This is a genomic window from Caballeronia sp. LZ001 (assembly GCF_031450875.1).
Taxonomy (GTDB): domain Bacteria; phylum Pseudomonadota; class Gammaproteobacteria; order Burkholderiales; family Burkholderiaceae; genus Caballeronia.
Genome location: NZ_JARTVX010000003.1, coordinates 286,196 through 343,866, shown reverse-complemented (window position 1 = coordinate 343,866; position 57,671 = coordinate 286,196). Strand labels below are relative to the sequence as shown.

Here is a 57,671-nt window from a genome sequence, read left to right as displayed (position 1 = left end):
ATTCACCGAGCGCCGCGATCTCGCCCGAGGTTTCATCCGGGAACGTGCGCAGATCGAACTCCATGCCCGTTGTGAGCGTGGTCACGATATCGCGCACGGCATCGCGGTCGGCCTTGCTCAATTGCGGCAGGATGGCAAGCGCTCCGCCGAGCGATTCGAGCAGCGCGCGTTCATCCGCTTGCGCTTGCTGGCCCGCTACTTCGCCGGCTATGCGGGCCAGCGCGCCATCGTCCGGTGCGCCGTTGACTTGCGCGCGCAACGACAGCAGCAATTCCAGACGAAGTTGCGGCGCGATGAGCGACGTATCCGCGATGGTATCGGCGGCGCGCGCAAGCAGATACGCCAGCGCGACGGGGTCGCGCATGCCCGCCGGAAGAATCCGCAGCGTCAGATAGAACGAGCGCGAAACGCTCTTGAGAAGCGGGCCGAGGAGGACTGCCCGGGTCGATTGATTCATGAGTGGGATCAGAGAGCGCTCAAGCAGGCGAGAGCGCATTGTATCCGGCTCAACGGTGCCGCTTGTGCCTTCGCCTCTTTGCGCGATGATGCAAGGGAATGGCGACGGCATCATGCGCCGATACACGCTCGATCACCACTTGCGCCGTGCCCGCGTGTTGCAGGCCGAGCAATACCGCCGCCGCAAACGAAAGATCGATCACGCGGCCCTTCTGGTAGGGGCCGCGGTCGTTGATGCGCACGACGACCGACCGCGTCTTCGCGGCATTGCTGACGCGCACGTAAGTGCCGAGCGGCAGCGTGAGATGCGCGGCCGTGAGCGCGTTCATGTCGTAAGCCTCGCCGCTCGCGGTGGGGCGGCCTTGGAAGGCGTCGGCGTAATAGCTGGCCATGCCGATCTGGAAGGCATACGCCTTCTTGGCGTGCACATGCTTCGCGTGCGACACGGCCTTGTGTAAAGCATGATGCTTGCGTGCGGGCTTGACTGGCCGATGTGAAGTCCATCCGCACAGCAACACGCAAGCGCCGATGGACACGATCCAGGCCAATAGCCGGCGCGCATGAAATGCGCGGACCTGCATGGGCGATCTACTCCATGAGTTACCGATTCGTGGATCGGATCGCCCTTAACGCCCTCTGCTTTTTAGCGTTGACCTGCCTTCCTTGGATATGACGCTTCTTTACAGGACTACGTTTGCCTTACGATGATCATGATTCGTCATTCGAACTATTTCCAATCACAGCGAATCCTGTAGCGATTCCGCATGCGTCATCGGTTCGTCCTTTGTTTGCGGCATGAGCGCCCATACCGCCGCACGCAGATACGCCTCAAAGTCTCCGCGCACTTCAGGATGTTGCAAGGCCAGTTGTACCGTCGCCTTGAGATACCCGAGCTTGCTGCCGCAGTCGAAACGCGTGCCGTAGTAGCGATACGCCAGCACCTGTTCGACCGCGAGCAAGGAGCCGATGGCATCGGTTAGCTGAATCTCGCCGCCCGCATTGGGCTTCGTCTTGCGCAGATGATCGAAGATGCTCGGCATCAGCACGTAACGCCCGACCACGCCGAGATTGGAAGGCGCAAGCGCGGGCTGCGGCTTCTCGACGACACCCGACAACTTGATGACGTCCTCTTCCCATTCGCGGCCTTCGATCACTCCATACGATGCGCTTTCCTCGCGCGCGATGCGTTCCACACCGATCACCGAGCTGTGATAGTGGTCGAATACATCGACGAGTTGCTTCATGACAGGCTCGGCGCCGTGCAGCAGATCGTCGGCCAGAATGACGGCGAATGGTTCACCGCCGACGAGCCGTTCCGCGCATAGCACCGCATGACCCAAGCCCAGCGCGGCCGGCTGGCGCACGTAGAAACAATCCACGTTGGCGGGCTTGATGCTGCGTACCGCATCGAGCAGAACCGCCTTGTTGCGCGCTTCCAGTTCCGCTTCGAGCTCATATGATTTGTCGAAGTGATCCTCGATTGCGCGCTTGCCCCGACCCGTGACGAAGATCATCTCCGTCATGCCCGCAGCAATGGCTTCTTCCACCGCGTATTGAATGAGCGGCTTATCGACCACTGGCAGCATTTCCTTCGGACTCGCCTTGGTGGCTGGCAAAAAACGTGTGCCGAGACCTGCGACTGGAAATACGGCCTTGGTCACTTTAAGCATGACTGCTCCTCCAGATCGAAACCGGAAATTGATGTTGTCCCCGCGCTGTTTTTCTTGTGAATTCGCCCGCACTTGCGGCAGGCTTTTGGCGTTGCGCGCGTTACTCCGCTTCCTCCATCTGCGATGCCTGCGCATTGTTGGAGCCCTTCTTGCGGAAGGGATCGAGAGGGTCGTTGCGCAACGCGTCGCGGTACGCAGACGCCGCCACGAGTACCAGCAGCACGGCTATGCCGGCGACTGCATGCATATCCATGATCGACACCCATTCGCCTGTAGATGAGGGCTCACCGTAGCAGAAAAAAATCGATAAATAATTCGCCCGCTTTAAGCCGTTACGCTGCCTGTTTTCTTAAGAAATGCGCCGAATTTTTTGCTTAGGCACGGATTTCTTGCTGCTCTAACATGGGCCGATCCCTTCGGCTCCTTAAGGTTTAGCGATGAGCGACTCCCCGGCCTTCGACGAAAGCGACATGGCGCTGCGCACTTCCGCGCGCAATTCGAACGCTATCGCCGACGATAAAGACGTCGCGATCAACGCATGGCGTGGTGTCGCCGCGTTGCTGGTCGCGTACTTTCATTGCAGGCAGGTTACGTGGGTCGGCATGCAGCAGTTTCATCGCGCTTCGCCCGCGTTCGACCTCAACGCGGTCGTCAGTTACCTCACGTTCCCTGTCGCCTGGGGATCGGCCGGTGTGCCGATTTTCTTCATCATCAGCGGCTATTGCATTCATCGCGCGATGGCGCGGCGCCTGAATGCCGACCCGCGCGCGCCGTTCGACGGCTTGAATTTTCTGCTACGGCGGTTCGTGCGGATCTATCCGGTTCTGATTGCCGCGCTGGTACTGACGTTCGTGCTGGATTCGCTTAGCGTCGGCTTTGATCCGGTCAGCCGCAAGATCAATCCCTTCGATCTTCATGCTTTCCTCGTCAATCTCTTTTCCTTGCAGGGAATCGCGGGCAAGACGTTCGGCTCCAATGGCGCCTTATGGACGCTCTCCGTCGAGGTGCAGTTCTACCTCGTATATCCGCTCGTGATTGCATTGCGGAGGCGAATCGGAATGCCGGCGGTCGTCGGCCTTGTCGCTGTCGTCAACATCGTGTCGGCGCTCGTCTTCGAGCGCCAGCAGATCGTGATCTTCACGTCCTACTGGCTTTCATGGATGCTTGGAGCATGGATCGCCGAAGCGAAAGCGCGCAACGTGCGCTCACCGAGGCGCTCGGGAGTCGTGGCGGGTGGCATCGCGCTATGCGGATGCGCTGCCTTCGGGCTTGCGCAATATCTGGCGTTTCAGCTTTGGGCGCTGGCCTTTGCCGTTTATTTGTTTGGCGCGCTAGATCGGCCCATGCGTGAAGGCGGCCCAGTGCGCGTGTTTTCCGTGCTCGGCGAGTTCAGCTTCTCGCTTTACGTCGTGCATCTGCCCATTTTCGTGCTGCTTGGGTCCGTGCTTTTTCATTCGGTCTTGCAAACGGGCATCTGGGCCTCGTTTGCTTTTACCGCCATTGCAGTTGTGGTTGCCGCAGCGTTCTATGCGCTTGTCGAGCGACCCGCCATGGCCTGGGCCGCAAGATTGAAACCTGCGAAGACACGCGTTCGCATTGCGCGTTGATAAAGCGCCAATAAAAAAAGCCGCCTCGAAAGGCGGCTTAATCGAAGTTCGAGTACCTCAGCTACGCTCGCGCTTCTTCGCCTTCGCCGCCACGTCTCCAAGGATTCTCTCGACGCTCTCGACATATCGCTCGGTCCCGAATCTTTTCGTTGCGTGTACGAAGCCGCTTTCGGTCAGACGGTCGCGAAGCGGTGAATCGTCCTTGAGGCGATCCAGTATGCGCGCCAGTTCGGCGGCATCGCCGGGAGCGCAGAGCAGGCCGTTCTCGCCATCGTCGACGATATCCGTCACGCCGCCCGCACGCGTCGCAACAACGGGCCGTTTCGACAACATGCCTTCGATGATCACGCGGCCAAACGGCTCCGGCATGATCGACGTATGCGTGACCACATCGACCGCTTTCATGCACGCGGCAATGTCATCCTGAAAGCCGAGAAAATGCACGCGGTCCGCAAGCCCGTGTTCGAGTACGAAAGCACGCAGCTCGGCCTCGTACTCGTGTTCTCCAAAAAGCGCCGCGCCAACCAGAACGGCATGCATGTCCGTGCATTCGCGCAACGCTTCGAGCAGTACATGCTGACCCTTCCAGCGTGCAAGACGGCTAAAGCATCCGACGAGAAACGCATCTTGCGGCAAGCCGAACCGTGCTCGCAACTCATGCTGCGCCACCGTTTCGATGCTAGTGAAAGGCTCCGCCGATATGCCGTTGAACACGACATCGAGCCGCTCCTCGCGCAAACGCGTGAGCGCCGTGACCGCGGCCGCCGATGCCGTCGAATTGGCAATGACATGTTCGAGCATGAGCTTGGTGCACCACTTGATGATGGAAAGCTGCGTGCGCCCGAAGTGGTCCTCGCTCACGATATCGCGCAGATGCCACACCACGGGGCGCCGCGAGATCAGGCCGGCGATGGCGCCGATCACCATCGCGCGCTGCGTGTTGACGTAGATGACATCGGCATTGCGCGACTTTTCGAGCGTGCCGCGCAGGAGCTTGACGACGCCGCCCACCACGCCCGCGCCGGGACGCGTCATGCCGTCCTTGCGAACATTGCCGAGCGCTTTGCCGTCGAGCACGTCTACCTTGATGCCGACCGCTTCCAGCGCAATGCGAAACGGACCATCGTCGAAAAGAACCGTCTGCACGTCGCCACGCATGTTCTTCACCACTTCGAGCATGGAGAGTTCCGCGCCGCCGAGCGAGCCGCTTTGATCCACGGCAAGCACGCGCAAATCGCTCTTTTCTTCGACCTGAACCTCGGGCTCTGCCGGCAGCGGAGGAAGAATGAAGCGCGGCGCCACGCGTGCGACATGCGCATGGAACTGTTCCCTGAAACGCGCGTTGGAAAAGCGCTCTGCGTTCTTGCGACAGTCGGCTGGCTTGAACGTCACCGTGCCGTCTTCGAAGGCCTCGACAGCATCCACGATGGCGTCCGCCGACTGCTCCTGAAAGAACATGCCCGTGGGCTCGGCCTCCGACGCATCGCGCACGGTTTCCAATGCGCCGCCCTTGCCGTAGGCAATCACTGGCGTGCCGCACGCTTGCGCTTCGACCACCGAGATGCCGAAGTCTTCTTCCGCCGCGAAGACGAACGCTTTCGCGCGGCGCATCTTCTCGTGCAGCACGGAGAACGGCTGATACCCCAAGATGCGCACGTTGGGCGTAGCCTTCGCACGAATCTTCGCCATGTCCGGGCCCTCGCCGATCACGACGAGCTTGCGCTCAGGCATCTGCGCGAACGCCTCGACAATCAGATCGATCTTCTTATACGGCACCATGCGCGACGCCGTTAAATAAAAATCGTCCTTTTCCTCGCACACGTTGAACGCGGCGACATCGACAGGAGGAAAGATCACTTGCGACGAACGCCGATAAACCTTGTGGATTCGCCGCGCAATGAAAGCCGAATTAGCGATGAAATGATTCACCGAATTCGAGGTACGTATGTCCCAGCTGCGCATGTAATGCAGCGCCATGCGTGCGATCAGCGACTTCATGCCCGCAGTAAGATTCGACTGCTTGAGATACTGATGTTGCAGGTCCCATGCGTAGCGTATGGGCGAATGCACGTAACTGACGTGCACCTGATCGGGTCCTGTCAACACACCCTTCGCTACCGCATGGCTGCTCGACAGAATGAGGTCGTAGCCGGACACGTCAAGCTGTTCTATCGCGAGCGGCATGAGCGGCAAATATGCGCGATAGCGCTTCTTCGCGAAGGGCAACTTCTGGATGAACGAGGTCTTCGCCTGCTTGCCGCGCAAGAACGCTCTGTCTTCGAGGAAGTCGACGACGCTGAAAATATCCGCGTCCGGAAAGCACGCGATCATCTGTTCCAGCACACGCTCCGCGCCAGCGTAGGTCACGAGCCAGTCATGCACGATAGCAATACGCGGTACACCGTTCGCACGCGCGATACTGCGCTCGCGACGCGGCACCGGCGTCATGGCTGGCGCCGGCTCGTGCAGGAAATGACGCGCTTTCGCCGTCCCCATGAACGCGTCTTCGATATTTGTTTTCATGCGTCACTCCTCGCCTTCAACGGTAAATGATTGCGTCTTCCAAAACGCGCGCCGGCCTTGCGTAACACTGCAAGCAAAAGCGCACGCAAGGCCGGCCGCGTCACCACGGACCATCCCGCATCGACGAGTGCGAGCAAGGCGGCTGCGGATATTGCATAGAGCGGATGCGCCAGGGCATCGATCAGATAGCCAAGCACCAGCCCCGCGAGCAGAAACGCGAGATGGGCAAGCATGTCGAGCGCAATCGGGGTTGCGCGCACACGGGTCAGCCACAAGAGCACCGCATAGTCCGCAAGCGCTCGCAGGGCAACCACGCTTGCGGCGCCAACCGGCCCGTATCGTTGAATGCCGAACCATAGAAGCGCCAAGAAGAACGGCAACTGGAAGAGTCCTGCACGTGCAGCCGAAGCGGGGTTGATCTGCGACTGAATGAGGATGCGCGTGACGCTCGCCTGACCGACGAGCCATACGCCGATCACGAGAATGCGGCCTACCGGTGCGCTTGCGATGGCGAGATCAGCGCCGATCCACACATGCAGGAACGGTTCGAGCACGAGCATCGCGAAGATCGCAAGCGGCGTAAATACGCCATTGAGGAATTCGAGCGATGTCGCGGCCATCTTGCCGGCGTCGCTGCGATCGATCGATGAAAGGCGCGGAAACAGCGTGCGCACCATCGCGTTGGGCAGCATGTTGAGACGCGTGACGAGGTTCTGCGGCACCGTGTAATACGTGACGAAACGCGCGCCGAGATGCGCGCCGAGCAGAACGCGATCGAGCGAATCGGTGAGCATGGAGGTCATCGTTGAGACCAGCATCCAGCCGCCGAAGCGGAAGAGTCCGCCCGTAACGGCACGCTTCGGCCAATCGATGCGGCGTATCGCCAGCAGCTTCAGACTCGCTCTTCCAAGCAGAATGGCCGCAAGCAATCTCGCGACGACCGCGGCAGCTAGCACCGTTTGCAGATTGGCCGCGATGAACCACGCAGCACCGAGCGGCAGCAACTGGAACAGGAAAGTGCCGAAGGTCTGATTGGCGTTATAGATGCCGAAGCGTTCCATCGCGTTGATCGCGCCAGCAAAAACCCACGACACATTGGCAATGGGAATGGCGAGCGCGAGCCACGGCAACGCGCGATAAACCTCATGCTGCAAGGCCGGTGCGGAGTGCGCCACATACGCCGTATAGAGAAACGCGCCGAAGTAGATGGCGAGGCCGCCTGCCACGCCCGTCGCGAAGTTGAGCCACACCGCGCTCCAGAAGACCTGCGCGCGCTGTGCCATATCCCCGGCCGCATGCGCTTTCGCTATCTGATGTTGCGCGGCCATGCTCATGCCGAGATCGAGAATCCCGAAGTAACCGATCAGCGTCCATACGAGACTGATCACGCCATACCGCTCCACGCCTACGAGGTGGATATAGGCAGGCACCGTTGCAAGCGATACGAATGTCGGCAGGATCAACCCGACGAAGTTGATGCCGACGTTCCTGACCATGCTCTTTTCCATCGGATCCTCGCGACTTCATGTGCCGGGTTTCCAGCGGTACATCATCACCTTGCCTCGTGCGTCTTCCTCGACGAACACCAGGTACTCGTCATCGCCGCGCCTATAGGCGCTCACGCCATTGGGTACGTCCACCCAGCCCGACGCATGACCGACTTCCGCCCCCGGCTTGATTACGCCTACCTCTTTGCCGGAGTCCTTGTCGAACACGTGCACGTCGCCAACAGGCTCGACCGCGAACACGTATTGCCCTTCGACGGTCACACCAATCACGGTCGATAGCGGCTTCTTCTGCGTATCCCACGGCAAGTCGATTGCATAGCGTTGATGCGGGCCGTCGGACCAGTGGTCGTAGCGCACGAGGCGCTTGCCGACCTCTTTCCAATAGCGCTTGTCGTAAGGCGCGTCCGCTGTATAACCGGTGACATAGAGCGTGTCGCTTGCCGCGTCGTAGATCGCGCGGCGCAATTCGGTGAACGGCGCGGGAACGGGGTACGTCTCGATGTTTTCGTAGTCGTAGACAGGATTGCCTTGCTTGTCGAGGCCGCCATAGCGCAGGCGATAAATGCCCTTCACGTCGCTCGTGCGCCAGATGTCGCCTTTGATATCGACCCACCAGCCCCAGCCGCCCGTCATGCGCGCAGTGCCCGGATTGCGCTTGAATTCGCTTTCGTCGAAGCGGCCGTTGCCATTGCTATCGCGCCAAATCCACTCGCCGCCTTCGGGGCGGTTCGGCACGTTTTGCACGGGGCGTGGTCTTCCCGCGATAAAGCCCGAGGGAATTGCCAGCTCGCCGTCATGCTTCGCATCGAAGCGATAGATCTTCATGTGATCCGCATACATGTCGGTCAGATACAGGAACGTGCGGCCATCGAGTTTTCTTGCGATAGGCATGCCCGGCCATTGATCGACGTGGAACACCGGATCGTCGGGATACTTGAAGCGGCCCGACAGAAAGCCCGCGTATTTCCAGTCCTGTCCCGCAGGCTTTGACAGATCCAGCTCGAACCGCTTGTTGCCGGTAAAGACGCTATTGGGGCGGCCCGGATCGATCCACGCGCCATCGACGAAAAGAAGCCCTTGCGTCTGCCAACGCAACGCGCCATTGGCGGCATAGCTTTCCAGCGTCGCGCCAAGACCGGCGCCCGTCGAACCCGTGCGTGGCCCTATTCCGTTCGTCGACACGTAGACGTTGCCAGCGGCATCGACACCCACGCCTGTCAGGCCATTGAAGCGACGCGGGCCCGGCGTTCCCGCAACGCCGGAGAAGATGCCGCCGCGCTCGCCCAACGCGCCAGCTTCGTGATAAGCATTCGCCTTGCGTATAAAGAACAACACTTGCTGACGCGGCCCGTTATCGGCTACAAGCAGACGCCCTTCTCTGTCGATGGCGATATCCACCGCGCTGCTATCGGCATTCAAGCGCGGCGCATCGTCCAATAACGCGCCCGATGCGGCGTAATGCGCGATGCGCGGATGATCGCCATTGCTCTCCACGATCGCCCATAAGGAACCATCCGCCGACAGCGCGATTTTCCCCGGCTGCGGCGCGCTCCATTGCGCTTCCTTTTGCATCGACTGCGCGTCATAGACTTCGATGCAATTCAGCGCCGTGTTCGCCACATAAAGCCTTGTTTCGCTTGCAGCAAGACCGCTTACGTCCTGTCGTGCGTCGTTCGACTCGTTGATCGTGAGGAAGCTGCGCGCCAGCGTGGCGCGCGGGTCCTTTTCTTCCAATGCACTCGCACCGAAAGGCACGGGACGCTTGACGTCGTTGATATCGCGACGCGATACGCCCCACCACTGCTTGCCCGCAGGCGGCCACACGCCTTGCTTGACGAGCCGGCCTCGTTCGTTACCCACGCCGACGGCGACAAATACATAGCGCGAATTCACTGCAACGGCATTGCCGCCGGAAGCGCCCCATCCATGCGTGCCGCCGGCGTAACTCGACATGCGGCCATCGCGATACACGCTCGCTTCCGCGCCGCTTTCGTCCCACGGCGCATTGGTGAACACGCGGCCATCGGGCGCAACGGCAATCGCCGTGATGTTGATCTGCGTCCATGTGCCGTCGCCAAAGCCCGACGTATTGCCTATCCACGATGTCTTTGCATCGAGCACGGGCGGCGTCGCGAATGCGCCAGCCGCCACGCACGCGAGCGGCAAACAGATCAGCTTGCAAACGGAAGTGAAGAACGAATTACGCCGCAACGGGGCCTCCGATAAAACTGCGTGCACGCCGGTGCGCTCGATGCATCGGGACGTCGTCTGGTCGCATCGACGAGAAGAGTCGCGGTCCGACGCTTTGCAGGTTAGAGGCCAAATAAAGCTAAAAAAACGAAAAATATTCGTCTGCTAAATGGCATTCGCATGGCTTAAGAAACGTCTTTTCCTAAGCGCCGAATGGCGCGCTCATTAAAAATTGCTAAAGGTTTTTTTCCGATTTCTTTAGCCTAGAATCGCCTCATGACATCACCGACGAGGTAACACCATGGCCACGCAGAACAAGGCGATCATCACCGGAGTATCGGGGCAGGACGGCGCGTATCTTGCCAAGCTGCTGCTCGACAAAGGTTACGAAGTGGTCGGTACGTATCGGCGCACGAGCTCGGTGAATTTCTGGCGTATCGCGGAACTCGGTATAGACCGGCATCCGAAGCTCAAGCTGGTTGAGCACGATCTGACCGATCTTGGTTCGAACCTGCGTCTGCTCGAATCCGCCGAAGCAAGCGAGCTCTATAACCTCGCGGCGCAAAGCTTCGTGGGCGTCTCCTTCGATCAGCCTTCGACGACCGCGGGCGTCACGGGCTTAGGCGCACTCAATCTGCTCGAAGCCGTGCGCGTGATCGATCCGACGATCCGCTATTACCAGGCATCGACATCGGAGATGTTCGGCAAGGTGCAGGCGATTCCGCAATCGGAGGAGACGCCCTTTTATCCGCGTAGTCCATATGGTGTGGCCAAGCTGTTCGCTCATTGGACGACGATCAATTATCGCGAGTCGTACAACATCTTCGGATGCAGCGGCATCTTGTTCAATCACGAATCGCCGTTGCGTGGCCGTGAATTCGTCACGCGCAAGATCACGGATACGGTTGCAAAAATAAAGCTCGGCAAGGAAGAGTTGCTCGAGCTTGGCAATCTCGACGCAAAGCGCGACTGGGGCTTTGCCGCCGAATACGTGGAAGGCATGTGGCGCATGCTGCAGGCGAGCGAGCCCGATACTTATGTGCTCGCCACCAATCGCACGGAGACGGTACGCGACTTCGTGCGCATGGCATTTGCCGCAGCGGGTTATCAACTTGAATGGGCCGGTAAAGGCGAGCGCGAACGCGGTATCGACATATCGACGGGACGCACGCTGGTGCGCGTGAACCCGAAGTTCTATCGTCCGGCGGAAGTGGATTTGTTGATTGGCAGCGCGGACAAGGCACGCGAAAAGCTGGGCTGGCATCCCACGACCACGCTCGAAGCGCTCTGCCAGATGATGGTCGAAGCGGACCTGAAGCGTAACGAATTGCAGCCTACCTTCTGAACGCCCATGCCTCGTCGCGCACTCATAACCGGGCTCTCCGGCTTCACGGGCCGCCACATGGCGGCGCATTTGATGAACGCAGGCTACGACGTCTGGGGCACCACGTCCGCTTCGCCGGAAGCCGATGTGCCCAATGTCGTCGGCCTGCCCGTCGATCTGCTCGACGCTGACGCCCTCAAGTCATTCGTCGCCGACGCGCGGCCCGATGTCGTCGTGCACCTGGCGGGCGCGGCGCATGTCACGGGCAACACGCCGAGCACGACTTATCTCGTGAATATTGTCGGCACGCGTAACCTGCTTGCCGCGCTCGCCACGCTCGACCGCAAGCCGCGCGCGGTCTTGCTTGCAAGCACGGCCAATGTGTACGGCAACGCAGCGGTGGAAGTGATCGATGAAGATGTCGATATCAAGCCCGCCAACGACTATGCGGTCAGCAAGCTCGCGATGGAACAGGCATCGCGGCTATGGATGGACCGGTTGCCGATCTTCTTCGTGCGGCCGTTCAACTATACGGGCGTGGGCCAAAGCGAAGACTATGTGTTGCCGAAGATCGTCGGGCACTACGCACGGCATGAAGCGCGCATCTCGCTCGGCAATCTGAATGTGTCGCGCGACTTCTCCGATGTACGGGACGTGGTGGCCGCCTATGCGAAATTGCTCGAAGCGGCGCCCGCAGGTGAGACGTTCAATATCTGCTCCGGGCGTAGTCATTCGCTTGGCGAGGTGCTTGAAATGCTTGCGCGCATAGCCGGCTACAAGATCGATGTATTCGTCGATCCGCGTTTCTTGAGACGCAATGAGATCGCGCGGCTCGTCGGGTCCAATCGCAAGTTGCGGCGGGTGATCGGGCAAGTGCCGGCTACACCGATCGATCGCACGTTGGAGTGGATGTACGAGTACATGAGCGCGCGAGTAGCGGTCTGATTTGCGCTTGAGCGTCGATTAAAAGCGCTTCGGCGGTTATCCGCGGAAGCGCTTTATTTTTTTCAATGCACCGGTCCCGCGTCAATTGCTTCCTCATAAACCGCAGCCACGCGCCGCGCAATCACGCCGCGATCGAAATGTTCCCACGCGTAACGCCTGCAATCCGCCTCGTTCGGGAGATCGAGCGATCCATCGAACGCGGCGATCAGTCCATCGGCGATAGCATCCGCGCCGGTCGATGCCAGCACGAGGTCCTCGGATAGTCCACGCACCGCTTCTGGCAAGCCACCAACCGGCGTAACCAGCACCGGCGTTCCCGAAGCCAGGGATTCCACGGTAATCAAGCCGAAACCTTCCAGCGTGACTGTCGGCACGATACTCACATCGGCGGAACGATAAAGCGCGGCGAGCTGCTCATCGGGCACGAAGCCGAGCAGGCGCACGTTATCCTGCAAGCCCGCTGCATCGATACGCTGCTGCAACTCGTCCGCAAGCCGGCCTTTGCCCGCGATCAGCAGCAGCACATCGGCGATCTTGGCTTTCACGCGCGTCATCGCGTCGATCAGCGATTCGAGTCCCATGCGCCGCACGAGCCGCCGCACCGCGAGCACGATCGGTCTTCCCACCGGCAATTGCAGACGCCTGCGCGCTTCGGTGCGCGTCATCTTAAGGTCGAATTGCGCAACGTCCACGCAGCCCGGCACCACGCGAATGCGCTCTTCCGGCACGCCATAGCGCGTGCTCAAAATCTGCCCGAACGCTTCCGACAAGACGATCAGCCGCGAGGAACGCGCATACACGCGCCGCTCCAGCATGAATTTCGCGCGCTGCCCGAACGAGTCGGCGCCTTCCACATGACTCTCATCCGCCCAAGGCCCCTGAAAATGCGATACCTGCGCGATGCCGCGCGTCACATCGAGACCAGGAAACGTATAAAGCGCGAAGTGCGAGGAGACGACATCGGGACGCTCACTCTTCAAGGTGTCGCGCAATGCGTTGCGTGCATTCATCAGGCGTCGCGGCAACGACTGCGCGGCGGGACCGAAGCCGCGAATCGCGCCGCCCGTATCGACAGCCACGCGAGGCGAGCCCGCGACCACGCCACGCACTTCGACACCCGCCGCAGGCAGCGCACCGACCAGCGTGTAATACATGCGATCGAGTCCGCCCGCGCGCTCGGGGAACCAATGCATACCGATTTGCAGGGACTTGATAGTGTGCGTGCTCATGTGTGGGTCCAAGGTCGGGTTAGTCTCGGGATAAGCTCGGGATAATCTCGGGTTGAGCGGTCAGACGCCTGTTTGCGCGGAGGTTGCAGCAAGCGGGGCGGGTGAACGCTCACGCTGCGCGAAGCTGCGATAAAGGTCGAGGTAACGACGCGCCATGCGCGCCCAGTTGAAATTGGTCGCGAGTTGCGTCGCCGCTTCGCCCATTTCGGCGCGACGTGCGGGCGAATGCGCCAACGTATCGATGGCGCGTGCGAGTGCCAGTTCATCGTCGGGATCGTCGAGCACGATGCCGCACGTGTCGCCTATGATCTCCGCGCCACCAGCCGTTTGCGCCGTCACCACAGGAAGACCCGCTGCAAGCGCTTCGAGCAGCGAAAGACTCATGGCTTCATAACGCGAGGGAAACACGAAGACATCGACAGAATGCATCAAGGTCGGCATGTCCTTGACGAGCCCGAGAAAATGCACGCGGTCCGCAATGCCGAGAATGCGCGCCTGCTCCGGATAAGGACTGCCCGGCAGATAACCCGCCACGACGAGCTGCACGCTACGCGGCAGACCCACCAGCGCTTGCAGCACCGTTTGAAGGTTTTTGCGCGGCGTGCGCAAGTCGCCGACGAAGAGCAACAGGCATGCGTCATCGGGGAGACTGAACATCGCGCGGTTCTTGCTCGCATGCGAGAAAGCGGCCGTGTCCACGCCGTTATAAACCACTTCGACACGATTTCGCTCTATACCGCCCGCGCGTATCTCCTCGGCCACTTTCTCCGATACCGCCGCGATCACACGCGAGCGTCGATAAGCCCATCCTTCGAGCCACGCATTCATGCGGCTATAGATCACCTGATACGCCGACCAAACACCTCCGCTCAAGCGAAATGGATAATACGGGCTACGCGTCCAGCCGCCATGCACGAAGTGCGCGGTGTTCACGTCGGCCCTTGCCCACGTGATGAAGCCATTCACGTGCAGGACATCGTATTCATCGCGGTGCGTGCGCAACCACCAGGCGCTCTTGATGGCAAAGACCTGTTGCTTGAGCAGCCGCGTCGGCCAATAGCGGCCTGCTGTCACGCGCACCCAGCGCAATCGCGGGTTTTGCAGCAGTTCGGGCGCGACATGCGACGCAATCAGCGTCACGTCATGCCCTTCCGTGAGCGCCGCGCGTGCAATCTCGTAGTTGACGCGCCCCTGGCCGTCGTTATGACGCACGACGTGCGTGACGATCGCGATCTTCATCGGCTTGACCTCGTGATGGAAGGAGAAAACGTGGCGCGCCGGCGCGTGAGCTTGGCATGATGGCGCGCGGCGATGATCGAAAAGAGGCTCATGAACAGCAACGATCCGCCCGTGCTGACGAAGGTGTTCGCGAACACGAGAATGCCGACCATCGAAAATGAAAGACTCAGGCACGCTTGCGCGAACTTGTCGTCGCGCAGCGAAAATGAAGCGCGTAACGCACGCACGAGCAAGAGGCCCACGCCCGCGACATACATCAATCCTCCGGGCCAGCCGAGCACGAACGGCACGTTCATGAGGCCGCTATCGAAGCTGCCGTATTTGCCAAGATCACCGTTTGCGCTCGCGAGTTTCGTCGAGGTTCCGGTAGCGCCAAAACCTTCGCCGGTGACATCGGTGAAGGCGGTGACCATGAAGTTCGCATAGAACTCGTTGCGTGCCGCGTAGCTGCTGTCGTCGCTCAGGTTGGTCATGGTCTGCAGACGCGTGCCCAGACGGTCGGCAATCGGCCCGACGGTCATCAAAGGGATCGAGATTCCGACGAGCACGATAGCGCCAAGCAGTATCCGTAAGCGCACGCGGTTGCTTGCCTTGATGAGCTGCAACACCATCGAGATGATCCATCCGCCCCACGCCGAGCGCACGAGCGAAAGACCGAACGATACGAAGCCGAGACCGCCAGCAATCCATTTGATGCGCTGCGTGCCCGCCATCACGAAGGTCAGCGCGGCCATGACCACGAGCGCAAATGGCCCTGACGAGTTCATCGTGCTGAATACACGCACGCCGAGCGGCACCGGCTCGCCTTGCGAGTTCATCTGCGAGCCGATCATCCACATGGCGTCCCACGGCGGCATGACGAAGAATTGCACGATGCCGTATGCGCCCATGATGAAGAGGCCCCACACGAACGTATCGAGCATGACCTTGCGATACTTCGGATACTCGTGCGCATTCACGAGAATGTGAAAGCCGATCAGCACCGGATAAAGCCAGTTCGCGAGGTCGTAAGTGGCGGCCATCGGCCCGCTCGCGGCCACGCCGATGAGATACGCATACGCAATACCGAGCAGCATCAGCAGCACCGGCAGGCCGCGCCGTTGCGCAAGCACGCGATATTGCCGCAAGAGCGTGATGCCGCAGATCATCGTGACGACGAGTGGCGCAATCTGAATGAGACTAGTCGGCGTGAAGCCGCCCTTGCCCCAGTCCGCGAGACGCCGCACTTCGGGGCTCAGAAACCAGACCCACCACATGAAACCCACATAACGCGCCGGGCTCTTGAAGTAGAGCCATAGCGCGGCAAGCGTGGCCATCAACGGGAAGGCGAGCGTGAGCACGGTGCCTTGCTTGGCGAGCACGAGCAGCGTCGTCAAGCCCCAGACGATGGCTTGCGCGGTCCACTCCGGTGCGCCCTTGCGCGTGTGCGTCGAGTCCTCGCGCACCTTGCCGATGCGACCGGCGAGATTGCGTGGCGCGCGCGGGGAATGAGGAAGCGTGGGCGCGGTCATCGCATCAACTCGTGCGGTGCGTCGGTTGTGAACGCGTATGCATGTTGCGTCCGAACGAAGGACGCAGCGCCTCGCGCGTAATCCTCACGTGCTGCAGCGCGAATTCCCGCGTGGTGTAGTCCTGCTCGATGAAATGCCGCAGCGCCGCTTGTGCGCGATGAAGCGCAAGCGCCGGGTTCGAGCGCATGTCATCGAGCGCGCGGCGCATGGCGGCGGAATCGTGCGCGGGCACATAGGCGACATGTCCTGCGCCGAAGTAGTCGCGCAGGCCACCGACATCGGTGACGATCACGGGCTTGCCAAGCGCGATGGCTTCGAGCAGCACCGTCAGCCCCGAGGCATGCGTATTCGCGCGCAATGGCACGACGATCACGTCGGCCCAATCGTAGACCTCGCGCGCCGCCTTGAGACCGATTGCAGGCGCAACATGAACATTCGATGCACGTAAGGCCGCCGGCACCCGGCGACGCGTTGCAATTCGCACTTCATAACGCGCGTCGTTGCGAAACGCGGCGGCAAGCGTCGGCCAGTCGCGGTCACGGTCATTGCCAATTGCGCCGATGCGCACCGGCGCGTGCGGCGTCCATTCGCGCGGCGCTTGCACCGTGAAGTCCTGCATGTTCAGACCATAGAAGACTTGGGTTGCTTCACGGTCGAAGTATTCGCGCACCAGCGCTGCATTCACGCTGGAATGCGTGGTGAGAATATCGGCCCGGTCGATCAGCTTGCGATACACCCAGCGACGTAACGCGCCATAACCCGCCCACTTGTCGAGCAACCAGATCGACTGCGCGAGCAAGAGCGGCGAGCCTGGCGACTCCTTGCGCCGGCCTTTGAGAAGCAGCAACAGCGCGACCGAAAGATGCTCGTGCTCCGTATGCGTCCATACGACATCCGAGGACAAGATGTCATCGCGATTGCGCCACGTATGAATGAAGTCGAACCCTACGATCGCCTTCAGCGCGCGCCGCAAGATGCGCATCGGCTTACCTTCGGCGGCATCGCGTGAATAGGAAAGCACGAACTCCGGCGATTCGGCATGGTGATAGCCGTAGAGGCAGCCGATCTTGTCGCCGGAACGGTAGTGCCGTGGGTCCGCGCCATGAAAGAGATGCACGTGCACGTGAGTCATAGCGTCCTCGCGGCATGAATGGATCGCGTGGCGTCATCGCGCGAATGTCGTGCATCGCGGCGCGCTTCATATGCGCCTCGTCGGACCGCGCGCCAGCGTTGCCATGCGCGCGGCAATCCGAAACGCGCGGCAGCAAGCGCGTGCAGCGCACCCGGATACACGCGCGTACCGATCAACGCATACCAAAGCCACGCGACCTCGCGATCGAACGATGCCAGTTGTTCGCTCAGGATCAGATGGAAGTTGTAGGCCGCGTCCTTTAATGCGTTGAGCGTTTGCGCGTCGCGGCGGTCATCGTCGAAACGTTCTGCCGGGAAGTGATCCACCGCGATCAGCGGGTCGTACATCACATGCCATCCCGCGCGCTCCACGCTCATGCTGAAGGCCATGTCGTTATGCACTTGCGCGCCCGCGCCGCGCAAACGCGTATCGAAGCGCAGCATCGCCACGGCCACGCGCCGATAGCTCATGTTCGCGCCCTTCAGCATGCGTACACGGCGCGCCGCGCCCACGCCGAGATGATGATTGCCGACAACGCGCCCCGTGCGCCGGATCACGCCCACCTCCTCGCGCGACGCATCCAGCACGCGGCCTTTCTCGTGGACCCAGTCGCGTCCGCCGATTGCGCCGAGCCGCGTATCGCGCGCGAATGCCGTGACGATGCGCGCGGTCCAGTCGGGGCGCGGCGCCGCATCGTCGTCCGTGATGGCGATGATGTCGCCCTGCGCGGCCTCCAGCCCGCGATTGAGTGCGGCGACCTGGCCACCCGCGCCGGTATCGATCACGCGCAACGTAAAGCCGTTCGCGCTTTTCATCTCGATGGCGAGACGTCGCGCGGTCGCATCGTCTTCCGGACGCGCAATGACCAGCACTTCATCGGGCAAATGCGTCTGCGCGCGCAATGCGGCAAGACAGCGCTTGAGGTCCGCCGGGCGCCGATAAGTCGGCACCACCACGGAAACTTTCAGAGTCATGGCTCGTTCCTCTCGAATCGACTTCATGCGCTCAAATATTCTTCCGTGCTCGCGTAATGCGAGCGCCCGTAGCCGCGTGCCCGCAATGGCGTGCCATTGAGAATCGCGCCCTGCACCGCGATGCCCGCCGTGCGCAAACGGCGCGTGGCTTCGCTGATCTCCGCTTCGTTATGTGCGCCGGAGCGCAGCACGAGGAAGTTGGCGCCCGCGAGCTTGCCGACGATCAGCGCATCCGTGACTGCGAGCACCGGCGGCGTATCGACGATGATTGCGTCGTACGCGCGGCTCAGGCCATCGAGATACTGCTGAAGACGCGGCGACATCAATAGCTCCGAAGGATTCTCCGGACGCTTGCCTGCGGCAAGAAACCCGAGCGATGGAATGCGCGTCGTGCGTATCGCTTCTTCGAGCCCGATGTTCCCCGCAAGCAACTCGGCAAGACCCGGCACGCGTTCGCCGTCGAAGGAACGTTCGAGCTTGCCGCGTCGCATGTCGGCGTCGATCAGCAAGACTTTCTTGCCGGTCGCCGCGAGCAGCACGGCAAGATTCACCGCCAGAAAGCTCTTGCCGACGCCTGCTGCTGGCCCCGTGAACATGACGACGCGATTGCGCGATTCCATCAACGCGAATTGAATCGACGTGCGCAGGCTGCGCATGATCTCGACGGTGACATCGTTCGGACGCATGGTCGCGAGGATCGGCGTCTCGCGCAGACGATCGCCACGGTTCTGATAGCGGCGCGCGTCGGTATCGAACTTGATCTGTTCCGCGCTTTGCGGCACGAGGCCGAAGATAGGCAATGCAGCGACACGTTCGAGTCTTTCCGGATCGTCGATGCCCTTGAAGATCGCGCGCCGCGCAAACACGAAACCCGTGCCGAGGATCAAGCCGAGAATCACGGCCGCCGACATGATGAGTACTTTCTTCGGCTTGACGGGATCGCCCGGACGCAGCGCGGCATCCACGATATGCACGTTGCCGCCCGTTCCCGCGCGCTGCACGGACAATTCCTGCACGCGATTGAGCAGCAGCACGTAGATGTCTTCGGCCACTTTTGCATCGCGCTGCAAGGCGACCGCCTTCACTTCGGATTGCGGCAGATCGCGAAAGCGCGATGCATAACGTTCGCGTTGCACTTCGAGTTGGGAGAGCTGATCGCGCGCGGTCTGCAACGCGGGATGCGCGTTACCGTAACGCTGCTCGAGCGACGAAATCTGCAAACGTAGCGCGGAAATCTGCGCTTCATAATTGATGCTGCCTTCGAGATAGACCTTGGCTTCGTCGCTTGCGTTGATGACGCCCGCTTGCCTTTGATACTCGGTCAAAGCCGCTTCCGCGCGCTGAAGATCGGACTTCAGACGCGGCTCTTCGCTGCGCAGGAATTCGAGCATCTTGCTGGCGTCGGCCTGCTTACTCTCGATATGCTGACGCAGATAAGACTGCGCAAGCGCATTGGCGATTTCCGCCGCCTTGTCCGGATTCTGATTTTCGAGCGATATCTGAATCACGCCGGTCTGCTTGCCTTGCTCCGTCACCGTGATACCCGATTGAAACGCGCCGATGGCGCTCAGGTCGTTCGCGCGCATTACCTTGAACTGCGTGCCGGGGCGCGCCACGAGCTTCGTCACCAGCAGCGTCACGCCATTGCCGCTTGCGCTTGCGCCGGCCCTGCCTTGCAAGAGCGCATGACCGTCCGGATCGACGAGCGAAAAACGTTCATCGCCGAGTGCGGTGAGGATCAGGTCCTTGCCTTCGTAGCGCGGCTCGACATCGACGGAATCGACGTCGATCACCTCGCCACCCCACGCGTATTTCGTCATGCCGAACCAAGGTTTCGCGGGCTGGCCGGGCGTCGCGAACCGCGCCGCGATGCTGCCGAAAAACGGCATCGTCATGGGCGATACCGCGAAGTTCAGCTTGCATTGATCGACCACCGGCGCGACCACGCCACGGCTCTTGATGATCTCTATTTCCGCATCCGTCGGCAGCGCGCTCGATCCGCTGTTGATGGCCTGACCCGTCTGCGTCTGCGTCAGCGCTTGCGACGTGTTGTCGTTGGTCTCGACGCGCACGTGCGCGTCGGCGGAGTAGATGGGCCGCGCGAGATAGCAGTACACAGCCGCCGCCGCGATGACGAAAGCAGCGACGCCGATCAGCCACCAGATATCGTCGATCACGGCCTGGATCAGATTGCCGAGGACCACGTCCTCTTCATCCGGCTTTTGCAAATAAGGATGAGCTTGCATATCCACAATTCGGCTCCCGCCACGGGTAATGGTTGAAACGCTCAGCGCGTCAGTTGCTTCAGGTAGAAGATCGTCTGCAGCGTCGGCAGCACCTGATTGATCAGGCGATTGAACTGCACCGCGCCGGCCGTTCCGACATAGACCACGTCTTGCGGACGAAGCTGAAACTGCGTCGACAGCAAGATCGAATCCGGTTGCGACATGTCCAGGCGATAGATGTCCGGCTGCGAAGGATTCGCACGCACGCCGCGCACGACATAAATCTGGCGCACGTTGGCGTCGGTATCGAGCACGCCGCCCGCTTGCGTGAGCGCATCCGCAATCGATGCACGGCCGCGCACCATGTTCACCGGCATCGGCGTCTTCACTTCACCCATCACGAAGATGCGGCTGTCGTAGCGGTCCGGGATGTTGAGGATGTCGCCCGATTGCAGCATGACGTTCTGCGAGACATCGCCGCGATCGAGCATGCCGTTTGCATCGAGTACATAGAGCTTGCCGCCGCGCGTGAGGCGCACGCGCTGCAGGTCGGCTTCTGTCGTCGTGCCGCCAGAACGCGTGATGGCATCGACGAGCGTGAGCGGTACATCGCTCACGGCGAGCGGACCCGGCGTCTTCACTTCGCCCGTCACCGCGATCTTTTGACTGCGATAGGCCAGCACGCGCACATCGAGCTGCGGGTTCTTGATATACGGCGAGAGCTTGGCCGCGAGTTCGTCGCGAATCTCGCCGACGGTCTTGCCCGCCACACGCGTCTTGCCGATGAACGGAAAGAAGATGTAGCCGTCCGCGGAGACCGTCTGACCGTATGGGTCGGCCTGTCCCGGCAAAGCCTGCGTATAAGGCTGCGCCAGCGCGCCCGCGACGGTTTGCGTCGTGTTGCCGCCCATCGACAGGGTGCTGCCTTGCGGCGTCGTCAGTTCGGGGTGATCCCAGAGCGTTACGCCCAGAATGTCCTGCGGCGCCACGCGATAAACGTATTGCGATTCGTCGGCGAAGCGCGCGGGCGGCAAGGGTTGCGCGACTTCAGGCGCGGCCATTTCCTCTGCGACGACTTGCGCCGTGATCAGACGCACAGGATAGGTCGCGGTCGGCGTGGGGTCGTTGTCCTGCAGACGCGATGTGTTAAGGAAGTTTCCCGGTGTGGCGGCACATCCGGCAATCAAGGCCGACAAAAAGGTCGTCAGCAAAATCGAGTACTTAGACAAGCGCGAAATCAGCATATTTTGTTTAGCCATCCAAGGACCAGACGTTCGATGAGTCCGACACTCTCCCGATAAGCGGCTTCATGGCCGCCATACGGGTCTGTCACCTCCGAGTCTTCCCACTTGCCTAAGAGATGCACCTTGCCGCGCGTCGTGGGCGCGAGTCGTGAAATCGCATCGATCTGTTTGCGCTCGGGCACGAGGATCAATTCGGCATCGCGCGCCATTTGACGATTGAAGCGGCGCGAGCGATGCCCCGACGAATCCAGCCCCAGTTCGGCGAGCAGACGCTGCATGGTCGGGTCGATGTCGTCGCCTTCATGCGCATAGAGACCCGCCGAACGAAACTCGATCGGACGGCCACCGCGCCGCGCGAGATGCGCACGAAAGAGCGCTTCGGCGGCGGGGCTTCTGCAGATGTTGGCGTGACAGACGATCAATACGCTTCCGAACATGCGCGTGCTCTAGGCCACGCTCGCCGTCACGTCACGTTCGACGTGGCGCACGCCGCGCCCGATCGCGTGATACTCGATGCCCATTTCCTGCAGGGTTTCCGGCTCGTAAAGATTGCGGCCATCGAAGATCACGGGTGTCTTGAGACGCCGCTTGATCGCATCGAAATCGGGGCTCTTGAAGACTTTCCATTCGGTGACGATCACGAGTGCATCCGCGCCGTCGAGCGCTTGCTTGTGATTGTTCGCATACGTGAGACGTCCGAGCGCATCGGGCTTGTCGTGCAGGTCGATGGCAAAGACGCGGCGCGCCTCATCCACGGCGACGGGATCGTAAGCCACGATGGATGCGCCGCGTTCGAGCAACGCAGCGGCCAGCACGCGGCTCGGCGCATCGCGCATGTCGTCGGTATTGGGCTTGAACGCAAGTCCCCAAAGCGCGATGGTGCGTCCCGTGAGATCGTCGCCGAAACGTTCGACGATCTTGCGCGTGAGCGTATCTTTCTGCGCCTCGTTGACGTTCGAGACCGCCTTGAGAATGCTCATCTCATGGCCGAATTCCGTCGCGGTCTGGATCAGCGAACGTACGTCCTTCGGAAAGCACGAACCGCCATAGCCGCAGCCCGCGTACAGAAAGTCATAACCGATACGCGGGTCCGAACCGATGCCGCGCCGCACCGCTTCGATATCGGCGCCCACACGGTCCGCGAAATTCGCGAGCTCGTTCATGAAAGAGATGCGCGTGGCGAGCATTGCGTTGGCCGCATACTTCGTGAATTCCGCCGACTGCACGTCCATGTAGAGCGTGCGTTCGTGATTGCGGTTGAATGGCGCATAGAGGCGCTTCATGCGATCGCGGGCGCGCTCGCCGGGCACGTCGTCGTCGCAACCAATCACGATGCGGTCGGGCCGCGTGAAGTCTTCTATCGCCGCGCCTTCCTTGAGGAACTCGGGGTTCGAGACCACCGAGAACATGTGATCGACGCCGCGTCCGGCCAACTCGGTTTCTATCGCAGCCTTCACGCGTCGAGCGGTGCCAACCGGAACGGTGGATTTATCGACGACGACCTTGAAGCCGTTCATATAGCGGCCGATATCGCGCGCGGCGCCGAGCACGTATTGCAAATCGGCGGAGCCGTCTTCGTCGGATGGCGTACCCACCGCGATAAACAGCATCTCGCCATGTTCGACCGCCTGCTGCACATTTGACGAAAACGAGAGCCGCCCCGCTTCGCGATTGCGATCGATCACTTCCTTGAGTCCCGGCTCGTGGATCGGAATTCCGCCGCTGTTGAGAATGTCGATCTTGCGTCGATCGACGTCGAGACACAGTACTTCATTGCCGATGTCCGCGAGGCATGCGCCGGTTACGAGCCCCACGTAGCCGCTGCCGATGACCGTCAGTTTCATGGTCCTGCTCCAGGTAGTGAAAATATCGTTGCATCCCTAACTACTTTGTCTGCCGATCAATACGCGTTTGCGCCTGCAAAGCCCTTCCACAGCGTCAGCGCGACGATCTTCATGTCGAGTCCGAAGGTCCAGTGCTGCATGTAATAGAGATCCAGCTTCACGCGTCCCGACATCTTTTCGATGCGATCCGTCTCGCCGCGATAGCCGTTCACTTGCGCCCACCCCGTGATGCCCGGCTTGATGCGGTAGCGATGCATGTAGCCTTTGACGAGGTCCTTGTAGATATCGTCGTGTTCGAGCGCGTGCGGCCGCGGCCCAACCACCGACATCTCGCCGCGCAGCACGTTGATGAACTGCGGAAGCTCATCCAGACTCGTGCGCCGCAGGAACGCCCCGACCTTCGTCACGCGCTTGTCGCCGCGACGCGCTTGCGTTATTTGCCCGCTCGCTTCGGTGTGTACCTTCATCGAACGAAACTTGTAGATCTCGAACTCGTATCCGTCGATCCCCTTGCGCTTTTGCTTGAAAAACACCGGTCCAGGCGACGAGAGCTTCACCATCAACGCGATCACCGCGAGCAACGGCGCCATGCCAAGTAGCACCAGAGCGGCGAAGACGCGATCGAAGACGAGCTTGGGAAGCACTTTCACATCCGTGATCGGCGATGCCGCCAGGTTGATCGCGGGCACGCCGAGCAAATCCACCACCGCGTTGCTGAAGAACGAGAGGCTGCGGACATCCGGAATGAAGCGCACGTTCACGAAGTCGTCGCGAAACTCGTTCACGAGGCGGTGAATGGTCTGCTCTTCGGAAATCGGCAAGGCAAGCCATAGTTCGCGAATCGCACGGCCGCGCACACGCTTGGTCAATTCCGCGAGATCGCGTTCGATAGGCACGCCCTTGAAGGCATCGCCTTGCATGGGTGAATCGTTTGCGTCGAGTTGCAAGTCGAAGACGAGCACGGGGCTAAAGCCCGCTTCGGGACGATTGCGCATCTGGCCAATCAGGAACTTCGCATAAGGCGCCGAGCCGACGATAGCCACCGTCTTCTGATTGAAGCCTTCGCGGCGGATAAACCTGAGCGCCGTATAAATCACGGTCTTGGTGACGATCAACAAACCAATGGTCGACGCAGCCCAGTAAATCAGCCACAAGCGCGACAGCGACTCCGCGCGATGAATGCTGAAGGTGAGCAGCACGCCCGCGCTTTCGACCAGAATCCACGCCGCGATCACGCGCAGCAGCAGGTCATAGAACGGCTTGCCGCGCCATGATTGATAGATGCCGAGAGACGGAAACGTCATCACCATCAGCACGCATGAAAACGCGAGCATGGTGCCTTCCACGTCGTCGACCCATACGAAAGCGCCCGCATAGAGCGACGCGCCGAGCGCTGCGCCCAGCACCGCCATGGCAATGTCGACGACTCTCGATAGCACGCTCAGCATCGCTTTACCCTTGAAGAAAGATCGCCCGCATATTCGTCTTGTCGCGGATGGAGTCGCCAGCAAATTGCTTGAGTGCTCTTGTCCATCCGCTGTTCAGGCATATGGAATCGGAATAATTAAGGCGCCGCAACCGCGAAAATATGTCTGCGTGTTCAGCCTGATTTTTTTAGAATTATTTGCTCAAGACCCCCTTGCTGGACGGGGCTTTGCAGGCATCGGCTCGCTTAGCAAAAAATATTCGGGCACTCGAACGCATGACAGTCGAGGTTGCTTTCAACGAATAAATGCAGCGCCGCGTCATGATTTTTTTGTTTTAACGTCTCTTTTGCTGCGTGCTAAAAATTGCCTTACCGAATCAGGCGATCAACGCCAGGAGGCTTTTCATGAACGCTTCAGATACCGTGCTCGCCACGGTCGCCGCAGATACGCGCCTAGCCATTCAACCCGTGATCCTTGCAGGTGGTTCGGGCACTCGTCTTTGGCCAATGTCGCGCGAACATTTTCCCAAGCAGCTCATCGGTCTCATTGGCGAGCAGTCGTTGCTGCAGGCCACTGCCAATCGGCTCGATGGTCTTGGCTCGGTGTCCGCGGAGAAGACGTTGCGCGTGGCGGATGCCATCATCGTGTGCAATGAGGAGCATCGCTTCACGACGGCTGAACAACTGCGCGGCCAAGGCCGGCGCGCGCGGCTCGTGCTCGAACCCGTGCCGCGCAACACGGCGCCCGCGCTGACTGCAGCGGCCATTCATGCGTTACGCGCGGGCGAAGATGCGGTGCTCGTCGTCATGCCCGCCGATCATGTGGTTGCAAATCAGGACGAGTTTCATCGAGCGATTGCGACCGGCGCGCAATGCGCGGAGCAAGGGGCGATCGTCACCTTGAGTGTCGTGCCTTCGCATGCGGAAACGGGCTACGGCTACATCAAGAGCGGTGAAGCTCTGCCGTGCGGCGCGTGGAAGCTGGAGCGCTTCGTCGAAAAGCCGCATCTCGAACTCGCGCGTCAGTATCTGGAATCGGGCGAATATGGCTGGAATGCCGGCATTTTTATCGTGCGCGCATCGACTTGGGTTGCAGCTATCGAACACTATCAGCCGGCTATGCATGCAGCGTGCGTCGCGGCATTCGATAAAGGCAGCGACGATGGCGAGTTCTTCCGGCTGGATCGCGATTCGTTCGCGGCGTCGCCGTCGGATTCGATCGACTATGCGGTGATGGAGCAACTTGCGGGTGAACGCGCCACGGAGGCCTTCACGGGTGCTGTCGTGCCGCTCGACGCGGGCTGGTCCGATGTCGGCTCATGGGATGCGATCTGGAACATATTGCCTAAGGACGATTCCTCGAATGTCGCGCGCGGACGCGTGATGTTCCAGGGCGCTTCATCGACTTATGCGCATTCCGAAGGGCGGCTGATTGCGTGCGTGGGAACGCAAAATCTCGTGGTGGTCGAAACGGCCGATGCAATCCTCGTTGCCGATAAATCTTGCGCGCAAGACGTTAAGGCAATCGTCGGGCGCATCAAGTCCGAGCGCGGCACGGAGGCTGCGGATCATCGCAAGGTGCACCGGCCGTGGGGACATTACGATTCGGTCGATCAGGGCGACCGCTTCCAGGTCAAGCGCATTGTCGTCAAACCGGGCGCGCGCCTCTCATTGCAGATGCATCATCATCGCGCCGAGCATTGGGTCGTGGTGCGGGGAACGGCGCTCGTCACACGGGGAACGGAAACGTTCATTCTGGCCGAGAACGAGTCGACGTATATCCCTATCGGCATTCAACACAGGCTGGAAAATCCGGGGAAGATGCCGCTTGAAATCATCGAGGTGCAGTCGGGGACTTATCTCGGCGAAGACGACATCGTGCGATTCGAAGATACTTACGGCAGAAATTAAGCTTTAAGCAAGAGCGCGCGGGCCAGCCTTGAGAAACTGGTCCGCGCGTTCGTATTTTTAGTCGCGCATCTCGAGCGTCATGCGCTCGACCGGTCGCTCTTCAGGCTGCATGACTTGAGCGGATTCCATGTCCACTTCATCGGGTGTATCGCCGCGCGTGGCTTCGGCCGCGATCCAGCGCCGCGCCCATTCGAGCGCATACGTGCGCGCTTCATCCGACGAAGCGAAGCGCGGCCCGATCAAACCGGAACGCTCGATACGCCGCCCGTCTTTCACGATTTCCGCCCAGCCGCGAAACATGTTGCCGGACACCGGCCGCGCGATGGGATAGATGTTGTAGCCGCGCGCATCGACGACAGGCGGACACGCCGGTTCGAAGGGCAACGGCGCCTCGTACGGCCGCGCGGGACGCGATGCGCGCATGCGCCTGACCGTCAGCACGGACGCATTGGCTTGCGCCACGTCGCGCGCTTCCGGCAGACGCCTTGGCGTGCTCGCGAGACTGTTGAACGGCAAGGCGCCCGGCGTTTGCCACGACTCCGGGTTCTGCCAAAACACACCGCGCAGACGGTCACATTCATACGCCACGGGCGCAGGACGCGGCGCCGCTTCGGTGACCGGCTGACGCGGTACATAGGCGAAAGAACGGCCCGCGTTCGCCAGTACCTTGACGATCTCGATGAGAATGCCCTTCAGTTGCCATTCGACGAAACGGCGCCGGCAGGTTGGAACCGTGGGGTAATGGCTTGGCAATCTGGACCAGGTTTCGCCTGTGGTGAGAATCCACAACACGGCATTGACTACTGTGCGTGGATGGGCTTTGGGACGCCCGCGCCTATGCTCGCGGACTTCGCTCTCTCCTATGATTTGGGAGACCAATACCCACTCTTCATTGCTGAGTTCGCTAAAAAACATTGCTTTGCTCCATGCAGTCGACTGCGCTGCGGATATCGGTCTGCGTACTGGTCAAGCACTGACGACGAAGCACAAACCCCGGCATTGTCAGCACGCGAACGAAGGATCTCGAGGTACTCGCAAACGTTTGCTCGAACAACAAAATGGTGCATTCGTCCGATAAGGTTTTCGCTCTTGGTGCAGCAATTTAACCAAACCGGCGCACAACGCGTAGTCCAGCTCGTGTATGAAGAATATGTGCACGAAGCATACCATTACTATGGTTTGTCCGAATATGACAACACACGACTTTTTGAGCGAAACTTAGCAGTTTTTTCACTAAGGCCTAAAGCATTGGCTAGCGCGGCAGGACGGCATTCTTTAGCGCAAAAAATAATCTTTGTGAAGCGCTAAAAAACCTTGGTGCTCAAGTGCTTCAGCGTGCTTCGCCGCCGCTTAATTCGGCATTGGCCGAACCTTGCACTGACACCCGCGTAAAGCGCCGATTCTTGAGCCGTAAAATCGGTGCTTCGATAAAACGCCACGAAAGCCGCGCCAAAATCCAGGTCAGCGCAAACGACGCAAGTACGCAAAGAACACGCGCCCACCATGGAACACCCGACGCGCCAAACAGCGCCTTGACGCTCGCGCTCTTGTAGAAGTCGGGGATGAAGCCGTGGTAAAGATAAAATCCATAGCTAATCTTTCCTAGCGCCGCCAATGGCGCCCACTCAAGCACGCGCAAGAGCGGACCGCTTGCGCTACATGCTATCGCGCAAACGAGCATTGCGATACATGCGCCATAGAGAACATACAGCGCGGTGTATGAATAGGGATTGGCCAAGCGCTCCCACTCGGGTTCCTTAAAACACAAAAGCGCGATCACCGTAGAGAGAATGACGACCGCGTAAAGCGGCGCGCGCAAGCGACTGCGCTTGACGAACGCGGCTCCTATACCGCCAAGCGCAAGCAACCAAAAATTGCTTAGCGGATGCGTGTAGATTGCAATCGGTGACTCGTGCAGCGCCTTCATGGTAAAGAGCGAACCCACGCCAAGCGCAATCACTAGCCAGCATATGCGCCCGTGCCAATCTGCCCGAAGGCCAAGCAACAGCGGCGCGAAGACGATATAAAACTGCTCCTCGATCGAGAGGCTCCATAAGTGCGAATAACGGCCCGGCCACGCGTGCAGCACATCCGCAATCCAGAAGTTCGACAAATAGGCGAAGTGATACGGCATGCCGCCCGCCAACTCGGGGCCGGCGAAACCCATGGTCATCAGCACCGCGAGCGTGGCGAGCAGCAGATAGTAGATCGGGAAAATGCGCAACGTCCGCCGATACAGAAAGCGTTTCAACTCCGCGCCGAACGTACTCGTGCCTGCATCGATATACCGTCGCTGTGTCGTCAATATGTCGGTGATCAAAAATCCGCTTAGCGCAAAAAATATCCATACGCCCAGATGGCCCAAGCCGGTTCCTTCGGCCATTGCCTTGTGATGAAGAAACACCAGGAACACGGCGATGCCGCGCAGGCCGTCGAAGCCGCGAATTTTCTCGTTCATCTTTGCACGATCTTGTCTGGTAGATAGGTGGCAGCCTAAGAATAGAAGGGATAAAAATAAAAAAATCCCTTTGTACTTTTCTTGTGTGCTTGAGCCTTGGGCTGAAGCCGCTAAAGTTGCCGCTACCGCGCACCGGAAATATTTCCTAACAAGCCGCGCTATTTCTTGCCAATTTTTTAGACCGACCATCGAGCTCGAGCGTGTGCGACTAAACGACTAGCCGCCGATCATGACTTCCTTAAGGAATATCGATGAAGAAGCATGTGCAAGAGCTGACAGGCTTGCGCTGTATTGCGGTGATGATGGTCGTCATCGGACACGCGCAGCATATGCGCGATGGCGGTTTCAAAGGCGTCTATGCGCCGCTGCGCCTGATATCGGATGGCAGGCTCGGCGTGCTGATGTTCTTCGTGCTGAGCGGGTTTTTGATTACAGGCATTCTGCAAGCCGAGTGGCAAGCAACCGGCACCATTCGCCTCTTGCCGTTTTACGCAAAGCGCGCGCTGCGCATCTGGCCCGCGTTCTATATCTATCTCATGATCGTGTCGATGCTAGCGGCTGCCGGTCTCGTCGATGTCGATCATCGGCAAGTTGCTTTGGCTGCATTGCATCTCTGGAACTATGCCGGCGTCGCGGGCCTTGCGAACGTGAACGCGGCTCACGTCGAAGGCGCTTGGTATCTCGGGCACTTCTGGACGCTCGCGCTCGAAGAGCAGTTTTACTGGTTTTGGCCGCCGCTTCTCTTTTACATCCTGAAGCGCGGCAATCAACGCGTACTCGTCGGATTGATCTTCTTCGTGCCACTCGTGAGAATAGCCACTTATTTTGCGGCGCCGAGCCTTCGCGGGCAACTCAGCATGATGCTGCATACCGGTATCGATCCAATTCTCATCGGCTGCTATGTCGCGATGAATAAGGACCGTCTCGCGCAAAAGGTCGCGTCGCTGCCGTTAGGCTCGGTCATTCCCAGCGTGCTGATCGCGCTTCTGATGTTCGTCGTGCCTCCCGTGCAGGACAAACTCGGCGGCTTATGGCGCGCCACCTATGGCACGACGCTCGAAGCCGCGATGGTCGGCTTCGTCATCATCGTGTTGGTATCGCAAAAGGGCTTTTGGTTCTCGCGCTTGCTGCGTACCGCGCCGTTCGTTTATGTCGGCACGATCTCGTTCAGCCTTTACTTATGGCAGCAGCTATTCATGCATTCGCATTCGCCGGTTGCATTCGGCTTTCCGGGCTGCGTAATCGGTGCGCTCGTCGCCGCGAGTTTGAGCTACTTTCTGGTCGAAGTGCCGTTCCTGCGCATCAAGGATCGCTTCGCGGCGCGGGTGGGCAGAAGCCGGCAGGCCGGCATGACGCATGGCGATGCGCTCGGCACGCAGGGGCCGAAGTAGTTTGCATGCGCCAGTGACCGTGTGCGGCGTGTCGCTGACGCGTAATTGCAGGTGCTTGCAATTGCGATCGTTAAGCACCTTACTTACTCTTCGCCCCATACTCCAGCTTCGGATACCAGTCCGTTCCGCGCCCTTCCGGCGTCATGTCGAGCACGGTCCAGAGCGGCATTGGATCGGGCGCGCCGCGCGGGTCCTCGCCGGGATCGGCCGTGGCGAAATCCATCTCGCCGCTCCAGAAATGGCGAATCACGCCGTCGCGCCGCGTGAAGACATTGATGGCCGGTTCGTCGCCGCCGTCTTTCGAAACGCCGTGATAATCGCGGCTGAAATTGCCATTCGTATCCGAGAACAAGGCAAGATCGCGCCAGCCGCGCTCTTGCTTGAACGCGACCAGCCGTTCGAGCGGCGAGCGCGCGATGACCGCCAGCGCCACGCGCTGTCCAATGTCCGCCGCCTCCCCTTCCCACGCCGATAGCAGCGACGTACACATCGGGCACGGCCGCTTGCGCTCCGGCCCGAACATGTAGCTATACGTGACGAGCGTGTTCTTGTCGCCGAAGAGCCCGTCGATATCGACCGCGCCGCGCTCGCCATCGAAGTGATAATCGCCCTTGACGATACCGCCAGGCGGCAGCGCGCGCCGCATCTCCGCAACCCGCTCGATATGTCGCCTCAATTCGATTTCCTCGGCAAGCAACGCAATACGCGCCTGCCGATACTCCGCGCTTTCGTTCGGAAAAGTCATGGTGGCGCGTTGGGCCAGTTCTGCTGCGGGAACGAGCGTATTCATGTTTCGTCTCCTGTCATGAAGGCTTAATCGCGATCCGGCGCGCCCGGCGGAAAGAACGCGCGATACGGCCGCGCTTCATCCACCGCACGCGCGAACGAAGGCCGCGCTAGCAGACGCTTTCGATACGCGATGACGTTCGCGTACCGTTCATCGATGCGATGCGTCCAGTCCGCGTAAAACAGAAACGGCGCCGCGCCGCAATCGGCGAGAGTGAAGGCATCGCCCGCCGCCCATTCGCGTTTGGCCATCAGGCGGTCGAGCCAGGCGTAGGACGTGTCGAGCATCGCGCGGGCATCGGCGACACCGTGCGGGTCGTGCTCGCCATCCGCGCGCATGCAATCGAACACGATCTTCTGCTGCGGCGTGGACACGTAGTTGTCAAAGAAGCGGTCGAGAAAGCGCACTTCCAGTGCGGCGCGCGGATCTTCCGGAATCAAGCGCACCGGGCCGGGATGAAACAACCCGAGATACTCGATGATCACGCTTGCCTCGATCACGGAACGGCCGTTGTCGACGAGCACGGGAAAGCGCTTTATCGGCCACAACTCCGTCAGTTCCCGCATCGCCTCGGGCGTTTGCGGCGAAAGCGCGCGCCATTCGAACGGCGTCGCGTTCTCGTACAGCGCGGTCAGCACCTTCTGACAATACGAGGAAAACGGATGCGCGTACAGAATCAGACTCATCGACAAACCTCCTGTAATGAGCCGAAAGAAGCAAAAAACCGTCGCGACTTTGGCCCTTATCTGCACGACGCGCGGCCACGTTGAAAATCGACAGCGGATCATGCGGAATTAAAAAAATTTTGTTGTGCGATGCAGCGCTGACGTGCCGTCCTTTGTTAAGGTGCGAGACCCGAAGCACCAGCGAAACCCGCGAAACTCTGCATGACGCCCATCTATAAGATAAATATCGTGATAGCGGACGACCAGCCCGTCGTGCTGCTGGGCCTGCAAAGTTGGTTCGAGGCGCGCGGGCGTTATCGGGTGGCGGCAACGGCGCGCAACGCCGCGCAGTTGTTCACGAAGCTCGAAAGGACGGGCGGCGATCTCATCGTGATGGATTGTGCGTTCGAAGGCGCGCCAGGCGGCGAGTTTCCGCTGCTGCGCATGGTGCGCGAGCGTTTCCCCGATGTACCCGTGGTTGCTTTTACGCAGGAAACCGAGCCGAGTACGCTCTTCGCGATGCAAGAGGCGGGCGCGGCGGGTATCGTCAGCAAGTGCGACGAGTTGCGCGAAATGGAGCGCGTTTGTCAGCGCGCGTTGTCAGGGGCAACGGGCATTGTTTCCCGCCGTATCGCGGCGTACTGCAACACCGCGCGCAGCTTCGATATCAATCCGTCGTATCGCGACGTGCGCGTGTCCGTCAAAACAGTCGCAAGTTGAACGCGGGGCGCGTGCCCCGCGCCATTGCTAGACCTTCTGTTTGTCCAGTTCCACCAGCGCGCGCCTGGGGTATCCGACTTCCTTGCCGTCATCGAAACCCTTCTCGTACGCGCGCTGATCGAGCGCCCTGAAAAGCGGTTCGAGCTCGTCGACCTGTGTGCGGATCAACTGCATCAAAGGCTTGATGAGCGCGGCGGACACGACGCCCGCGTCCTCTCCTGGCCGCTTCGCGCCGCATACCACCTGGATCATCGCGCGCAACGTCTGCGCGCGCTGCACGCAGTAGTCGGCAAGCGGCATGCCGTGCGTGATGACGGGCTGCCCTTTCTCGTCGATCGACACGGATATGTTTGGCTCCATGAGTCTTCCCCTTTCAGTTGAGTTGGAGCTGAACTCTAGGAGTCTGGGCTTGGCGGCCGCCACGGGATAAATCCTAAATCCGCGCGATAACTGTAAGCCTGCCGTCAAGCAATTGCCCATCAGCAAGAACCCGCCAACTTCGCTACGATGTTCGACTGAACGAATATCCCCAGTCCGCGCGGATGACACGCATCCCGCTCATCGATAAAAACACCATGCCCACGCCGCCCCACGCCATCGGTTTCACGCTTGCTCCGCTCGACCGCGTCTCTGAAAAGCGCGACGACGACAGCTTCGTCGCCGGTCTGCGCGATCAGACGTCCACGCGCTTTCTGCTCTTCGTGAACGATGTGCCGCTCTTCAAGCGCGCGCACGGTCACGATCCTTTGTTCGATGCAGACGAAGCCGCGAAATTCGGCGCGTCGCTGCAAACCGTGCTGCTCGGTCGCGAAGCGGATGGCCGAGCGCTCTTCGCGCACGCGCTCGAAGGCAGCGCCGAGAGTATTGCGAATGCGCTCGACGCGTCGCCCGTCGAAGCGGTGGAGTTGCGGCCCATCGCAATGCAAGGTCTTGTCGAACCGTCGCTCGTCAGTGCGCTCGGCGAAGCGCGTTCGATGCTCGACTGGCATCGGCGGCACCGCTTTTGCGCGAACTGCGGCCACGCCACGGATGCCGCCGGCGCGGGCTGGCGACGCCTTTGTCCGAATTGCCACGCACAGCATTTTCCGCGCGTCGATCCGGTCGTCATCATGCTCGTCACCGATGGCGAGCGCTGCCTGCTCGGGCGGCAAAAGCAGTTCGCGCCCGGCATGTACTCGGCGCTCGCGGGCTTCGTCGAGCCGGGCGAGACGTTCGAGCATGCGGTGTACCGGGAAGTGCTGGAGGAAGCGGGCATCCGCTCGGCCGACGTGCGCTACTACGCTTCGCAACCGTGGCCGTTTCCATCGTCGCTGATGATCGGCTGCTTCGCACGCGCGGTCGAAACCGACATCACGATCGACTACAACGAGCTCGAAGATGCGCGCTGGTTCTCACGCGAGGAAGTAGCGTCGATGCTCGATGGCTCCCACGCGCAAGGCTTGTCCGCGCCGAAGCCGTTTGCCATCGCGCATCATTTGCTGAAGGCGTTCGCGGAAGAATAGCGATCAGCCGCGTGTCTTGCGCCATTGCGCGTAGGCGGCGAGCGTTTCTTCGTTCGGCGGATACGTGCCGCGCAAGATCGCGCCGTCCGCCACGCGCTTCGCGATGAACTCTTCCAGCAACTCCTGCTCGGCCGCGTCCCTTGCGACCTCGGACGCCATGTGACGCGGCACGATGACGACGCCATCCACGTCGCCGACGACGATATCGCCCGGATACACCGCCACGCCGCCGCATGCAATCGGCACGTTCATATCGACCGCGTGATGCTTCGCGAGATTGAGCGGCGCGCTCGCGCCCGCGCAGAACAACGGCAAGCCGATATCGCCTATCGTGCCGCTGTCGCGCACGCAACCGTCCGAGACCATGCCCGCGACGCCGCGCACCTTGAGACGCGTGGTCAATATCGATCCCGTCGACGCCACCGTGCGGTCGCCGCGGCAATCCTGCACGAGCACGCTGCCAGGCGGCGCCGTTTCGACGGCCTTGCGCTGCGGATGATCGGGGTCCTGAAACACGCCGACGTGATCGATATCCTCACGCGCCGGAATATTGCGCAACGTGAACGCGGGGCCGACGAGGTTCGGCGCACCATTAGCGGGCTTGACGAGCGGCGCGACGCCTTGCAGAAACACGTTGCGCAAGCCGCGCTTGAAAAGCTGCGTGGTGAGCGTCGCGGTGCTGACGTGGCGCAGTTGCTCGATGGTTTCGTCGGCGATGTCGATGTCTTGAATGGTCATGGTGTCAGTGAATTTCCGGATCGTCGTGCGATTTCATTTCAGCAGAGTCATCGGCCAAGGGTTCTTCGAGAAAGTCGAAGTCGCAACCCTTGTTCGCCTGGGTGACGTGCAGTTGATGCATCACGCCAAAGCCGCGCTCGAACGGGCGTTTCGGCTTGACCCACGCCGCCTTGCGCGCGGCGAGTTCCGCGTCGCTTACGTCGAGATGAAGCTTGCGCGCGTGCACGTCGAGTTCGATGACATCGCCATCCTCGACCAGCGCAAGCGGTCCGCCGACGAACGATTCCGGCGCCACGTGCAGCACGCACGCGCCGTAGCTCGTGCCGCTCATGCGCGCATCCGAGATGCGCACCATGTCGCGCACGCCTTGCTTGAGGAGCTTTTGCGGAATCGGCAACTGGCCCCACTCCGGCATGCCGGGCGCGCCGACCGGTCCTGCGTGCTGCAGCACGATCACGGAATCGGCGGTGATGTCGAGTGCTTCATCGTCGATGCGCGCGGCCATGTCGGCGTAATCCCTGAACACGATCGCCGGGCCGCGATGCCGCAACAGATGCGCTTCCATCGCAGCCGGCTTGATGACGGCGCCATCGGGCGCGAGATTGCCGGTTAGCACGGCGAGGCCATCGTTCGGCACGAGCGGGTTGCTTCGCCGGCGAATGACGTCATCGTCGAAAATTTCGGCACCCTGAATATTTTCGCCGAGGGTCGCGGCATTGACAGTTAGTTGCGAACCATCGATTAGATCGCCGAGTTCCGCGAGCAGCGCGCGCAGGCCGCCTGCATAGAAGAAGTCCTCCATCAGATATTTGCCGGCCGGACGCAGATTCGCGATGACGGGCGTGATGCGCGACAACTCATCGAAACGCGCGGTCGTGAGCGGCACGCCCGCGCGGCGCGCGACGGCCACGAGATGCACGATGGCGTTGGTCGAACCGGACATCGCGAGCACGGTGGTGATGGCGTTATCGAACGACTTCGGCGTGAGGATGTCGAGCGGCTTGAGATCGGTCCACACCATTTCGACGATGCGTTGCCCCGTTAGCGATGCGAACTGCGCGTGCCGCGAATCCACCGCGGGGATCGAAGCGAAGCCCGGCAGCGTGAGGCCGAGCGCTTCGGCGGCGCTCGTCATGGTCGAGGCGGTGCCCATCGTCATGCAATGGCCCGGCGAGCGCGCAATGCCGCTCTCCACGCCCTTCCACTCGTCTTCCGTGATCTTGCCCGCACGCAGTTCGGCCCAGTACTTCCACGTGTCCGACCCGCTGCCGAGCGTGCGGCCGTTCCAGTTGCCGCGCAGCATCGGGCCGGCGGGCAGGAAGATGGAAGGCAGATTCATGCTGATCGCGCCCATCAGCAGGCCAGGCGTGGTCTTGTCGCAGCCGCCCATGAGCACGCAGCCATCGAACGGATATGACCGCAGCAGTTCCTCGACTTCCATCGCGAGAAAATTGCGGTAGAGCATGGTCGTCGGCTTCTGGAACGGCTCGGCGAGCGTCATCACCGGCATTTCGACGGGAAAGCCGCCCGCCTGCCAGACGCCGCGCTTCACTTCCTCGACGCGCTGCTTGAAGTGCGTGTGGCACGAATTGATCTCGCTCCATGTATTCACAATGGCGATGACCGGCTTGCCCATGTAATCGGACGAGTGATAGCCCATCTGCGCCGTGCGCGAACGGTGACCGAAGGAGCGCAGGTCGTTCACGCCGTACCAGCGGTGGCTGCGCAACTGTTCGGGCGTCTTGCGGGATGAGGTCAAACCGTGTCTCCTTAAGCGGCCGAATCGTCGTCCGGTCTTTCAGTGCGATGGTATCGCTACCATTGAATCGAACCGCATCCTAGCGCTCGCATCGAAGACGCGTCGCCTAGGGTTTACGATTCATTTGATACTGAGCCGCACCGACGCAATGAGATCGGAGAGCCCGAGCCAGAGAATCTGCACGCCGATGCAGAAGATGACGAACGCGAAAAGCCGCATGGCGACCTGCGTGCCGACCGTGCCGAGCAGCCGTTCCAGATGCCCGGCAAAGCGCACGCACAAGTAGATGCTCGCGCACACGAGCACGAGACCGACGATCACGCCGATCAGATGCACCGGCTGCAACCCTTCACGCGGCGACCCGGTTCCGAGCGCGATGGCGACAGCGATGGCACCCGGTCCGACGGTGATCGGCAAGGTCAGCGGATAGAACGCCTTGGCGCGCAGCGAAGCACCGCTACGCGGCGTGGGCGCGGGTTCGGTCGTTGTGTCGTCGTCGGGCGCCTGGAGCAATCCCCACCCCGCCATGGCCACGACGATACCGCCCGCCACGCGCAGCACCGGAATGGAGATGCCGAAGAAGTTGAGCACATAAGCACCGACCAGCAGCGACACGACCAGGATGGCGAAGCTGTTGATGCAGATGCGCCGCGCGAGTTCGCTGCGTTCGGCATCGGCCAGATGCGGCAGCATGCTCAGCACGACGAGTGCGACCGCGGGCGGATTGATGATCGGAAATAGGCCCGCGACGATCACGAGCACGGTCTTCGCGAACTCCGTGAACATGTCCGCTCACTCCAAATTGAACGCCGTGATCCGAACGTCCGAGTCCTTGCAGGCATCGTCACGGCACACGCCGCTGAACCAGATTTCGCCGTCGCCGATCATCGCGCCTTGATCGCGCACGAAGAGCTTGGCGTATTGCTGATGCGCGACGGTATCGACGAGTTCTGGCGTGAAGATACCCGCGTAGGCCGCCACGAACTCGCGCTTGTTACGCAGCAAGGCGTTGTCGCCATTGCTGTTGCGATGCACCGCGATCGGATAGTGGATCATGCCCGCGACCGTGTTCTTGTCGCCGGCCGCGACGGCCTGTTTGAGCTTGTCGAAGAACGCGCGGTATGTCTCGTGGGCGCCGAAGAGCGTGTCGATGCGGGCATCGACATCCTGATCGGTCTGCGCGTTGGCCGCCGGTGGCAGCGCGCCGCACAACGCGGCGGCGGCGCAGCAAGCGCTCAGGAAACGGAACATCGATCGAAGCGGCATGCAAAGGCACTCCGTGTCAAAAGAAACCGCGAAGCATCGCGCCAGGCGTCGCACTCAGGCGAGCGGCGCGCCGAGAATCAACAGCCATTCGGTCAGAAACGAGCCCAGCCCCACGCCGATCAGCACGCGCGCGAGGATCGTCCAGAAGCGGTTATCGACATTGCCGGAACAACGCCACGCCACCGCGCACCACGCCAGATAGAGTACCGAACCCGCCGCGAATAACGCGAGCGTGCCGGGCCAGAACCAGATGGTGAGCAACAGGAACGTTTCGGGAGCGAGGCCGCTCGACAGAAGGTAGAGATAGAGCGCCCACCATGCGAGATGCAAGGGCAGACCCAGTAGCCACAAGACTTTCCAGAAGCGTTCTTCTCCGCGCCAGGCTCTGGGCAACATAGTCAACATGCGTCGTCTTAACTGCTGGAATGAGGCCCGAATTCTACTCCACGCGCCTCGTTTCCTCTGTCCGCGCTCACGCCGACAGGCTGCGCCGCTTCGCCTCGATGCGCGTGATGAGTCGCTGCAACACGCTTTCCGCCGAGCCCGAAAGCCGCGTGAAGCGAAAGCCGACGACATAGCGCACGTCGCCACGCGGCGTCGTGATACTGCGTGGCGAGACGAGCGCGAGATCCACCGAAAGCGAGCCGCCCGCACCGAGGTTCAAAAGGACATCGGTGAAGAGCGTGCCGATCTCCGTTTCCGCGAGGCGCGGCGTATCCATGCGCAGCGCGACGCCGCCAAGCGAAATGTCGTGCACTTCGCAGTGGAACGGGTCACCGTCCGGATAAGTGCCCTTGGCGAAGAAGGGATCGAGAATGGGCGCCGGCACGCGGAAGTACTCGCGGCGCTGCACGTGATAGACGGCTTCCGGGAACGATACTTCGAACGCTTGTCGTCCCTCGAAGCTCACCGCTTGCGCCGGGCCCGTCGTGAACTCGACGCGTACGCCTTCCGGCGCGCCCTTGAAGTACAACTGCGGCGCTGCAAGCAACGCGCGATTGTCCGACTCCACGCCGCCCCAGTCGAACACGATGCGCCCTTCGCGCGGGTCCACTTCCAGCAGTTGCGTGACGATCTGGCCTTGCGCGCTCGCCACTGTCAGCATGTCGCGCCGCTGCAGGAGCGAACGCAGACAAATGCCCATTTCGGAAGGCGTACGGCGGGCAAAGCGCGCGTAGTCTTCCGCGAGTTGTTCGATGTCGGTAATGGGCGGGGCAGTCTGCGACTGCGTTTCAGCGAGCATGGCGGTCGGGTCGATTGAGGTTTCCAGCAGGAGCGACGAACAATGCGAGCTACGTCTCGAATATGCGCAGTTTGCACGAAAAGCAAACGCTTCATAACGCGGGTTACGACTAGGTTTTCGTGTTATTTCAGCGTTTTGCTCGGCAGGAAAGGGTTCGAGGCTTTCAGAATGCCTGCGCCGACGCGCCAGCGTTGCAACATGCGTGCAACAGGATTCAAGACGACAAGCCGCCAGCGCTTTCACAATGGGTCACTTCGAACCGAAACGGACAGCCCTTATGACGAGCGCATCACCAGAACAACATGAACCAAGCGCGCGGCCGCAACGCTGCGTGATCGTGGTGGATAGCGAACTGCCACCCGGCCGGGCGGCGAACGCGGCGGCGGTGCTGGCGCTGACGGTGGGGCAGCGGCATCCGTCGCTCGTCGGCGCGCCGCTCGTCGATGCCTCTGGGCACGCGCATCCGGGGCTGATTCCCATCGGCATTGCAGTGCTGGCGGCAGATCAGGACACGTTATCGGCGTTGCGCGCGAAGGCCGCGGCCGCATCGTGCGATGTCGTGACGTTTCCCGTGCAAGGCCAGCAAACGACCGACTACGACGCCTTCCGCGATGCCGTCGCCAGCGTGGAAACCGAGGCCTTGCGCTATGTCGGTCTCGCGCTGATCGGCGACAAGAAGCCCGTCAGCAAAGCGGTCGCGAATCTCGGCCTGCTTAAATAAACTTGCTTCGATTCAACGCGTCGCCGTCTTGTAAACGCCTGGCGTGACACCAAGCATGCGGCGGAAAGTGCGCGTGAGATGCGCCTGATCCGCGAAACCGGTCGCGGCCGCGATATCGCTCAACGCGCCGCCATCGCGGATCAACGCCATGGCGACGCGCACGCGCGCCTGCCGCTGATACTCGTGCGGCGTCATGCCGGTTTCACGACTGAAGGCGCGAAATAAGCGATAGGGCGGCAAATTCGCCGCCTCCGCGATATCTTCCAGATGCACCTGCTCGCCCAGACGTTCGTCGATAAACCCGCGCGCGGCCGCCACGGCGCGCGGTTCGCGCGGCGCTTTTGCGTCCTTCGTGCGATCCGTCATATGCCGGCCGGTGAGACGCGCCGCGAACTGCAAATACCGCTCGTCGCGATACAGCGACGGTCCCTGCTCTTCCGATGACCGGTGCACATCGTGAAGCGCCGCGCACAATGCCGGATCGCGAATGATCGGGCCGATCAGCCCTCCGCCGCGCAAACGTTCGTCGCCCGCGAGCGCACGCAGATGCGCGACATCGACATAGAGTGTGCGCTGCGTCCAGCCGGCTTCGTCGACGGGCCAGCCCGCGTGCGGTTCATCGGCGTCGATGGCGTAGAGGTCGCCACGTCGCGCCACGAACTCCGTGCCGCGCATGCGGATGCGGATGGCGCCGCCCGTCAGCAGCGCGAAACAGGCTGTGTCGTGCGCATGGACGTCGTAGGAGAAATCGGCAAAGCGGCCGCGCAGCAGTTCCGCGCCGAGTTCCGGCGCGCGCCAGATGTGCGTGTCGGCCTTGAGCGGCGCTTTCATTTCGATTCGAACGGCAAGCTCGCGATGAACTGATCGATCGCGGCGTACAGCGCGTTGCGACGCACGCCATCCTGCGCCTCGATGGACAAGCCCGCGAAGAGCATCATGCAAAGCGCAGCGAGCGCATGGATGTCCGCGTTGGCATGGAGTTCGCCGTGTTTGCGCGCATCGTTGAGCCGCGCGGCGATGGCGCTTGCCACCTGACGGCGAATCTTGCGCAACTCGTCGCGCAACTCGCCGTGCTCCGGCGCCACCGACATGCCGCCCAGAAAGATCATGCAGCCGCGTGGCCCCGTCCCGCTCGTGAAAAGCTCGATGCTCGTGCGGAACATGGCGCGCAAACCGTCGCGCGCGGACTCGTGCGCGCGCAACTGGCGCACCGCCGCGCCACCTTCCGCGGCGGAATAGAGCGCGATCGCCTCGCGGTACAAGTCTTCCTTGCTGCCGAACGCGGCATAAAGGCTCGGCGAGTTGATGCCCATGGCATCCACGAGATCGGCCATCGAACAGGTGTCGAAACCCTTGGCCCAGAACACTTCCATCGCGCGCCTGAGGGCGGCGTCGCGGTCGAAGGCGCGCGGTCGGCCACGCGTCTTGTGAACCGTCTCCAAGACTTCATCTCGATGCAGCGTCATGTCGTCTCCATTTTTATGAACGACGTGGCACGCGATTGGTGCGTTCCATGGAATTCTGAATTCTGTGTTGATCGTAACAAAATATCTGGACCTTTGCACGGACCAGTGTTTTAATATGTGTGTCGATCATTACACAATTCAGTTTTCTGGAGCATTAACATGAAATCATCTATTACCGCCCTGGCCGCCGCGTTCGTTCTAGCCACGCCGCTGGCTTCGTTTGCCCAAACCGCCGCGCCTGTCGTGTCGCAAGCGAGTCCGGTTTATTCGGTGTTCGTGGATCAACCCACGGGCTACACGTTCGTGAAGATGCCGGCCGGCTGGAAGTTCGTCGGCGCCGTATCGGCGGAAGACACGCAGCATCTGCCTGCCACCGTGCTGACGTCCGGCGCCATGCCCGCCGACTATGCACAGCTCAATAGCGCTGCATCGGTGAAGTAAATGTGTGGCCAAGGCCCGCTTCGTTGTTCGTTTTAGCGCGGGCCGTTTCACTCGCGTCGAGCATCAGGCGCACGCGATCAATATCTGATCGACCGTGGCGGCCCGTTCGGCACAGATCGCATCGACGATAAATTGCGCGTCGCGCGCGACGCCCGAAAAGCGGCCCGAGCCCCATGTATGCAACCACGGCAAACCCACGAAGTAGATGCCGGGCGTGGCTGTCACGCCGCGCCGGTGCGTCGGGTAGCCGCGTCCGTTGAAGACTGGCGCATCGAGCCAGCTGAAGTCCGGCGTGAAGCCGATGCACCACACCACCGACGTGATCCCGCTGTCCGTCAACGCAAGCTCGGTGCGCTCGTCTTGCGGCTGCCACACGGGTTCGTAGCGTTCGCCTGCGGGCGCGTCGATGCCATGCTTGTCGATGAAGCCATCGATACTCATGTTGATGCGGTTGTAGATATCGTCGGCTTCGTCGAGATTCGCGCGCAGGTTGGGCGCAAAACGCAGCTTGCCATCGCGGAGATCCTGCAGCCGCCCGAACAATTCCATGCCTTCCTGTGCAAAGCGGCGCAGGTCGATATCGCGGCCGCCGTCGCGGCCCGTCACGTAGTGATTGGTGTTGTCGCGCACGCCTTCGCGCAACGGATGATCCGTCACGGGCATTTCGTAGTAGCGCATGTCCGCGAGCCAGTCGACCACGTCGCGTCCGCGATAAAACCGCGCGCAACGCGGCGCTTCGCCCACGGCGAGATGCACCTTGCGTCCCGAGAGATGCAAGTCCTCCGCGATCTGCGCGCCCGACTGGCCCGATCCGACGACGAGCACCGCGCCCGGTGGCAACTGATCCGCATTGCGATATTCCGACGACTGCACCTGCGCGATCTCCTGCGGCAAGCGTTCGGCCATGCGCGGGACGATAGGCGTGTGATAGCCGCCCGATGCCACCACGATCTGATCCGCCGTGAACTCGCCCTGCGTGGTCTTCACGGCATAGCGGCCCGCTGCATCACGTTGCACGCGTAACACGGCGGTCTGCTCGAGCACGGGTGCATTGACCTTCGCGATGAAGCCATCGAGATAGTCGATGATCTCATCCTTCTTCATGAAGCCATGCGGGTCCGCGCCGGTGTACGGGTAGCCCGGCAACGCGCATTGCCAGTTCGGCGTGACGAGGCAGAAGGTATCCCAGCGCTGCGTGCGCCAGGTATGCGTGACGGTCGCTTTCTCGATCACGAGATGATCGATGTTCGCCTGCTGCAGAAAGTAGCTGACCGACAGCCCGGCCTGCCCGCCGCCAACGACGATCACGCTGTAGTGCGTCTCTGTGGAAGTGACGTTCGACATGTTCCGATTCCCTTTGATCCAAGGACTTCAATCGAGCGCGAGCACGGTGACGAGCGCGCCGGGTCTTGCATCGAAGCGGCCCGCGTCGGCTTCGATCTGCGCGAGTTGATCCATCGCGGCCGAGCACGCGAAGCCGTACTTCTCGCGCACGCGCTCGGAGCCTATCGTCAGCGCCTCGCGTGAGCGCGCGACGAAGTCATCGACGGGATAGGTGCTGCCCGGTGTGAAGAATTCGCCGACGACCGTGGACGGCGAATAACAGTTCGCTTCGACGCCATCGGGCCAGCGAATTCGAAAGTGCATGACAGGCATGGTGGCGTCCTTTAGACGGTCGTGAGCGGCAGGCTTTGCAGCCACTTGCCGTAGATGTCGAGATGATGCGCAGCGCTCGCCTGCCATGTGTAACGGTCGAGCAAGGCCGGCACGGCTTGATCGAAATCGATGTCGTGTGCACCGTCCATTGCTTTTGCAAGCGCCTTGGCAATCGAAGCGGCGTCATGTGGATCGGTAAAGATGCAGGTTCGATCGTCGAGATAGTCGGTGAAGGGTTCGATATGCGAGACCATGACGGGTTTGGCGCTCGCCAGCGCTTCGAGTACGACCAGGCCGAAGCCTTCGCGTAGCGAGATCATGGAGACGACATCGGCGATGCTGAACAGCGCGGGCATCTGATCGTCGGGCAAGGGACCGGTAAGGATCACTTGCGTGTGATCGAGGCGGAGCTCGGCTGCACGCGCAAGAAAGCGGCGCGTGTAGGCGTCGTGGTCGAGCAGGCTCGCGCCGCCGGCAAGCACCAGTTGCGCCGATGGCCGTTGCGCACGCAGCAGCGCAAACGCTTCGAGCAGCATGAGCGTGTTCTTGCGCGCCTCTATGCCGCCCACAGCCAGCACGACCGGCCCCGCGCCTATCGCGAAGCGCTTGCGCAACTCGTCGCGCTGTCGGTCCGCGCGCGCCGCATAACGCATTCTGTCGATGCCGTTTCTCACCGTGCGCGCATGCACGCCATGCATGTCGTACATCGTGCGCGTCCATGCATCGCTGACGCAGAGCACGGCGTCGGCGTCTTGCCACGCGCGACGTTGCCAGTGCGAAAGACGCGCATCGTCGAAATTGTCGAGATGATGAACGGTACGCACGAATCCCTTGATGCAGCCTTCCGCTTTCAGCTCGGCAAGCGCATTGCCGCCAATGCTGTCTTGCGCATGGAGAACATCGAAGCTCTCCGCGCCTTCTTCGATCAGCGCATGTTTCAGCGCGCGGATGCGCTCATTGACCATTGCGACGAGACCATCGCGCGTTCCGGCCACGCGCGCCAGCACCACGCGGCACGGCGAAGCGCGGAACATGGATTCGCCTTCACGCGCGGGCGCAAAGATCGTCACGAGGTGGCCGCTTTCGTGGAGCGCACGCGCGAGTTCGAGGCTATGCACGACACCCCCGCGCGGATTCACCGAATGCGTGAGCAAGCCTATGCGCATCATGTCGCGCTCCTCGCGCAAATGAAGCCTTCTTCGCGCAGATTCCATAACAGCGCGCTTTCCCCGCCACGTTCGACGACCACTTCGCGCGACGCATCCACCGAGCCGATCGCGGCGCACGCCAGCGAACGGGCTTCGAAACGCGCGCGCACGGCATCGACATGTTCGGGGCGCACCGACAGCACGAAGCCGAAGCTCGGAAAGGCGGTGAGCCAGCGTTCGAGGTCGGCGTCAGCGGGACGCGGGATGGCATCGAGATCGATACGAGCGCCCGCCTTCGAACATTCGAGCAGCATGAGCGCGGTGCCGAGCGCGCCCGCCATGCTGATGTCCTTGGCTGCATCGCAGAGTCCGTCTTCGGCGAGCGCGGGCAGTATCTCGAAGTCGTCGCGCGCACGGCCTTGCGGCGCATCGGTCGACGCATTCCAGAACGGATACGGGTCTTCATACTTGCCGCGCAGATCGACGGCCATGAGAAGCGCGTCGCCGGGTCGTGCATCGAAACTCGTCAAGAGCTTGCGGGCGCGGCCGAGAATGGCCACCGCGAGTTGCGCGCCGTCGCTCTGCACGTTGCTATGTCCGCCGACGACAGGCACGCCGTACGTCGCCGATGCAGCCGTCATGCCCGCGAGCACTTCGGAGGCGTCCTCGATGTTCGCGTTCCATAACGCATCGACTACGGCGAGCGGGCGGCCGCCCATCGCGTAGATATCGCTCACGTTGACCATGACCGCGCTATAGCCCGCGAACCACGGCATGGCGCGCACGAAGTCACTGACCATGCCTTCGATGGCGAAGAGCAGAAAGCCGTCGCCATCGCGAATGGCCGCGCAGTCGTCGCCGATTGCAACCGCTTGCGAAAGATCGATACGGTTGTCGGGCAAGCGGCTCACGACATCCGCGATATCGCGCTTGTGGCGAAAGCCGCGGCTCTCGCGCAAACGCTCGACCAGTGCGGACAACGTGCTCATGACGGCTTGCGGGCCAGCGCGACGAAGCCGCTTTGCGGCGTGACGCACGGCGGATACGCATCGAGTTGCGCCTGCATCAGATGATGCGGGCGCCCGAAAATGGCTTCCTCCTTGAGCGAATCCCAGCGCAGGCGCGCAAAGAGCGGCGCGTTCTGCGACTGCACGTGCGCGAGAAACGTCTCGCAGCCCAACGCATGCGCGCTCGATACCGCAAGCCGGATCAAGGTCGCGCCGATCTTCGCGTGCGAGCGAAACGCAGCGTGCACGGCAAGGCGCGAGCCGAACCACACGCCGGGCTCTTCCTCGTGGATGCGCACCGTGCCGACGACCTGTTCCGGCATGCCCGCCACGCAACTCAGCGCGACGAGCAGTTGCGCGCGTTCGTCGATAGCGTCGCGGTCATCGCCGATGAATATCCCTTGCTCCATGCAGAACACCGCGCGCCGCAGCTTGTAGGCTTCGCTCGCTTCCCACGACAGCGTCGCCCACTTCACGCGATATTCGACCGGCGAGTAATCGAGATCGGGCACATCGGCTTCGACGAACATGATCACACCTCGTACGATGAAAGCGACGAACACGCGCCGCACTTGCCGCAGCCGGCCTTGATATCGGTCGAGCGCATCTGTGCTTCGGCGAGCATCGAGCCGATGGGCGCCAGCACCGAACGCATGAATTCCGGCTCCGGCGCGGGATGGTCTTCGAGCGGCGTGCCGCTGATCGGCACGAACGGCACGACGAACGGATACACGCCGAGCGCAATCAACTCGCGCGACATGTCGATGATCGACTGCGCGCTATCGCCGAGGCCGGCGAGAATATACGTGCTGACCTGTCCGCGTCCGAAGACGGCGACGGCTGCCTTGAACGCTTCCATGTAACGCGACATCGGGACGCTGGCCTTGCCCGGCATGATGCGATCGCGCACGGCGGGCGTCACCGCTTCGAGATGCATGCCGAGCGTATCGATGCCGCTTGCCTTCATGCGCTCGAACCAGCGGTCGTCATCGGGCGGTTCGCACTGCGCCTGAATCGGCAGATCGACGGCGGCCTTGATGGCGAACGCGCTGTCGCACAGCACTTTTGCGCCGCGATCCGGCGTGGGCGGCGTGCCGGTCGTGAGGACCATATGCTTCACGCCATCGAGCAGAACCGCCGCGCGCGCCACTTCGGCAAGTTGCTCGGGCGTCTTGTGCGCGATGGTGCGCCCCGCCGCGAGCGATTGCCCGATCGCGCAGAACTTGCACGACTTGCGGCGGCTTTCATAGCGGATGCAGGTTTGCAGCACCGTCGTCGCGAGCACGTCCTTGCTGTGCAAGGTGGCGATGTGCGAGTACGGCACGCCGTCGAGCGTCTGCATCGCATAGAAACGCGGCGCTTTCGGGAAGCTGATGCTCGCGATAGGGATCGCATTGCGCATCAACGCGCTCGTGCCGTTCGCGTCCGCTTCGCCCGCGACGAAGGGCGAGTTCCACGCGGTGCTCGTATGCACGGGCACCATGATCGTCACGCCATCGACGGTGACGGCCTTGTGATCCGATGGCCCCGCGCCGCCGCGCCGGCTCGAAACGCCAGCGCGCGGATCGACGAGCCGCAGGCCCGCCGACTGAAGCTCAGTCATCAATTGCCGGCTCGACGCTGGCAGGTTCTCTCTGGCGCTCATCGTATGAGGCTCCGGTGAATGGCATGACGGGCATGGCGGGACGGTCGTTGATCGCAAGACTCAGCAACTCGGGTCGCGCGTAATGGCCGACCGAATCCATCATGCGTTTGCGCTTGGTGATGAGCGACATGTCCAAATCGGCGATGACCATGCCCTCGCCTTCGCGCAATGGCTCGACCACGTGCTGGCCTTCGGGCGAAACGATCGCGGTGTTGCAGCCGCCACGCAGCGCGCGCTGCAGATTCGGATCGGGCGTGATGGCTTCGATCTGCGCCTCGGTGAGCCAGCCCGTCGCGTTGACGACGAAGCAGCCGGACTCCAGCGCGTGATGACGGATCGTCACTTCGATCTGATCCGCGAAGATCGGCCCGACGAGCGAACCGGGAAACTGACTGCAGTGGATCTCTTCGTGCTGGGTCATCAACGCATAGCGCGCGAGCGGGTTGTAGTGCTCCCAGCAAGCAAGCGCACCGACACGTCCAATGCTCGTATCCACGACCTTGAGACCCGCTGCATCGCCCTGTCCCCAGACCATGCGTTCGTGATACGTCGGCGTGATCTTGCGGCGCTTGAGCAACAGCTTGCCGTCGGTATCGAAGATGAGTTGCGCGTTATAGAGGCTGCCGTGATCGCGTTCGTTCACGCCGAGCACGACCACGATATTGCCGAGCCGCGCGCGTTCGGCGACTGCATGCGTGACAGGTCCCGGCACCACGACCGCCTGTTCGTAGAGCTTCATGTGATCGGCGCCCATGGCAACCGGCGCGCGCACGAACGAGAAGTACGGGTAGTACGGCACGAAGGTTTCGGGGAACACGATCAACTGCACGCCTTTCGCGGCGGCTTCGTCGATAGCCGTGCACACCTTATCGAGCGTGCCGTCGGGCCGCTCGAAGTCGGGCGTGATCTGCACGGCCGCCGCGCGGACGATGCGTTTTGCGCTCTGTGCGGCCATGATCGTCAGACGGTCCACGTATGGATGATGAGCGCGTTATCCTTGCGATGGAGTAGCTGGATGTCGAGGACATCGAGCGGACTGATCGGCCGGATGCCTTCGATCAACGACGCTTCGCCGTGCCCATACAGCGCTTGCAACGCGAAGCGGCATGCATAGACCTTGCCGCCTTCGGCCATGAACTTCTGTAGTTGCTTGTTGAAGTTGAGATGACCGGGGAAGGCTTCGTCGCCAAGCGTGGGGAAGCCGCGTTGCAGACCGAGCGTGACGCCGGGGCCGTAGAGCAGCACGGAAGTATCGAAACCCTTGCGTTGCAGACGCGTCGCCTGCAGCAGATTCACGAAGCCGATCGAGCCTTCGAACGCGACCGTATGAAACGTGACGAGCGCTTTTTCGCCGGGCTCGGCTTTGACATCCTCGAAGACCTTCTCTTCGTAGTCGACCAGATAATCGCCGTTCTTGTGAAGCGGTTGCGTGACTGCGGGCATGGCATTCTCCGATGGTGGTGTCTGATATGGCGCGCATCGAGTTGTCGCGACGGCGAGCCTACAAACGCAACGGATATGCCAATGATTGGCCCGCGAAATGCAATCACTTCGCGATCAATAAAAAGCGCTGCGGCGATGCGCGCCGAAAAAATTTTCGCGCGCCATGATGGGTAACGCTTCGCGACGTTTTGTCGATGCAATCAATGAAGATCGCGCGCACGAATTCGGCGCAGACACGCATGGCGCTGGTGCGCGCAACACCGAAGCCGTGCATCGATGCGATCAATGCAATCAACTTGCCCAGGTTATGCGATCTTTTTTGATGCGGCATGCTTGGCTGATCGGATGCACACAAGGGAGATCGCGCCTATGAATCAGCCCGCGCATCACTGGATCAGGAAGCTCGAAGAGAGCCGCAAGCCTGCTTATCTGACGATTCCCGATCTCATCGAGGAAGATCTCGCGAGCGGCCGCTTGCGTCCGCGCGATCGTCTGCCGGGACTGCGCGATCTCGCCGATGTCCTGAATCTCAACTACACGACCGTGGCGCGCGCTTATGCGGAAGCACGCAAACGCGGCTTGCTGGATCTGCGCGCGGGCAGCGGCACCTTCGTGCGCGGCCGAACGCAGACCTTGCCGCTGGCGGGCGGCAGCAGCGTCGAGATGTCGATGAACATGCCGCCCGAGCCGCCCGGGTTGACGGCGCGCTTGCGGGCATCGGCGGCCAGTCTGATGCAGAGTGCGGACCCGTGGCAGTTGTTGCGCTATCAGGACTTCGGCGGGACGGCGGCGGATCGCGCGGCGGGCCGTGCGTGGTTGCGCATGCGACTGCCCGATTGCGAGGACGATACGGTGCTCGTCTGTCCCGGCATTCATAGCGCGTTGGTGGCGCTTGTTTCGCAGCTTGCGCGACCGGGCGAGACGATCTGTCTCGATGCGCTGGCGTATCCTGGCATCAAGGCTATCGCATCGCAACTCGGGGTTCGCTTGCAGGCGTTGCCGCGCGACGACGAGGGGCCGCTGCCGCATGCGTTCGAAGCGCTTTGCAAGACGGAGAAGCCAGGCGGCTTCTACTGCAATCCGACCTTGCAGAACCCAAGTACGTTGACCATCAGCGCGCAACGACGCGAGGCATTGGCGGATGTCGCCATGCGCTATAACGTGCCGATCATCGAGGATGAACCGTACGGCATGTTGCCGCTCGATGCGCCCGCGCCGCTTGCCGCGCTCGCGCCCGAGCTGACGTATCACGTCACGGGCTTATCGAAGACCTTCGGTGCGGGCTTGCGCGTGGCGTTTCTCAAGGCGCCGACGCCACGGCAGACGCAGCGTATCGCTGGCGCGTTGCGCGCGACGACGGTGATGCCGAGCCCATATACGGTGCTGCTGGCGACGCACTGGATCAACGACGGCACCGCCGCCGACGTGCTCGATGCCATGCGCGAGGAATCGATCGCGCGGCAGGCGATTGCGGCGCAGGTGTTGCGCGACTTTCCGTTTAGCGCGCATCCGCATGGCTTTCATCTCTGGTTGCCCGTGCCCGACTTGTGTGACTGGAGCGCTTCGGAATTGGCGTTGCAGTTGCGTAATCAGGGGATCGGAGCCGTTGCGGGCGCGGCGTTTTCAACGGATGGCAATCCGCCTAATGCGTTGCGCTTGTGTCTGGGTGGACCGCAGAATCGCGAGGATTGCAGGGAGGCTTTGAAGCGGGTGGCCGATATGCTGGCCGATCCGCATCATTTGCATATGCCGATGCTTTGAGGGGTGTTGACGAAGCCACGCATATGAGCCGCCCCCATGGCGCAGGGCTTGTCGATCAGGTCGTGACCGAAGCCATTGCGAGCTTGATCAGACTGTCTCGGACGCGCTCTATCACTTCATCCCAATCGCCACGCCGCTTCTGCCGAAACAACCGCGCAGACGGATACCAGGGCGAGTCTTCGCGATCATCGAGCCAACGCCAGTCACCCGAGAATCGATTCAATATCCATACCGGCTTTCCAAGCGCACCTGTTAGATGGGCGACGGATGTATCGACGCTGATCACCAGATCCAACTGCTCGATGATGCACGCCGTATCGACCAAGTCGTTGGCGTCGTTCATCAAGTCGATGACTTCGCCATGCGGTGAAACCTCGGCAAGCTGCGTTCGGGGTTTGCCGTGCTGCAAGCTGAAGAAAGTCACGCTGGGGTTACCCAGCAGCGGAAGGAGGTTCCGAAAGTGTAGCGATCGCAAAGCATCGAGTTTCGTTTGATCGGGACCGCTCCTGAAATTGCCAAGCGCGGGCGAACCCGCCCAGGTAAGCCCAACTTTCAAGGATCGTCGCGCACTCAACCCGCTCATGCGCTTGGCCCAAGCTTCGAGACGCTCACTTGGCAGCTTAACGTACGGCGCCCGCCAAGGAATGTTGTGTAGCGTCATATGCATGAGCCCCGGAACACTCATCGAGAAGCACCAGCGGTCGTAATCGGCTGCGCCGGGTTGCACACTGCTATCGATGATGGAATCGATACCTTCGACGCCCTGAAACAATGCGAAAAGCCCGTGATTACAGGCCACTGTCAATCGAGCGACGCCCGCCGTTTTGAGCAGCGGCATGAAACGCACGAACTGAATTGCATCACCGAGGCCCTGCTCGAAAACAACTAGTAAAGACTTGTCCTGAAGGGACTCGCCTTGCCACGCGACAATCGACACCGCCCTTGCCTTCCGTTCTATCAAGCCAAAAGTGGCGTAGTCAAACGAGTCGGAGTTCCTTTCTTCGAAAAATTCCCACCCTTCTTCATATCGACCCATTCTCAACAGCAGGATGCCAAGGCCAAACTTAGCCCCCGCACTCTGCGGACGCAGGGCAATCGCCTCGCGCAACCAGGTTTCCGCCTCCTGTAGTCGGTTGAAATCGGTGAGCAAGGCACTCAGATTTAGACGAGCTTCGAACGATTCGGGTTGCAGAGATATCGCTCGGCGAAGGCACAGTTCGGCTTCGGCCCACTCGCCACGCCGCTGCTGCACAAGCGCTACCCCGCAATGCCCAAAGCCGTTAGTTGGATCGAGAGCCGAAACTTGCCGGTACGAAGCAAGAGCTTCATCGTCTCGGCCGGCGTTGAACATCACGTCCCGAGTAGGCAGTGTGCCTCGGTCGCCGTCGGGCGAATCTCGATAGCTCGTCTGCTTATCTCTTCAGCCTCTGTGAGACGGCCACTCGATCGCGCTATTGCTCCAAGACTGATATGTGCGTCGAAATGTTGCGGCTGAAGGGCGATGGCGTCGTGAAAAGCAATTTCAGCGAGATCGGCACGACCACTATCTCGCAATATGCAGCCGAGCACATGACTTGCCATTGCAAAGCCAGGGCGAAGTGTCAACGCGCGGCGAACCAGCGGCTCAGCGTCGGCAAAACGTTTGAGCTGGAACAGGACGGCGCCGAGATTGAGCGCGATATCCGCCGAATCGGGTCGAAGTTCAATGGCCCTGCGTAATATGACTTCTGATTCCGCCAAACGCCCGACCTGCATGAGAAAGACGCAGAAGTTGTTATGTGCGGCAGGAGAATCTGGACGTAAGGCTAGTGCTTCTCGAAACGCCTTTTCGGTTTGCGTTACCGTTGCATCTTGCGTACTCATTTTTGAATCCATCTATACGTTGCAGGCCTTCTATTTCCGCGCCATTGCAAATGGGATAAGTCCACGCGGCTGATCCTTCTTTCTTTTTGTAACGACGACTTCCTTAGTTGTGGTTTCACTGATTTGAAACGCTAAGGTAGTCCGTCACGAAACTTATGGATCAGTCGCTGAGTCGTTCATACCAGACGTAATAATTCAAAGCCTCTGCGACGTGGCGGCAGCGGGCTATCCAATAGGTCATAAAAGATAAAGAATTGCCTGGATTGATTTGCGCGTTACTCGCGATTTGACGCCTACCACCTACAAAGCGGAACCATAAACACAAAATATTCAAAAAATCTCTATCGCGCCCCATAGCTCCTAACAGAATACGCCTGCATCAATCCCTGTACGAGCTCGTTCGACACATAATGCGGCCCATCGAAAAGATAGGTTTTATATCCGCGATAAGCATCGATCTGCGGCTTCAATTCATCGACCGTTGCGGAGCGAAATCCGCCACCGACATTCGGTCGAAACGCCTCCGCGATTATTCTCACGCGATGGCGCCCCAGGCGCGCCGCAAGCTGATCCGCATATTGCCGCGCCACTCGCGGCTCGCGCGCATAGACGCCGCATCCATCCTGCAAGAGCACACCGACATCGCGCGGCAGCCAGCCATCGAGCCATTCGGCGATCGCATTCCCACCCACGTTCGCGCGATCGTAGACGCTGATCCAGAGCGGCCGGGGCAACGCATCGAGCAAGGTGCGCAGCGCGCTCGCATCCTGCCAGGTCGGATCGATCTCGACGGGAAAGTAGTAGCCCGTCACGTGCACCGGCAAGACGACATCCGCCAGACGCATCGACTCGATGGAAAGCTGCGCCGCATTCGCACGCGCCACCGCTTCGCTGAAACGTCCCGACAAGCCGATGATCACATCGCGTGCCCAAGGCTCACGTCCAATGCGCTCCCAGTCCGGCATGCGCGGCGCCGGCCGAAAGCCCGCGCCGGGCACGAAGGAGATGCCATCGACCGCCGTCCATTGGACGATCAGTTCGTGCGCGCCGAGCTTGTCCCAGTCGCCGTGCGGATCGTAAAACGTGTTGTCCGGCTGCCAGACGATGCCTGAGACGATGCGCGGCGGTTGCGCCGGCGCCGCGCTCGCGAAGCATATCGATGCGAACACGCACGCCGTCGTCATCACACGGATAACGGCGCGTGAAGTCCGCGCGGGAAACGCGCTTGCGGTTGCATCTGCCTGCGAGCCCAATCCAGGCGACTGATCGACGCCGCCGCCCGCACTTAAACGCGACGAAGCAAGCGACCGAGCGCCGCGCACACGGCGCCCCGCGAACAACGAAGCGCGTAATAGCCGTGCAAACGCATGACCCGCGAACATGTCATAAACCTCGTACATGCAAGACCTGCACTGCATCGAATCCATCGGCAGCATGAGCGCCATCAGTACGAGAATACCGCACCGAAGAACACGCCCTTCGCGCGATCGTCGCCCGCCACGCGCACGCGATATTGCACCGATATATCGACGAACGAGCGCGTCGTATCGTAACCATCGCCACGGAACCAGTAACGCGCCGCCACGCCCGCGCCGATGCCCACCGGCACGCTGCGATCGATTGCAGAATCGTAGTCCACGCCGACCACCGCATGCGGAAACACGGTGAGGCGCGGGCTGATCGAATCGATACGATACGTGCGTCCGAGCCGCGCGTTCGCGGTCGCATACGTCGACGGATTCACAAGGTAATGGCCCGCCTCGCCGTAGAACGTGCCGGTCCACCAACTCGGAACGTCGAGGCGGCGCGTGTCCCCGAAACCGGTCGAATGGGCCGCGCGCGCGAGCCAGTCGGAGCGCACGTCCGAGCCTATCGGCAAGATCTTTTCGATGGCGAAGATCGCATTCACCGATGCAAACGGCTTCACGCGCGCACCCAACGCGGCCTGCAACGTCGATGCCCCCGACGGTCCGCTACCCTGCACGCCGAAGTTCTCGTAACCGCGCGCATAGACTTCGAACATGCGGTCGCCGAGGCTGCCGAACGGGCGCCAGTACGCCTCCGCGCCCGCTTGCCAGTTGCTCGACAGGCCGGGCGTCGGGTTGAACGCAAAGCCCTGCTGCGCGCCGCTGCCGCGATAGTTCACGTTCATGCTGAAGCCCCAGTCGCGGGTGGCTTCGGCGTGGGCCGCGCGCGCGTCGTACACGGCTTGCGGCGGGAGCGCGTCGTCTGCGTGAGGCGCGCTCGCGGTGCGATCCATCGCGCGTTCGAGATAGCGCGCGCCTTCCTCGTTGCGATGCATCGAAAGCGCGGCATAACCCGCATCGGCTTGCGCGCCCGGTGACAATGTCCCGCTTCGTTCAGCGCGTGCAAAACGGTCCAGCGCAAGCTGCCGCTCGCCCGCCCGCGACGCGATGAAGGCCGCCTGCAGGTCGCTCATCGAATCGAGCAGATTGGCGTCGATGGCCGCGCGCGCTTCCTTCGATGCCTCGCGCGTTTTTCCCGCCGCCGCGAGCGCATCGATCAGCGCGATGCGCAATTGCGGATCGTCGGGTACGGCGGCGATCGCATCGCGCCAGTGGTCGATGGCCTCGCCATGCTCGCCATCGCGTTCGGCCAAGCGTGCGGCGCGCGTGTCGGCGAGCGCGGGGTCGTGGGCGTAGACATCGCACGATGCGCCGTAGCGGTCTTCGCGGCAATCGAAGGTCGGCCGCGCACGCGGGTCGATGTCGTTCTGCGCGGCGGCGGCCATTTGCAGCATCGTCTTTGCGCGCTGACGGCGTAAAGCGATGGCGGCGTCGGCATCGTCGAGCGCGGCGGCGTTTCGTTGCGATACGGACGGCAGCGCGTCGAGCGCGGCTTGCGGACGGTTCTGCGCGAGCCGCACATCGGCGATGATCGTGCGTGCGACACGGGCATCGCGGTATCGACGTTCGGCTGCGGAAGCGGCTTCGCCGCTCGTCGAGGCCACGTCATTCGTGGCTTGGTTGCCGCGCGACTGCGTTACGCCCGCAATCGACGGATTGGCGCGGCGCGCATCGGCTTCGTCGAACGTCACGTTTTCGCCGGAAGCGGCGGCTTCGGCGCGGCGCGCGTCGCCTTCGGCGATCAACACGCGTTCCAGTTCGATGCCCGTGGGGTCGGCGCGCATGGCGCTGCCTTGCGTGTCGGCGTTCACGTTTGCATCCGTAGCTTCGCTGCCGCGTGGTCGATGGCGCACTGCCGCCGAATCAGCGAGCATCGCGCTGCTCGGGTCTGAAGGGTCGGCGCTTGTCTTTGCACTGGCAGCGTCACTCCGGCGCGGATTCCGCAATGCCGGGGAAGCAACGCTCATCGTGCCGCCTTCGTTCTCATCATCCGCCTGCGCCCCAACGTTCGCCCGCGTATCCCCCGCCTGCGACAACGACTCCGGCGCCACCGCCAACGCGTGCGCGAAATCCGCGTCCGCATTCGCGCCGCGCGCCGCACGCGCATACCCGCGCAAGGTCCACCAGAGCGCGTCGTTGCGATCGATCGCGATGCAATCGCTCGCCGCCGCTTCCACGCCCGCCAGATCGCCACGCGCGAAGAGGGTTTCGAGCAACTGCGTGCGAAACTCCATCCGCGACGGCGCGAACGCCACCGCCTTGCGCGCATGGCTTTCCGCTTCGACGAGATCGCCATTCGCACGCGCCGCATACGCCGCCTTCGATTCCACCGGCGCCAGCCGATCGCCGATATAACGCCGCCGCGTGCGCAATTCGTTGTTCTCGCCGAAGCGACGCGCGGCATCGTCGGCGGCGGCGTAGGCGGCGGGATCGTCGCCGGAAGCGGCGAGCGAATCGACGAGCAGATAGCGCAAGCGCTCGACTTGCGGCGCGAGACGCACGGCTTCACGGCTCTCGCGCACGGCCGCCGCGTAATCCTTCTTGCCGAAATCGCGATACGCCGCGCGCGCGGCCACGAGCGCCGGACCTTGCAGATCGCCGGCGCCGCCGCCGCCCGGATGCCCTTCGCCACCGCCCGCGATCGACGTATCGATCTGCCGGCGGCGCGAGATCAATGCGGGCACGGGTCCGAATTGCGCGATCGCATCGGACAGTTCGTGGCTCGCTTCTTTCAGACGGCCACGCGCCGCCAGCGAATTGGTCAGCAGCACGCGCAAACCCACGACATCCGGCCGCTGCCGAATCGCCTCGCGCGCCGACGCGGTGGCATCGGCATATCGATGTTCGCCGAACGCCGCGTAAGCGTCGCGCGCAATGCGATACGGCGCGCCGCTCAATTGCAAGGGCAAGGTTTCATCGGCGTGTGCGTGACCGCTCGCGCACATCATCGCGGCGGTCCAGAACATGACGCGAGCGACGCGGGATGTCGCGCGCGTTGCCGGCGGCGTCATCCGGCGCGCGTTCGGCCCCTGACGATCGGGCATCGTTCCGGTGTGCAATCGAGCCTTATGCTTTCTCGCAACCAAATCGATTCTTTCCCGCAAAGCCGATTCTTCGCCACGCAGGCGCGCACGATAGCGCTTCATTGCCCACCCGCCCGCTTCGCATACCGGCGCCGTTGCTCGCCCACCGCCGAAGCCAGCGCTTCGCTCGTAATCACGCGTTCGGCGACCATGTAATCGCCGATACGTCCATGCCGCTCCGGCCGATAATTCTGCAACGCCGTTTCGAACGCGCGGCGCGTGACGAGGCCCATCTCGATCATGATGTCGCCAAGCAAGGGCACGCCGCGCGCAGCCTCGTCGTTCACCGCCTTCGCGGCCGTCTGCTCGTCGCCGGAAAGCGCCGACACGCCCACATCGCGCAACATCCGCAAGCCTGCCGCGATCTCGCTTTCGCGCACCACGTTGATCGATACCGCGCAGCCGGTCGCTTCGCGCAATTCGGCGAGCGCCGCGTCATCGAGCAGACTGGCGCTCACGAAGATCGCGTTGCCGTTCGCGTCGGCGCCCTGGGGCATGGCGCGCAGGCGCACGAGCGTTTCCGGCGGCACCGCGACGCCCGGCTCGTTCTGCATGCGAGCCACGTCGAACCTTCCACGCGGCA

At 61.5% G+C, this 57,671-nt stretch carries 53 protein-coding genes (2 of these 53 running past the window's edge); 10 read left to right on the top strand and 43 right to left on the bottom strand.

Annotation, left to right across the window (positions count from 1 at the left end; translation table 11 throughout):
• The 4 genes from P9292_RS05990 to P9292_RS05975 all read right to left on the bottom strand — a co-directional run.
• Positions 1–457 carry the start of a phytoene/squalene synthase family protein gene (locus P9292_RS05990; RefSeq protein ID WP_309958329.1) on the bottom strand. 605 nt of this gene lie to the left of the window's left edge, so the window shows 457 of its 1,062 coding nt (coding positions 1–457); its start codon is at positions 455–457; its stop codon lies off the left edge, out of view.
• A gap of 49 nt (positions 458–506) precedes the next feature.
• Complete coding sequence (locus tag P9292_RS05985) at positions 507–1,037, bottom strand: septal ring lytic transglycosylase RlpA family protein (protein ID WP_309958328.1); 531 nt, start codon at positions 1,035–1,037, stop codon at positions 507–509.
• A 156-nt stretch (positions 1,038–1,193) separates the two neighbouring features.
• On the bottom strand, positions 1,194–2,126 hold the full coding sequence (gene galU, locus P9292_RS05980; protein ID WP_244829987.1) for a UTP--glucose-1-phosphate uridylyltransferase GalU: 933 nt from the start codon (positions 2,124–2,126) through the stop codon (positions 1,194–1,196).
• Between the two features lie 100 nt (positions 2,127–2,226).
• On the bottom strand, positions 2,227–2,379 hold the full coding sequence (locus P9292_RS05975) for a hypothetical protein (protein ID WP_244829986.1): 153 nt from the start codon (positions 2,377–2,379) through the stop codon (positions 2,227–2,229).
• Positions 2,380–2,596: 217 nt separating this feature from the next.
• Here P9292_RS05975 and P9292_RS05970 point away from each other — a divergent pair, with 217 nt between their 5' ends.
• Positions 2,597–3,733: an acyltransferase gene (locus P9292_RS05970; RefSeq protein ID WP_250528110.1), complete on the top strand. Its 1,137-nt coding sequence runs from the start codon at positions 2,597–2,599 to the stop codon at positions 3,731–3,733.
• Positions 3,734–3,790: 57 nt separating this feature from the next.
• Here P9292_RS05970 and P9292_RS05965 read toward each other — a convergent pair whose 3' ends face one another.
• Genes P9292_RS05965 through P9292_RS05955 form a run of 3 tightly spaced genes read right to left on the bottom strand, consistent with a single transcriptional unit; the run spans position 3,791 to position 9,975 of the window.
• Positions 3,791–6,229: a glycosyltransferase family 4 protein gene (locus P9292_RS05965; RefSeq protein WP_409015146.1), complete on the bottom strand. Its 2,439-nt coding sequence runs from the start codon at positions 6,227–6,229 to the stop codon at positions 3,791–3,793.
• A gap of 23 nt (positions 6,230–6,252) precedes the next feature.
• A complete protein-coding gene (locus P9292_RS05960; protein ID WP_309958326.1) occupies positions 6,253–7,764 on the bottom strand; it encodes an oligosaccharide flippase family protein in 1,512 nt (503 codons plus the stop codon).
• A gap of 15 nt (positions 7,765–7,779) precedes the next feature.
• Positions 7,780–9,975, bottom strand: a complete 2,196-nt coding sequence (locus tag P9292_RS05955) for a hypothetical protein (RefSeq protein WP_409015128.1) — start codon at positions 9,973–9,975, stop codon at positions 7,780–7,782.
• A gap of 280 nt (positions 9,976–10,255) precedes the next feature.
• On the opposite strand from P9292_RS05955, the gene gmd reads away from it, so the two are divergent.
• Positions 10,256–11,299 (top strand): GDP-mannose 4,6-dehydratase, encoded by a 1,044-nt coding sequence (gmd, locus tag P9292_RS05950; protein ID WP_244829983.1) that lies wholly within the window; start codon positions 10,256–10,258, stop codon positions 11,297–11,299.
• Between the two features lie 6 nt (positions 11,300–11,305).
• Positions 11,306–12,223 carry a GDP-mannose 4,6-dehydratase gene (locus P9292_RS05945; protein ID WP_250468644.1) on the top strand — a complete coding sequence of 306 codons (918 nt, stop codon included), beginning with the start codon at positions 11,306–11,308 and terminating at the stop codon, positions 12,221–12,223.
• A gap of 62 nt (positions 12,224–12,285) precedes the next feature.
• Here P9292_RS05945 and P9292_RS05940 read toward each other — a convergent pair whose 3' ends face one another.
• Genes P9292_RS05940 through P9292_RS05895 form a run of 10 tightly spaced genes read right to left on the bottom strand, consistent with a single transcriptional unit; the run spans position 12,286 to position 25,069 of the window.
• Positions 12,286–13,452, bottom strand: coding sequence for a glycosyltransferase family 4 protein (locus P9292_RS05940; RefSeq protein WP_309958325.1), 1,167 nt, complete (start codon positions 13,450–13,452; stop codon positions 12,286–12,288).
• Positions 13,453–13,512: 60 nt separating this feature from the next.
• Positions 13,513–14,691, bottom strand: a complete 1,179-nt coding sequence (locus P9292_RS05935) for a glycosyltransferase family 4 protein (RefSeq protein ID WP_309958324.1) — start codon at positions 14,689–14,691, stop codon at positions 13,513–13,515.
• Positions 14,688–16,202 carry a glucose-6-phosphate isomerase gene (locus P9292_RS05930; RefSeq protein ID WP_309848189.1) on the bottom strand — a complete coding sequence of 505 codons (1,515 nt, stop codon included), beginning with the start codon at positions 16,200–16,202 and terminating at the stop codon, positions 14,688–14,690. Before P9292_RS05930 ends, P9292_RS05935 begins: the two co-directional genes overlap by 4 nt.
• Positions 16,203–16,206: 4 nt before the next feature.
• Positions 16,207–17,334 (bottom strand): glycosyltransferase, encoded by a 1,128-nt coding sequence (locus P9292_RS05925; RefSeq protein WP_309848190.1) that lies wholly within the window; start codon positions 17,332–17,334, stop codon positions 16,207–16,209.
• Complete coding sequence (locus P9292_RS05920) at positions 17,331–18,302, bottom strand: glycosyltransferase family 2 protein (protein WP_309958743.1); 972 nt, start codon at positions 18,300–18,302, stop codon at positions 17,331–17,333. Before P9292_RS05920 ends, P9292_RS05925 begins: the two co-directional genes overlap by 4 nt.
• Positions 18,303–18,331: 29 nt before the next feature.
• Positions 18,332–20,563: a polysaccharide biosynthesis tyrosine autokinase gene (locus P9292_RS05915; protein WP_404989410.1), complete on the bottom strand. Its 2,232-nt coding sequence runs from the start codon at positions 20,561–20,563 to the stop codon at positions 18,332–18,334.
• A gap of 32 nt (positions 20,564–20,595) precedes the next feature.
• On the bottom strand, positions 20,596–21,792 hold the full coding sequence (locus P9292_RS05910; RefSeq protein WP_409015127.1) for a polysaccharide biosynthesis/export family protein: 1,197 nt from the start codon (positions 21,790–21,792) through the stop codon (positions 20,596–20,598).
• Entirely contained in the window at positions 21,771–22,214 is a 444-nt protein-coding gene (locus tag P9292_RS05905; protein ID WP_250510792.1) for a low molecular weight protein-tyrosine-phosphatase, read from the bottom strand. Before P9292_RS05905 ends, P9292_RS05910 begins: the two co-directional genes overlap by 22 nt.
• 9 nt (positions 22,215–22,223) lie before the next feature.
• On the bottom strand, positions 22,224–23,621 hold the full coding sequence (locus tag P9292_RS05900; RefSeq protein ID WP_309958323.1) for a UDP-glucose/GDP-mannose dehydrogenase family protein: 1,398 nt from the start codon (positions 23,619–23,621) through the stop codon (positions 22,224–22,226).
• 56 nt (positions 23,622–23,677) lie between these two features.
• On the bottom strand, positions 23,678–25,069 hold the full coding sequence (locus P9292_RS05895; protein WP_244829975.1) for an undecaprenyl-phosphate glucose phosphotransferase: 1,392 nt from the start codon (positions 25,067–25,069) through the stop codon (positions 23,678–23,680).
• Positions 25,070–25,452: 383 nt separating this feature from the next.
• On the opposite strand from P9292_RS05895, the gene P9292_RS05890 reads away from it, so the two are divergent.
• A complete protein-coding gene (locus tag P9292_RS05890; RefSeq protein WP_309848193.1) occupies positions 25,453–26,958 on the top strand; it encodes a mannose-1-phosphate guanylyltransferase/mannose-6-phosphate isomerase in 1,506 nt (501 codons plus the stop codon).
• A gap of 57 nt (positions 26,959–27,015) precedes the next feature.
• On the opposite strand, the gene P9292_RS05885 is transcribed toward P9292_RS05890, so the two are convergent.
• Positions 27,016–27,873 (bottom strand): transposase, encoded by an 858-nt coding sequence (locus tag P9292_RS05885; RefSeq protein ID WP_309958322.1) that lies wholly within the window; start codon positions 27,871–27,873, stop codon positions 27,016–27,018.
• Positions 27,874–28,288: 415 nt separating this feature from the next.
• Complete coding sequence (locus tag P9292_RS05880; protein ID WP_309958321.1) at positions 28,289–29,416, bottom strand: acyltransferase; 1,128 nt, start codon at positions 29,414–29,416, stop codon at positions 28,289–28,291.
• Between the two features lie 251 nt (positions 29,417–29,667).
• On the opposite strand from P9292_RS05880, the gene P9292_RS05875 reads away from it, so the two are divergent.
• Positions 29,668–30,807, top strand: coding sequence for an acyltransferase (locus P9292_RS05875; protein ID WP_309958320.1), 1,140 nt, complete (start codon positions 29,668–29,670; stop codon positions 30,805–30,807).
• A 79-nt stretch (positions 30,808–30,886) separates the two neighbouring features.
• On the opposite strand, the gene P9292_RS05870 is transcribed toward P9292_RS05875, so the two are convergent.
• Entirely contained in the window at positions 30,887–31,597 is a 711-nt protein-coding gene (locus tag P9292_RS05870; protein ID WP_309958319.1) for a DUF899 family protein, read from the bottom strand.
• Positions 31,598–31,620: 23 nt separating this feature from the next.
• Positions 31,621–32,280, bottom strand: a complete 660-nt coding sequence (locus P9292_RS05865; RefSeq protein WP_244829969.1) for a glutathione S-transferase family protein — start codon at positions 32,278–32,280, stop codon at positions 31,621–31,623.
• Between the two features lie 201 nt (positions 32,281–32,481).
• Here P9292_RS05865 and P9292_RS05860 point away from each other — a divergent pair, with 201 nt between their 5' ends.
• A complete protein-coding gene (locus P9292_RS05860; protein ID WP_250468672.1) occupies positions 32,482–32,979 on the top strand; it encodes a response regulator transcription factor in 498 nt (165 codons plus the stop codon).
• Between the two features lie 27 nt (positions 32,980–33,006).
• Here P9292_RS05860 and P9292_RS05855 read toward each other — a convergent pair whose 3' ends face one another.
• Positions 33,007–33,339, bottom strand: coding sequence for a hypothetical protein (locus tag P9292_RS05855; protein WP_309958318.1), 333 nt, complete (start codon positions 33,337–33,339; stop codon positions 33,007–33,009).
• Positions 33,340–33,554: 215 nt separating this feature from the next.
• On the opposite strand from P9292_RS05855, the gene nudC reads away from it, so the two are divergent.
• Positions 33,555–34,481 carry an NAD(+) diphosphatase gene (gene nudC, locus P9292_RS05850; protein ID WP_309958317.1) on the top strand — a complete coding sequence of 309 codons (927 nt, stop codon included), beginning with the start codon at positions 33,555–33,557 and terminating at the stop codon, positions 34,479–34,481.
• Between the two features lie 3 nt (positions 34,482–34,484).
• On the opposite strand, the gene P9292_RS05845 is transcribed toward nudC, so the two are convergent.
• The 6 genes from P9292_RS05845 to P9292_RS05820 form a co-directional block, all read right to left on the bottom strand.
• Complete coding sequence (locus P9292_RS05845; protein ID WP_309958316.1) at positions 34,485–35,219, bottom strand: ribonuclease activity regulator RraA; 735 nt, start codon at positions 35,217–35,219, stop codon at positions 34,485–34,487.
• A 4-nt stretch (positions 35,220–35,223) separates the two neighbouring features.
• Positions 35,224–36,978: an L-arabinonate dehydratase gene (araD, locus tag P9292_RS05840; RefSeq protein WP_309958315.1), complete on the bottom strand. Its 1,755-nt coding sequence runs from the start codon at positions 36,976–36,978 to the stop codon at positions 35,224–35,226.
• A 120-nt stretch (positions 36,979–37,098) separates the two neighbouring features.
• Positions 37,099–37,764 carry a MarC family protein gene (locus tag P9292_RS05835; protein ID WP_244829963.1) on the bottom strand — a complete coding sequence of 222 codons (666 nt, stop codon included), beginning with the start codon at positions 37,762–37,764 and terminating at the stop codon, positions 37,099–37,101.
• 6 nt (positions 37,765–37,770) lie between these two features.
• Complete coding sequence (locus P9292_RS05830) at positions 37,771–38,244, bottom strand: hypothetical protein (protein WP_309958314.1); 474 nt, start codon at positions 38,242–38,244, stop codon at positions 37,771–37,773.
• A gap of 54 nt (positions 38,245–38,298) precedes the next feature.
• Positions 38,299–38,640: a hypothetical protein gene (locus P9292_RS05825; RefSeq protein ID WP_309958313.1), complete on the bottom strand. Its 342-nt coding sequence runs from the start codon at positions 38,638–38,640 to the stop codon at positions 38,299–38,301.
• Positions 38,641–38,716: 76 nt separating this feature from the next.
• Positions 38,717–39,487: a flagellar brake protein gene (locus tag P9292_RS05820; RefSeq protein ID WP_309958312.1), complete on the bottom strand. Its 771-nt coding sequence runs from the start codon at positions 39,485–39,487 to the stop codon at positions 38,717–38,719.
• Positions 39,488–39,764: 277 nt separating this feature from the next.
• Between P9292_RS05820 and P9292_RS05815 the strand changes: the two genes are divergently transcribed.
• Positions 39,765–40,208, top strand: coding sequence for a DUF2000 domain-containing protein (locus tag P9292_RS05815; RefSeq protein WP_244829959.1), 444 nt, complete (start codon positions 39,765–39,767; stop codon positions 40,206–40,208).
• A 12-nt stretch (positions 40,209–40,220) separates the two neighbouring features.
• Here the strand turns inward: P9292_RS05815 and P9292_RS05810 are convergent, their stop codons facing one another.
• On the bottom strand, positions 40,221–41,039 hold the full coding sequence (locus P9292_RS05810) for an AraC family transcriptional regulator (RefSeq protein WP_309958311.1): 819 nt from the start codon (positions 41,037–41,039) through the stop codon (positions 40,221–40,223).
• On the bottom strand, positions 41,036–41,674 hold the full coding sequence (locus P9292_RS05805) for a TetR/AcrR family transcriptional regulator (protein ID WP_309958310.1): 639 nt from the start codon (positions 41,672–41,674) through the stop codon (positions 41,036–41,038). The genes P9292_RS05810 and P9292_RS05805 overlap by 4 nt, the downstream gene beginning before the upstream one ends.
• A gap of 159 nt (positions 41,675–41,833) precedes the next feature.
• On the opposite strand from P9292_RS05805, the gene P9292_RS05800 reads away from it, so the two are divergent.
• Complete coding sequence (locus tag P9292_RS05800; protein WP_250494233.1) at positions 41,834–42,115, top strand: hypothetical protein; 282 nt, start codon at positions 41,834–41,836, stop codon at positions 42,113–42,115.
• 63 nt (positions 42,116–42,178) lie between these two features.
• Here the strand turns inward: P9292_RS05800 and P9292_RS05795 are convergent, their stop codons facing one another.
• From P9292_RS05795 to P9292_RS05760, 8 genes are read right to left on the bottom strand one after another with little or no spacing between them, the layout of a single operon-like run.
• A complete protein-coding gene (locus P9292_RS05795; RefSeq protein ID WP_309958309.1) occupies positions 42,179–43,459 on the bottom strand; it encodes an MSMEG_0569 family flavin-dependent oxidoreductase in 1,281 nt (426 codons plus the stop codon).
• Positions 43,460–43,486: 27 nt separating this feature from the next.
• Complete coding sequence (locus P9292_RS05790) at positions 43,487–43,771, bottom strand: MSMEG_0570 family nitrogen starvation response protein (RefSeq protein WP_244829954.1); 285 nt, start codon at positions 43,769–43,771, stop codon at positions 43,487–43,489.
• A gap of 11 nt (positions 43,772–43,782) precedes the next feature.
• Positions 43,783–44,940, bottom strand: a complete 1,158-nt coding sequence (locus P9292_RS05785; protein ID WP_309958308.1) for an MSMEG_0565 family glycosyltransferase — start codon at positions 44,938–44,940, stop codon at positions 43,783–43,785.
• Complete coding sequence (locus P9292_RS05780; RefSeq protein ID WP_309958307.1) at positions 44,937–45,908, bottom strand: sll0787 family AIR synthase-like protein; 972 nt, start codon at positions 45,906–45,908, stop codon at positions 44,937–44,939. Before P9292_RS05780 ends, P9292_RS05785 begins: the two co-directional genes overlap by 4 nt.
• Positions 45,905–46,456 carry an MSMEG_0567/Sll0786 family nitrogen starvation N-acetyltransferase gene (locus P9292_RS05775; protein ID WP_244829951.1) on the bottom strand — a complete coding sequence of 184 codons (552 nt, stop codon included), beginning with the start codon at positions 46,454–46,456 and terminating at the stop codon, positions 45,905–45,907. The genes P9292_RS05780 and P9292_RS05775 overlap by 4 nt, the downstream gene beginning before the upstream one ends.
• Before the next feature lie 2 nt (positions 46,457–46,458).
• Positions 46,459–47,529, bottom strand: a complete 1,071-nt coding sequence (locus tag P9292_RS05770; RefSeq protein ID WP_370652265.1) for an MSMEG_0568 family radical SAM protein — start codon at positions 47,527–47,529, stop codon at positions 46,459–46,461.
• Positions 47,522–48,526, bottom strand: coding sequence for a Nit6803 family nitrilase (locus P9292_RS05765; protein ID WP_244829949.1), 1,005 nt, complete (start codon positions 48,524–48,526; stop codon positions 47,522–47,524). Before P9292_RS05765 ends, P9292_RS05770 begins: the two co-directional genes overlap by 8 nt.
• Positions 48,527–48,531: 5 nt before the next feature.
• Positions 48,532–49,014, bottom strand: a complete 483-nt coding sequence (locus P9292_RS05760; protein ID WP_244829948.1) for an MSMEG_0572/Sll0783 family nitrogen starvation response protein — start codon at positions 49,012–49,014, stop codon at positions 48,532–48,534.
• A 369-nt stretch (positions 49,015–49,383) separates the two neighbouring features.
• On the opposite strand from P9292_RS05760, the gene P9292_RS05755 reads away from it, so the two are divergent.
• Entirely contained in the window at positions 49,384–50,775 is a 1,392-nt protein-coding gene (locus tag P9292_RS05755) for a PLP-dependent aminotransferase family protein (RefSeq protein WP_309958306.1), read from the top strand.
• A 55-nt stretch (positions 50,776–50,830) separates the two neighbouring features.
• On the opposite strand, the gene P9292_RS05750 is transcribed toward P9292_RS05755, so the two are convergent.
• The 5 genes from P9292_RS05750 to P9292_RS05730 form a co-directional block, all read right to left on the bottom strand.
• On the bottom strand, positions 50,831–52,126 hold the full coding sequence (locus P9292_RS05750) for a tetratricopeptide repeat-containing glycosyltransferase family protein (RefSeq protein ID WP_309958305.1): 1,296 nt from the start codon (positions 52,124–52,126) through the stop codon (positions 50,831–50,833).
• Entirely contained in the window at positions 52,126–52,638 is a 513-nt protein-coding gene (locus P9292_RS05745; protein WP_309958304.1) for a tetratricopeptide repeat protein, read from the bottom strand. The genes P9292_RS05750 and P9292_RS05745 overlap by 1 nt, the downstream gene beginning before the upstream one ends.
• Positions 52,639–52,979: 341 nt before the next feature.
• On the bottom strand, positions 52,980–54,038 hold the full coding sequence (locus P9292_RS05740) for a hypothetical protein (RefSeq protein ID WP_309958303.1): 1,059 nt from the start codon (positions 54,036–54,038) through the stop codon (positions 52,980–52,982).
• Between the two features lie 44 nt (positions 54,039–54,082).
• Positions 54,083–57,049, bottom strand: a complete 2,967-nt coding sequence (locus P9292_RS05735; RefSeq protein ID WP_309958302.1) for an NfrA family protein — start codon at positions 57,047–57,049, stop codon at positions 54,083–54,085.
• A 98-nt stretch (positions 57,050–57,147) separates the two neighbouring features.
• On the bottom strand, positions 57,148–57,671 hold the 3' portion of the coding sequence (locus P9292_RS05730) for a glycosyl transferase family protein (protein WP_244829944.1). It continues 1,657 nt past the right edge of the window; 524 of the gene's 2,181 nt are visible here — the last part of the coding sequence; its start codon lies beyond the right edge, outside the window — the gene reads right to left on this strand; it ends in the stop codon at positions 57,148–57,150.

Bases quoted from the DNA above. Each gene is read 5' to 3' on its own strand.
- P9292_RS05985 (WP_309958328.1), bottom strand. From the start codon at position 1,037: ATGCAGGTCCGCGCATTTCATGCGCGCCGGCTATTGGCCTGGATCGTG.
- galU (WP_244829987.1), bottom strand. From the start codon at position 2,126: ATGCTTAAAGTGACCAAGGCCGTATTTCCAGTCGCAGGTCTCGGCACA.
- P9292_RS05975 (WP_244829986.1), bottom strand. From the start codon at position 2,379: ATGGATATGCATGCAGTCGCCGGCATAGCCGTGCTGCTGGTACTCGTG.
- P9292_RS05970 (WP_250528110.1), top strand. From the start codon at position 2,597: ATGGCGCTGCGCACTTCCGCGCGCAATTCGAACGCTATCGCCGACGAT.
- P9292_RS05965 (WP_409015146.1), bottom strand. From the start codon at position 6,229: ATGGGGACGGCGAAAGCGCGTCATTTCCTGCACGAGCCGGCGCCAGCC.
- P9292_RS05960 (WP_309958326.1), bottom strand. From the start codon at position 7,764: ATGGAAAAGAGCATGGTCAGGAACGTCGGCATCAACTTCGTCGGGTTG.
- gmd (WP_244829983.1), top strand. From the start codon at position 10,256: ATGGCCACGCAGAACAAGGCGATCATCACCGGAGTATCGGGGCAGGAC.
- P9292_RS05945 (WP_250468644.1), top strand. From the start codon at position 11,306: ATGCCTCGTCGCGCACTCATAACCGGGCTCTCCGGCTTCACGGGCCGC.
- P9292_RS05940 (WP_309958325.1), bottom strand. From the start codon at position 13,452: ATGAGCACGCACACTATCAAGTCCCTGCAAATCGGTATGCATTGGTTC.
- P9292_RS05935 (WP_309958324.1), bottom strand. From the start codon at position 14,691: ATGAAGATCGCGATCGTCACGCACGTCGTGCGTCATAACGACGGCCAG.
- P9292_RS05930 (WP_309848189.1), bottom strand. From the start codon at position 16,202: ATGACCGCGCCCACGCTTCCTCATTCCCCGCGCGCGCCACGCAATCTC.
- P9292_RS05925 (WP_309848190.1), bottom strand. From the start codon at position 17,334: ATGACTCACGTGCACGTGCATCTCTTTCATGGCGCGGACCCACGGCAC.
- P9292_RS05910 (WP_409015127.1), bottom strand. From the start codon at position 21,792: ATGGCTAAACAAAATATGCTGATTTCGCGCTTGTCTAAGTACTCGATT.
- P9292_RS05905 (WP_250510792.1), bottom strand. From the start codon at position 22,214: ATGTTCGGAAGCGTATTGATCGTCTGTCACGCCAACATCTGCAGAAGC.
- P9292_RS05900 (WP_309958323.1), bottom strand. From the start codon at position 23,621: ATGAAACTGACGGTCATCGGCAGCGGCTACGTGGGGCTCGTAACCGGC.
- P9292_RS05895 (WP_244829975.1), bottom strand. From the start codon at position 25,069: ATGCTGAGCGTGCTATCGAGAGTCGTCGACATTGCCATGGCGGTGCTG.
- P9292_RS05890 (WP_309848193.1), top strand. From the start codon at position 25,453: ATGAACGCTTCAGATACCGTGCTCGCCACGGTCGCCGCAGATACGCGC.
- P9292_RS05885 (WP_309958322.1), bottom strand. From the start codon at position 27,873: ATGTTTTTTAGCGAACTCAGCAATGAAGAGTGGGTATTGGTCTCCCAA.
- P9292_RS05880 (WP_309958321.1), bottom strand. From the start codon at position 29,416: ATGAACGAGAAAATTCGCGGCTTCGACGGCCTGCGCGGCATCGCCGTG.
- P9292_RS05875 (WP_309958320.1), top strand. From the start codon at position 29,668: ATGAAGAAGCATGTGCAAGAGCTGACAGGCTTGCGCTGTATTGCGGTG.
- P9292_RS05870 (WP_309958319.1), bottom strand. From the start codon at position 31,597: ATGAATACGCTCGTTCCCGCAGCAGAACTGGCCCAACGCGCCACCATG.
- P9292_RS05865 (WP_244829969.1), bottom strand. From the start codon at position 32,280: ATGAGTCTGATTCTGTACGCGCATCCGTTTTCCTCGTATTGTCAGAAG.
- P9292_RS05860 (WP_250468672.1), top strand. From the start codon at position 32,482: ATGACGCCCATCTATAAGATAAATATCGTGATAGCGGACGACCAGCCC.
- P9292_RS05855 (WP_309958318.1), bottom strand. From the start codon at position 33,339: ATGGAGCCAAACATATCCGTGTCGATCGACGAGAAAGGGCAGCCCGTC.
- nudC (WP_309958317.1), top strand. From the start codon at position 33,555: ATGCCCACGCCGCCCCACGCCATCGGTTTCACGCTTGCTCCGCTCGAC.
- P9292_RS05845 (WP_309958316.1), bottom strand. From the start codon at position 35,219: ATGACCATTCAAGACATCGACATCGCCGACGAAACCATCGAGCAACTG.
- P9292_RS05835 (WP_244829963.1), bottom strand. From the start codon at position 37,764: ATGTTCACGGAGTTCGCGAAGACCGTGCTCGTGATCGTCGCGGGCCTA.
- P9292_RS05830 (WP_309958314.1), bottom strand. From the start codon at position 38,244: ATGCCGCTTCGATCGATGTTCCGTTTCCTGAGCGCTTGCTGCGCCGCC.
- P9292_RS05825 (WP_309958313.1), bottom strand. From the start codon at position 38,640: ATGTTGCCCAGAGCCTGGCGCGGAGAAGAACGCTTCTGGAAAGTCTTG.
- P9292_RS05820 (WP_309958312.1), bottom strand. From the start codon at position 39,487: ATGCTCGCTGAAACGCAGTCGCAGACTGCCCCGCCCATTACCGACATC.
- P9292_RS05815 (WP_244829959.1), top strand. From the start codon at position 39,765: ATGACGAGCGCATCACCAGAACAACATGAACCAAGCGCGCGGCCGCAA.
- P9292_RS05810 (WP_309958311.1), bottom strand. From the start codon at position 41,039: ATGAAAGCGCCGCTCAAGGCCGACACGCACATCTGGCGCGCGCCGGAA.
- P9292_RS05805 (WP_309958310.1), bottom strand. From the start codon at position 41,674: ATGACGCTGCATCGAGATGAAGTCTTGGAGACGGTTCACAAGACGCGT.
- P9292_RS05800 (WP_250494233.1), top strand. From the start codon at position 41,834: ATGAAATCATCTATTACCGCCCTGGCCGCCGCGTTCGTTCTAGCCACG.
- P9292_RS05795 (WP_309958309.1), bottom strand. From the start codon at position 43,459: ATGTCGAACGTCACTTCCACAGAGACGCACTACAGCGTGATCGTCGTT.
- P9292_RS05790 (WP_244829954.1), bottom strand. From the start codon at position 43,771: ATGCCTGTCATGCACTTTCGAATTCGCTGGCCCGATGGCGTCGAAGCG.
- P9292_RS05785 (WP_309958308.1), bottom strand. From the start codon at position 44,940: ATGATGCGCATAGGCTTGCTCACGCATTCGGTGAATCCGCGCGGGGGT.
- P9292_RS05780 (WP_309958307.1), bottom strand. From the start codon at position 45,908: ATGAGCACGTTGTCCGCACTGGTCGAGCGTTTGCGCGAGAGCCGCGGC.
- P9292_RS05775 (WP_244829951.1), bottom strand. From the start codon at position 46,456: ATGTTCGTCGAAGCCGATGTGCCCGATCTCGATTACTCGCCGGTCGAA.
- P9292_RS05770 (WP_370652265.1), bottom strand. From the start codon at position 47,529: ATGACTGAGCTTCAGTCGGCGGGCCTGCGGCTCGTCGATCCGCGCGCT.
- P9292_RS05765 (WP_244829949.1), bottom strand. From the start codon at position 48,526: ATGGCCGCACAGAGCGCAAAACGCATCGTCCGCGCGGCGGCCGTGCAG.
- P9292_RS05760 (WP_244829948.1), bottom strand. From the start codon at position 49,014: ATGCCCGCAGTCACGCAACCGCTTCACAAGAACGGCGATTATCTGGTC.
- P9292_RS05755 (WP_309958306.1), top strand. From the start codon at position 49,384: ATGAATCAGCCCGCGCATCACTGGATCAGGAAGCTCGAAGAGAGCCGC.
- P9292_RS05750 (WP_309958305.1), bottom strand. From the start codon at position 52,126: ATGTTCAACGCCGGCCGAGACGATGAAGCTCTTGCTTCGTACCGGCAA.
- P9292_RS05745 (WP_309958304.1), bottom strand. From the start codon at position 52,638: ATGAGTACGCAAGATGCAACGGTAACGCAAACCGAAAAGGCGTTTCGA.
- P9292_RS05740 (WP_309958303.1), bottom strand. From the start codon at position 54,038: ATGTACGAGGTTTATGACATGTTCGCGGGTCATGCGTTTGCACGGCTA.
- P9292_RS05735 (WP_309958302.1), bottom strand. From the start codon at position 57,049: ATGCCCGATCGTCAGGGGCCGAACGCGCGCCGGATGACGCCGCCGGCA.